Here is a 56987-nt window from a genome sequence, read left to right as displayed (position 1 = left end):
CGGGGCTCCCGCTGTGCAGGGGCGTCTCGATACCTCTAGCAGCGTTCTGCCCTCCGATGGCAGCTATTTTGATGCCTACACCTTCGAGGGGCAACAGGGACAACAGATTGTGATTGAGATGGCGAGCAGTGACATGAATGCCTACGTCATTTTGCTGGAGCCGAATGGCGATAATCTAGGCCAGGATGACGACAGTGGTGGCAATAATAATGCCCGTCTGGTGACAACTCTACCCCGCAGTGGGATCTACACGGTGTTAGCGAACACCCGTCTGGCGGGTGAAGTGGGTAGCTACCAACTGGGAGTGTCAACTCAGGGACGAACGCCTTCTGCCGGAACGACCAGCAGCTCTCTAATCCTGCAGGAGCAGGGTGCGCTGGGGCCTAATTCTCCGGTTTGGCAGGAAGATGGCAGCCTCTATCAGGAATACACCTTCCAGGGCAACCAGGGGCAGCAGGTGACAATCACGATGGAAAGCGGAGAGTTTGACACCTACCTGATGCTCTTTGATGAGCGCTACCAGATCATCGACCAGAACAATGATGTCTCCCCCCAGAACACCAATTCAACCCTGGTGTTGACTCTTCCTTATACAGGAACCTATCGAGTGGTAGCAAACGCGCTGGATCGCTCAGGGCGGGGCCGTTTCCAACTCACAGTTCGTTAGGGAGAGCAGCCTTATACAATAAGAAGTTCGTGGTACATTTCCCACGAACTTCTTATTGTTAAGCATATATACCACTCTTAAAAAAGCCGGGTTCTCATAAATGAGAACCCGGCTTTTGAATGCAGTAGGCAATACCCTAAGAGCGGTTGATGAAGGCCTGGGCTTGCTTGAGGGCCAGTTGCCCAATGTTGTAGAGCGCCCAGCTTCCGGCCAAAATCACGGGTAACAGCACAATGAGAACGCGCCAATCCATGATGAATCCTCCCCTTAAGATTTTTATACTATTCTCATCTTTGTTTTTATTTTGCAATTAACTGGAGCCGTTGACAAGAAGGCAACAGGAAAAGGTGCATTTGAAGGAGTTAGGTACGATCGCACCTCAACTCCTTCAAATGCTAAAATCCGACATCTGTGCCTGTCCCTGCATGAACCCGGGCTAACTTTTCGTAGCGGTGGGCGTGTTCGATCAAATCAGCGGCTTCTTCTTCAGAAACTTCTCGGACAACTTTGGCTGGTGTACCGACAGCAAGCGATCGCGCCGGTACATCCTTGGTGACCACCGAACCCGCCCCAACAATACTCCCGGCTCCAACCCGTACACCGTCTAATACAATCGCCCCAATTCCAATCAAGCTGCCTCGCTCAATGTGCGCGCTGTGAACGACGGCTCGGTGCCCAATGGTCACATAATCTTCCAATATCGTTGGCTTGCCGGGATCGCCATGAAGAACGGCCCCATCCTGAACATTGGTTCCTCGTCCGATATGAATATGTTCCAGGTCTCCCCGAGCTACGGCTCCGTACCAGATGCTAGCCCCTTCTGCGAGGGTGACCTTGCCAATTACGGTGGCATTGGAGGCGACAAAAGCAGCGGCGGATAGATCAGGGGTATTCCAGTAATTCATTCATGTGCTCCTGAGTCAGCTTGAAAAGGTAAAGCTTTGTATCAATTTACAGCCTCTGTTACGTTCGTTCGGACATCAGAAACGAGTGGCAGTACTGCCCTACTCGCTTCTAATGTCCTAACGAAAATGACGTTAGCAAGAGCTGCATCGGCGTGATGTCAAGAAGTTCGGGGCTTTACAGCGGGCCACACCACATCATGGTTTGTCATATTACTGTAAGAGAGAAGAGGAATGGGTAATCGGTCTTTGGCAATGGATAAGAAACCCTTTTTTGGAAAGGTTCCTGGGGTCGATGCAAAAATTACCCGGCTGTGGTGTGATTAGATGAGGAAAATGAAGTAAATACAGCGAATTAGCCTGCCCAACTGGGCGTACGGAGTATAATAAAGCCACTATTTATGGCACATGCAGACCCTCCCGGTAGCGATCGCATGACGAATCCAGCCTTGCAATATCCAATATTTGGGCCAGAGATTCAATGCCCTCACTGCCGACAAACCATTCCGGCTTTGACCCTGACGGATACTTACCTTTGTCAGCGGCACGGTGCATTTGAGGCTAACCCAAAAACAGGCGAACTGGTTCACCTCCAATCTGGTCGCCACTGGCGCCAGTGGAACAACGAATGGTATCGCCAGCACACTCATCCCGATGGCATCCGCTTTGAGATCCACGAGGCCCTCGATCGCCTTTATACCCAGGGCTATCGAGCAACCCGCGTGATCATTGCCCGTCGCTATCGAGATTTAATCAGCACGTATTTAGAGCGCAGTACCCCCTGGCGGGGGCAGGCAGATCCATCCCGGCCCCGGCTGTATGGCCTACCGGTCGAGTTCAGTCCTGACCCAACGGAGGAACCCTGCTGGGATGTGATCAACTTCGATCTGGAGAAGGAGCCAGGGGCACCGGTGCGGTATCCCTACTTCCGGCTATTTGAATAGCGTCTAATTTTGTTGGGAGCGGCACATGCATCATGCTTCCATTCGCACGGCAGATATCTTCCGGGCAATCGCCTTCTACGAATTATTGGGGTTTGAGGTGCACGAGCGGTTCACCGCTGGAGTGACTCTAGCCTGTTGGATGGAAGGGCTGGGCGGACGGATTGAGTTGCTACAAGTACCTCAACCTCGCCCTGCTGCTGATGCCTTTAGCGATGAACATTACACAGGCTATTACCATCTATCCTTTGACCTAAGTCATCAGACCAACGACCTACCTCGATGGTTAGCAGATTTGCAGGCAAAGTTCCAGAGGGCCAGTCGTGACTCGTCCCAAGTAGCGCCACTGACGGTGTTACTGGAGCCACAACAGCAGATGATTGGCGATCGCGTCTATGAAGTCACGTTTATCGCCGACCCCGATGGTCTACCTTTAGAATTCATTCGTCAGATGAAGGGCAGCCCTCGTGCGTCTGGTTAGGATGAATTTGGGTGGTTCGTAAACAAATACGAAGGATGGGTGCGCCGCGCCGATTCCCTGGTGTAATTGGAGAGACAGGTTCTCCTGACACCTAGCACCCCCGTTTATCCATCGGAGTGGTGAGTGCCGTGCTATATCCAATCTTAAAATCTCTACAGCCGTTTTTAGTTCCCGTTTGTTTTATTACGGCCTGGAGCGTCGTGCTGCTCATGTGCTGGAATACGTGGGCTTTTCTCCGCGATAGTGTGGGCCAGGCGAGGCAAATGCATCGGGTTCCCTGTGCGAATTGCCGTTACTTCACCGGGGACTATCATTTAAAGTGTACGGTTCACCCGGGGCGTGCCTTGTCAGAAGAGGCGATTGGTTGCCTGGATTATGAAGCGGGGCAACCCTATGCCGGGGTGATGAGCGCGACCCATGTCGTCAGTAGTCGATGAAAACAGTTCTGATTGGCTTAATCCGTCTTTACCGAGCTTTGATCTCACCGCTGTTTCCACCGGTGTGTCGATTTCAGCCAACTTGCTCACAATACGCCATAGAGGCGATCGCCCGCTTTGGCCCTTTGAAAGGCAGCTGGTTAGCTGTACGGCGCATTGGCCGATGCCATCCCTTGCACCCGGGTGGTTATGATCCGGTGCCTCCTTTAACTCCGCTAAGTAATGATGTGAAATCCTGCCACTGCGATTCTCATAAGGTAGCGGATTGAACACATTCTTTTATAAGAAATAGGATGGGTGCTTAGCACCCATCCTATTTCTTATAAAAGGGATCTAGTTTCCTCCAGTCTCCATGAGGTCGTCCTCGACACGGTGGATGCGGGAGGTATTGCCGTTCCGAAGTTGAGTAATCTCATCCTCATCGTCATCATCATCCTCGTCCTCGATGTCTTCGGGGTCGCCAACCATATTGGGGCTGATGAGGGTGATGTCAAACTCGTCAGGGGGAACCGTGGAGATGGCATCCCGCTTGAGGAGATAGTAAACGGCGTAGACTTGAGGCCCAAAAACAATCTTGTCTTCATCTTGCAGGTCGTGGGCTTGAAGCTTACGACCATTGATTAGCAAACCGTTTGCACTGGGCCGCCCTTTCAGGTTGCCATCAACGATGCGGTAGTAGTAGCTACCATCTTCGTTAGGAAGTTGGACCAGGGTGGCATGACGGCGGGAGACAAATTGCGAAACCAGACGGATGTCGCACTTTGGATCCCGGCCAATGGAATACACAGAACTGTCGAGAGTGTATTCTCGTCGGCCTTTGTTATCTTCAACGATGAGGAGGTGGTTGTGACGCGGAGCTGTCATGCGGCAAAAAGTGACAGAACACTTGAGTAGAGGACGCAAAGCCCAGGTGGATTTTCTTCTGATCGTCTAGTTTAGTCGTTTCGCGGAAGATTACGCTATCCGTATCGACTGGATTCAGTGCTTTTCTGAAACCATCTATGGACAGAGATTCAGGTTCTTCCCTCTTGGAATATGCCCACTTCTGGGCGCATTCTGCGCAGTAGCAAAGAATTTGTTACGACACTAATCGAACTCAGAGCCATCAAGCCTCCTGCCATGGAAGGGCTGAGGAGAATGCCGGTGCTGGGCAACAAAACCCCGGCTGCGATGGGTACAGCTAAAACATTGTAAGCCAAAGCCCAAAACAGATTTTGGCGAATTTTTTGAAAGGTTGCTCGACTGAGGCGGATAGCCGCAATTAAGTCGCTCAGGCGATCGCGCATCAACACCATATCTGCCGTTTCAATAGCGGCATCAGTGCCTGAGTGCAAAGCAATACTAACATCAGCCTGGGCCAACGCTGGCGCATCATTGATACCATCTCCAACCATGCCAACGCGTTTCCCCTGAGCCTGCCATTGCTGAATGGCGGTGGCTTTTTGGGCGGGAGAAACACCTGCTTGAACGGCTTCTTTAGAGAGGTGCAAGGCCTGAGCAATGGCGAGGGCCGTCGTAGGGCGATCGCCTGTCAAAATCTTCACGCTCAGCCCCAACCGCTGCAACTCCTGGACAGTCGCGATGGCATCCGGGCGCAGGGTATCCATAACGGCCAGTAATCCCGCGAGTTGTTTGTCTTGGGCAACGTATACCACGGTTTTTCCAGCGGCAGCCAGAGCTTCAGCCTTTGCTTGAATGTCGGTGGGAATTTCGACGCCATTCTGCTGCATCCATAGCTCTGTTCCTAACCGTACGGTCTGTCCCTCAATGCGTGCCGCAACCCCATATCCTGCTTCCGTATGGAAATCGCTGGCCGCAAGCATCGATAACTCTCGGCGGTCGGCTTCCTGACGGATGGCGATCGCCAGAGGATGCTGGGTTCCCCCTTCTACGGTGGCGGCCCGCTGCAGCAACTCATCGGCAGAAAGATCATCGGTTAATGGCACACAATCTGTAACAGAAGGGTGGCCACTGGTGAGGGTCCCGGTTTTATCAAAGACGAGGGTCTGTAAATGATGGGCTTGTTCTAATACATCGCCGCCGCGAATGAGGAGCCCTCGCTCCGCTCCCAAGCCTGAGCCGACGAGAATCGCGGTAGGGGTTGCCAATCCTAGAGCACAAGGGCAGGCAATAACCAGGGTAGCGATCGCCAATTTCAAGCTCAGTAACAACGGTGAAAATTCGGTGGGATGGGCCATCATGTGACCTTCGTGGTGCCCCCACACTTGCAGCCCTGCCCCCAGCATGTGCAGTTGCTCATGCCAGAGGGAAGTGCCGATAAAGTACCAGAACAAGAAGGTCAGGGTGGATAAGGTCAGCACGCCGTAAGTAAAGTACCCGGCGATCCCATCTGCCAACCGTTGAATAGGAGCCTTGCGCGTCTGGGCAGTTTCGACCAGTTGAATGATTTGAGCCAGGGTTGTGTCCTGGCCCGTGCGGGTGGTTTTAAGGGCGATCGCGCCTGTCAGATTCAGGGTGCCCGCAGCAACGGCATCTCCTGCTTGCTTCAACACCGGGGTTGATTCCCCTGTCAGCATCGACTCATCGGTCGTGGTTTGCCCGTCTACCACCTCGCCATCAACAGGAATCTTTTCTCCGGGCAGAACCCGCAGCCATTCCCCAACCCGAACTCGTTCGGCAGGAATTTCGACACCGCTCTGATCGGCCTTGGGGGTACCAATCAATCGGGCCAGGGTAGGCTGAAGTTCGATTAAGGATTGTAGTGAGGCAGCGGCTTTAGTTCTAGCTCGTTGCTCCAGGGTTCGCCCTAGCAGAATCACCCCAACCAACATAACGGGTTCATCAAAGAAGCACTCCCAGCCTAGATTCGGAAACAGGAGGGCGACCATGCTAGTGACATAGGCAGTCAGGGTGCCCAGTCCAACCAGAGTATTCATGTTGGGCGTACCACGCAGTAGTCCTCGAGCGCCATCCAGCAGCAATCCCCGGCCAGGGAAAGCCAGGGCTACAGTGGCCAACCCAGCATGGAACCAAATGTTACTCAGTAAGGGCAGTACCAGCCCAAAGCTTTGGAGGTGGCCGATGATGGATAGGCTAAGGAGACCGAGGGCGATCGCCAACTGTTGATCGCGATCGCGCGCTTCTCTCCGGTGCCTCTCTAGCCGTTCCTGGCGGGCGGCCGTGTTGTCAGCTTCTTGCCCAGGGCGCCAACGTACCTGGGAAGGAAAGCCAGTTTCAGTCAGGCTGTGGGCAAGAGCATCAGGGTCTACCGTGTCTGTCTGGTACTCGACCAGCGCTGCTTCGGTAACAAGATTCACGGTGGCCGAGACGACTCCCGGCTGTTGGAGGAGCGATCGCTCAACGGCACGTACACAGCCAGCACACTTCATGCCGCTGACATCCAGGGTCATAGTAGCGGACTCTGGAGTGGGAGGTGGGGCGATCGCAAGCTCTGGAGTTTCAGGCATCCGTGGCATATATAAGGGCGTTGAGTAATGGGGCGATTGAAAAAGGGCTTGTAATGCAATCTACGGTAAATTCACACCGTTGGCTTGAACCCGCATAGGTAGAGGCTCAACCTGTGGACTATACCGGAAGATAAATCCCAGCTCTATTCTGCCATTTGAGCTTTATATCTTGCCAAAAGTCCCGTTTCTCTCTATTTTTCAATGAATTTCAGCAGGTCATTCAACTTAGGAGGTTTCTGCATAAGAATTTACCCAGAATGTTGGTGCTTTGCCCGCTTCGCGGGCAAAGCACCAACATTCTGGGGGTAATTTCATTACTGGAAATCTCCTTATTTGCTATGCTCCAGGTCGCTGTTAATTATCTTCTCAAACGTTGCCGTTGCTTTACCGAAGTTATCTGTTCCACGAGTTATCTGTTCCACGGAAAAAGACTTAGCTGGAGCTGTCAATTTCTGGATGCACCTGATTTGTGGAAAACCCTCCCGGTATGCTTGAGAATCCAGAGAAAAGGGGCGCTTTCCGCCCCTTTTCTCTGGATTCTCAAGCATATTTACGATTTCTTGAAACTAAGCACTTATGAGTAACAACGGAGTATTCGATGTCTTGACGGCAAACTTTATTAACTGACGATTTCGTCAGTTAATACAACGTGTTTTACACCAAGCGTTTTCTTGTTTGGATGCTTTAAACAGGAATCAGCGATCGCTGGCAGGTCGGGCATATCGCATGAATTACCAGTTGGCAATCTAACAGATGATACCCCTCCTTCTGAGCAGTTTTCATACCCGTTTTAAGAATGCTGTCATTCTTAAACTCGATGGTGCGGTTGCACTTAACGCAGATGAGGTGGTGATGGTGATGAGGCGAGGGTTGATTAATTTCGTAGTGCTTGTGGCCCTCAGCCAATTCCAGTTCCCGCAAAATGCCCATGCGGGCCATCAACTTGAGAGTTCGGTAGATGGTGGAGAGGCTGATGGGATGCCCCTCCTGCTTCAGCAGGTGGTATAAGTCTTCCGCACTCAGGTGGTTACCTTTAGGCAAATCTTGGAAAATTTGCAGGATGGTTTCACGCTGAGGTGTAAGCCTCCAACCGCGCTCATTTAATTCAGCCTTCAGGGCAGTAGCGGAGTAGGCGGTCATAATTCTTATCAATAAAGCTCAGCTATTGAGAATGATAACGAACTGCTTGTTGATTTGCAAGAGTGTTATCTTATTGAGAATCATTATCATTATGTTAGGACTTACTAATACATTAAGCTATTCACTCGCTTCTGACAGAGCGCGATGCAGCCTGCTGCAAAAAGGAAGGCGATCGCCCCGCCCACCAATCCCTGGCTCGTGTTCAGCTTCTGAAACAAACTGAAGAATAACGATACCCCCAGTGCCCCGCCTCCAAAAAATAGCCCGGTAGCCAGCCCCGCTCGAACAGGTGGAACAAGAGATAAAGCAAAGGGCAGGGTGCCATTAGATACCAGACTAAAGGCGACACCTAGAATGGCAGTGAGTGCGGCAACCCCTGCTGAGCTGAGGTTGATCAGGCAAAGGCTAAGGGCGATCGCCAACGCTCCCAGGCCTATCAACATGGCGCGGCTATTGCCTAATCGTACAGCCAGAGTGCCTGTAGGTAGAGCACTGAGGGCGATCGCCACGAATAACACGAGCAGTATCCAGGAAGGTGCCCCAGAGCCAGCGCTTTCTGCCAATCTTAAAGGCACCATGGTGAGCATCAGCCGAAAGCCGATAGCAATGCCCATACCTGCACCAAAGATCAATCCCAGACGGCTCCAATCTAACGGTTCATGGGTTTCGGCTACAGTGTCGGAGTTGGGAGCGGGGGGAGCTACAGAGCGAAGTAGGGTTGCGGCTCCGAGGAGTACCAGGCTACCAATGGTAAAAGTGAGAGGGGCTCCCAGTTTTAATAGAGCCTGGTTGGCGACAGGGCCAATCGCTCCAGTAACAGCCCCTACCAAAGTCAGAATGCTGGCTGCCAGTGGCATCTGGCTGTTGATGGCGTAGCGTCCTAGCAACGATAATGCGGGGCTACGGAAGATGGTCATGGACAACGCCCAGGCGATGAGCGCGATGATTAGAATCGATCGCATGACAGTGCCAACCTGTGCGCCAAACAGGGCGATCGCCGGAATCGCCATGAATAGAACTGACGCCACAATCACCCCAGTCGCGATGAACGGAAATCGGGTGCCGAGCCAGCGTTGAGTGCGATCGGAAAAACTGCCCATTAAGGGCTCAACCCCTGCGGATAATATGTTTTCGGCAATGATTAGCGCTGTCGCTGCCGCCACGGGAAACCCAAATTGTTCTAAAAATTTGGGTAAGTAGAGGTTATAAGTCACCCACATTAAAGTGATGGCCCCCTGCATAGCGGCCAAGGCCCAGACTGGAGACCAGAGAATGGCAGGGGCAGAAGAGTGCGTCTGGGTCATGGCGGCCTGAAGCGAAACAGACCACCAGTATACTGAGCTGTTTTGGGGCAGTCTTGATTCCTTTACACTTGTTGTGTTTGAATTGCAGCCGCCACTTGTTGCGAAATAAAGGGAAGTAACGTGTCGTTAGCACTATGCTCGCGACCTTCCGTGAAGACCACCAGCAGGTAGGGGTGCCCTTCAGGAAGTTCGATATAAGCGGCATCGTGGCGAACGCGGCTCATCCATCCGGCTTTTGACCAGAGGCGAGCATTCGGGGGTAAGCCACCGCCCAGAAAACCGACCACCTGATTTTCAGGATCGGCAGCTAGAGCGGCTGGGTCCAGGCTGCGGTGAAGGTGTTGCATCATGGCCTGCGATCGCCCCGACGATACCGCGACTCCACCCACGACAGCATGTAACAATCGGGCGGTTGCCTCAGTGGTTAACCAATTGCGATTCTCCATTTCTGGCCCATAAAAGGCTCGCTCTCGCCCATAGGGGCCTTCGCTCCAGGTTTTCTGGTTTACATTAATGGTTTCAAATTCGGGCCAACCGAGGGATTGGTAGTAGCGATTGACGATATTGCGTTGGGTCTGCCAGGTTTCGAAGGGGCCGGGGCTGAGCTCGGGGCCGCTGGTAGTGCCAGTGAGGGTATCGAGAACCAGGCTGGTGGCGTCGTTGCTGGAGTCTACAATCATGTCGCGTACGGCTCGATCCAGCTCAGCAGAAGGGGAAATCATATTATTTTCTAGCCACTCGTGAACGGCGACCAGATAGAACAATTTGACGACGCTAGCCGGATAAATACGCTCCACTCCCCGGTAGCTATAGCCACGCACCGGGTACTTCCAGAACTCTTCAGGAGTGAGGGCTCCGCCAGTATTAACGGGGTAGGGTGGGTCATACACCAGCCAGGTGAGGGCAATCTGATTGCGGGCAAGTTTGGGAAACTGAGCCCAGGTTGTTTCGAGAATGCGATCGCCTACCTGTGTCAATGTGTCATCACGATGAAAAAATGGCATAACGTCTCCCAAACAATTCCCCTATGCTTTCCCTCGCCCAGGTTCAAGCCCAACTCAGTAGCTCAACCCCTGCACAATACCGCTGTCTCGAAAATCTCAATCTTTACGATGGGCCGACTTTAGAGCGGCTGGCAACCCAGGCGGTAGCAGGTCGCCAATTGCGGATCGTAGCGCAACCGGAGGACGGAAATCCTGTTTTGACGGTAGAACTGTGCGAAGACGATTATCCCGGTTGGATCGCGGTAGAGGATCTGGATTTGCTAGAGGCAGCGGAGGCGTCCTATCAGGCGATCGCCCTCCCCTTTGAAGAAATTCAGCGACGATTGCCCCAGGTGATTGCCTTCACCCAGGTGGCCATGACCCAACCCAACCATTATCTGTGGGGTGGCACCGTTGGCCCAAATTATGACTGTTCAGGTTTAATGCAAACAGCCTTTGCCTCAGTGGGCATCTGGTTACCGCGCGATGCCTATCAGCAAGAGGCATTCTTGCAGGCGATCGCCTTTGAAGATCTGCAACCCGGCGATCTGGTCTTCTTCGGTCGCCCGGATCGCTGTACCCACGTCGGGCTCTACCTTGGCGATGGCCGCTATATTCATAGCTCGGGCAAGGATCAGGGGCGCAATGGCATTGGTGTAGATGTGCTATCGGAGTCAGGGGATACCGTTAGTCAAGCCTATTTCCGCCAATACCGTGGAGCCGGGCGTGTTGTCGCCTGTTATGGATGCGCTTGATCTGATGACTTCAGTTGTTGAAGGTGCATGATCTGTAGCGCTATGCGCTGCAAGTCATGCACCTTTTATGCTCGGTCCTTCTTGCGGGGGTAGCGTTACGGACGTTGAGATGAATTAGTCGGTGCGATCGCGACGTTTTCGATACTGCCAGGTCTCGGGGTCGTAATCCGTCAGGGAGGCGTAAGCAATGGGTGGAGTTGTGTCGAGGTTCAGGAGGCGTTGCTGGTATTCCTTCAGGTAATTACTACGGTCTGTATCATCGGCGCGGCTTACCCCGTAAGCGATGAAGGGGGGCAGTACGTCGAACCCAACGAAGTGAAGAATGCCGTGGTTAATGGGGTAAAGAACTTGATGAATATCCCCGTGCAAGCCGGTAGGGCTATAAATGCTCGGCCCACCTCCCGTCGTGACAGAAACCATAGCCCGTTTGCCCTGAAAGTGGCCGTTATCATACCATCGACCTCCTCCGTACACGGCTCCCATAGCAAACACCCGATCCACCCAGCCCTTCAGAATGGCAGGCATGGAGAACCACCAGAGAGGAAATTGAAAGATGAGCACATCGCACCACTCCAACTTCTCTAACTCAGCTGTAATGTCGGCTGCGAAGGTGCCTGTTTCGTGGGCGTACTGCTCTTCGACCTGTTGCTTCAAATAGTCGGGATTTTTCACAGAGGTGAAGTTTCGCCGATCGGATACCGGATCAAATTTCATCGCATACAGGTCGGATACTTGAACTGTATGGCCCGCCTCCGTTAAAACATCCTGAGCAATGCGCGTAAGGGCTGAGTTGAAGCTGCGCGGTTCGTGATGAGCATGGACGATAAACACCTTCATAGATAGCACTCTCGGGTGATTCGGAAACAATGACCTTGATGATACCTTTTAGTCAAAGCATTCGTTTCTTGAACGTAGGCTTCTATAGGCACGTTGATACCTGAAATCCCAGGTTTAATCAGGGAAAGAATGTGTCGAATTCAGGGGCGATCGCCCTCCCCCAAATGATTTCGAATTTGATTTCCTGCGGGAACTCCTTCACCTCCGATTCGTCCTTTTAACTATCATTACACTGGGCCAATCCCTCATCTGTGTCCCTGGAGAAATGTTATGAAATCTCATCGCTTGTTTGGTCTGTGCGTACTTTGTCTTTCATTGGCGGCGCCTGTCGCAGCAGCGGAGGTTTCGCCTAAAGCTCCCACCATCACTTCAGATGGCCCCGCTGCTGTCAGCTCTGACCTCAGCAAGGACGAGTGGGATGATTGGGACGAAGGCTTTGATGACGATTGGGTTGATCGGCGTGACCAGAATAGCAATCGCGATCGTGACCGTGACCGTGACCGCGATCGTTACGACGATGATGACTTCTACAATGGAGTCGATGATCGCCAAGACCGCGATCGCGATGATGTTTATGACGATTACGGCAATGATTTAGATGATCGCTATCGGCGTGATAATGATGATCGATACGATCGCGATCGGGATCGCTACGATGATGACGATCGGGATTCACGAATTCGTGTCTGCCGAAATGGTATTTGTCGTTATGAAGATCGAGACGATTATTACAACAATAATCGGTCGGACGATCGCAACTATGAGTATCGCCTGGGAGACGATAACGACAGCGATAGTGCTTTACCCCTCATTCTCCAAATTCTGCAACAGCTCTAACCGGTCTGCATAATCTGTAAACCCGAATAAACATAGTGCGCAGTACAAAGTACTGCGCACTATGTTTATTCGGGTTTATGAGTGAGAGGAGGGCGATCGCCCTCCTCTCACTCATACGACACGGAAGACTTGCGTCAGTCCTGTTTCATCAGATTAGCTACGAGGAGAATTGTGTTGTTAAAGCTTTGATCTGTTCTCGCAGTTTCGTGATTTCTTCGCTATTTCCTTTTTCGTCGCCCATCTTTTTCAACTGTAATTTTTTTTGCGCTAATTCAGCGGCTAGCTGAAAAAGTTGACGACGTTGTTTTCTCTTGATGCCCAATTTTGCAAGGTGCTTTGAACGGTGCTTGCATAAGCCCTCGTAGCAGATATCTGAGAACGTTCCAGGTACTTCATCTTGCAGGTAAACCGTAAGGCGACGGCGATCGTTATAACCTGCGATAAACCAGAGAATGAGCATGAAGAAAGCCAGCATTCCATAGTTCAATAGCGTGATTAAAAATATAGAGCCATCCGCCTCCACGAACGTTAAAGAGCCATTGTGTACCAGATGGCCAAACATGGCCGCGAGTAATCCACTTGTGATTACAAAGATCTTGTAGAAGGGGTTTCGAGAATAGCGGGCTAAGCCAAAGCCAATCCCTGTTAAGGCTGTCCAAAAACCATGTAATCCTCCAAATACAACAGTTCTGAGAATCAGGAGAGTAAACCACTCTTCCCAGCTTTCTGTGGAGCTTAGATACAAAATATTTTCAATGTAGGCAAAGCCAAATCCTGCCATACCGCCGTAGACAATCCCATCAACCCACCCGTCAAACTCTTTGCGAAACAGAAAGTAGATAATGGCAACGGCCATTCCTTTCAAGATTTCTTCTGTGACGGGGGCAGCGATCGCCCCAGAAATCAACTCGCTTTCTAAGGAATCGGCTCCTAGCAGGGCCTCGACAGGTAGCCCCAGAATAACTTGCAGAATAATCGCGACAATCACAGCAGGGACAGCTCCCCAGAAAAACGCCCCCAGAAGATAGGGCATTGGTTCTTTTTCGAAGCGATCAATACTGCGAATTAGCCGGGTGTAGAAATATGCAGGGATGGCTAGAACAATGGTAGAGGTGATGAATACGTCCATCGGGGAAGTTAAACAAGAGCTTGTTCTTATAGGTATCCCTAAAAGTACGCTCTTAGAAAGGATGGTGAGCAGATCGTTGTACTTTTTAATACGACCTGATGGGGATACTACCAGGGTCTGTTTCAAAGGCCATTTTTGGATGCGAAGTCCCCTTTCTGTTGTTGCTTCACGGCAACAGAAAGGGGACTTCAGGCGTTTCATGTCTCTGATGGCTTATGGCACTTTGACGAAGGAATATACGTCTACTGAGTGTAGCGGCCCCGATGACCGCCACTCTTTGCATGAGTGCTTGTATACCGTTCAAGGAGATGCTTTAGACGATGACCCTGGAATACTTCTCTCAACGTGCCTTAAATTTGCTGTGTATGGGTGTGCTACACCGGGAACGCCTGCTGAAGGTTTATCGCACTCTCAAAGCTTACGAAGCAGGTGCCGTAAGTGCCAGGGAAATGGAAGCAACCCTCGACTGCTATGAACCCATGGGCTGAACGCTAGAAACCGGTGACCAGGCCCAGGATGTATTTTAATCGTTGGAAAGGTTAGTTTTTCGTGCGCTTAGCGCACGAAAAAACTCAACCGCAACGTGCATACAGCGCTTTGCGCTTGAATCAGCCACGGTTGTTTTTGTGGGAGCCGCGCTCCGCGTGGCTCCCACAAAAACAACCGGATTTTAAGCGTTTGAAAAGCGCTGTATAGACTTGAGAAGTTTCGTGATTCGGGTTAATCTTCAGGGTGTCAAGAAGCCTAAATGTGGCCCTGATTTAGCATGCAAGCTTTCCCGAGATCCTTGTAATCTCAACTGGCCCTGCTCCAACAGCACAATCCAATCTGCTCGGCTGATGACCCTCGGACGATGACTAATCAAAATCGTCGTCTTACCCTGCCGATGAGCCAGCAACAATTTCGGTGACTCGCTGGATCGCCGTTTTTGCCCGTTCGGTTGAGCATCAACTAGTGAGATACGAGAGATGGATGTGGGACGTTGTTCCACATCCATCTCTCGTATCTCATCAGAGCGGCAAGGGTTATACGTTAGAACCGCTCTAGGCTAGGAAATGATTTTTGGGCTTCGGCGCGGCCTGCTTCACCACAGGTGCGAGGAGTGGGGAAAATTTTGTCTGGGTTTGCAATGCGTTTGGGGTCAAACACATCGCGTACCCACAACATGGTTTCCATATCCGTTTCGCTAAATAGCTCAGGCATATAGCAGCGTTTGTCTGCACCAATGCCGTGCTCGCCAGAGATGGTACCGCCCATTTTGACGCAAAGCTTGAGGATTTCACCGCCTAACTCTTCTACCTTTTCCAACTCACCGGGAATGGCGTTGTTGTAGAGAATTAACGGGTGCAAGTTACCGTCACCTGCGTGGAATACGTTGGCAACCCGATAACCGTGTTTCTGGCTCAGATTTTCAATCTCCTGCAACATCTCCGGCAGCTTGGTACGGGGTACTACGCCATCTTGCACGTAGTAGTCGGGGCTAATTTTACCAACGGCTGCAAAGGCAGCTTTACGGCCTTTCCAGAGATTAAGCCGCTCGGCGGGGTCCGTGGCAGTTTGAATGCTGCGGGCCCCGTTCCTGCAGCAGATTTCTTCCACTTTTTGTGTATTTGCTTCAACTTCGACCTCCAGGCCATCCAATTCCACCAGCAAGATAGCGGTAGCATCTCGGGGGTAGCAGTTAGTGGCAACCACATCTTCCACAGCATTGATGCTGAAGTTGTCCATGATCTCCATGCCACCGGGAATGATACCTGCGCTGATGATGTCGGAGACAGTTTGCCCTGCGGCTTCAACGCTAGTAAAGTCGGCCAGAAGCACTTTGATTACATCGGGAACTTTGACAATTCGCAGGGTGATTTCGGTAGCAATGCCAAGGGTTCCTTCGGAGCCGACGAAAACCCCTGTCAGGTCATATCCAGGCATTTCAGGGACTCTGCCGCCAACTTCTACAATAGAGCCGTCAGGGGTGACCAGTTTTAGCCCCAAAATGTGGTTCGTCGTGACGCCATATTTCAAACAATGAACCCCACCGGAGTTCTCGGCAACGTTGCCCCCTACGGAACAGATGATTTGGCTGGAAGGATCGGGGGCATAGAAGAACCCGGCTCCGCTGACAGCCTGGGTTACCCAGTTATTAATCACACCAGGTTGTACGACGACCCGTTGATTTTCCAGATCCACCTCCAAAATCTGGCTCATCATAGAGGTGACGATGAGTACCGAGTTTTTTAGAGGCAATGCACCGCCAGAGAGCCCTGTTCCAGAACCGCGAGCGACGAAGGGGATATTATGGCGATCGCACACCTTCACCGCCCACGCTACTTCCTCTGTCGTGCGAGGCAAGACCACAATAGCCGGACGCTGCTTATAACTGGTGAGCCCGTCGCACTCGTAGACCAGTAATTCTTCCTTGCGGCGAATGACGTTTTGGGGAGCAATGACTGCCTCCAATTCTTGAATAATGGGTTGCCAACTCCGCCCAGTCTGTACGGCTACCATGCTTAGGCCCTGCAACAAAATCTGTCTATCGCTTTAAAGTATAGGGATATTCCTTCGAAGATTGCGAGTTTCCAAAAGCCGAGGTGGCGTGGGTTCGTCAGTGCACAAGCGCTGCCGGGTCCGGATGATCGGCCAGGCGACCATCCTCCATGTAGATGATGCGATCGGCAATATCTAGAATGCGGTTGTCATGGGTGACGAGCAGGATGGTGCATTGCTGCTCTTTTGCCAGCTTTTGCATGAGGCTGACCACTTCGCGGCCTGATTTCTTGTCGAGGGCGGCAGTGGGTTCGTCAGCCAGGATGATGCGGGGCTGACTGACCAGGGCACGGGCGATCGCCACCCGTTGCTTCTGTCCCCCCGATAGGCTTTCCGCATAGTAATCAATCCGTTGTTCTAAGCCAACGGCTTTGAGAATATCTGTGGCGATCGCATCGATATCCTGATCGAGATATTTCTCGTGTAATTCCAATGACATCCGCACATTCTGCTTTGCGGTCAAAAAGGTCATTAAATTGTGTGCCTGGAAGATGTAACCGATTTGTTTGCGCAATTGCAAAAGCTGTTGCTTTGTAGCTCCACAAATTTCCTGACCCAGAATCGTCAGACTGCCTTCCTGAGCCGATCGCAACCCTCCCATCAGGGTCAGCAATGTCGTTTTACCCGAACCGGATGGCCCAGTCATGATGATAATTTCCCCAGCATGAATGTCGAGGTTGATGTCGAATAGAGCTTGCTTGCGGAGATCGCCTTGCCCAAAGTAGTGATTGAGATTGCGGGCAGAAATGACGGGGGCGATCGCGTTTTCGAGGGGGTGGGACTGGGTGGTGAGGGTTTGCATAAATGGATGCGTTGGATGCGTTAAAAAATATCTGCCGGATCTGCACTGCGAAGTTTGCGCATGGCGACGGCTCCAGAGGCGACGCACATGATGACGGTGAGGAGGAGGACGGCGATCGCCCGATCTGCTTTCATTCCAATGGGTAGGAGGGTTGCCGCGTAGACAACTTGATAGAGGCCAGTGGCGAGGAGAAGGCTGGGGACAAAGCCGACCAGAGCGAGGATGAGGGATTCTTGCATCAACACCATGAGGAGATAGCGATCGCTATAGCCCATTGCCTTCAACGTGGCAAATTCAGGTAGGTGATCGGAAACGTCAGAGTAAAGGATCTGGTAGACGATGACGATGCCGACAATGAAGCCGATGATCGTACCCAGGCCGAAGATGAAGCCGATGCCAGTGCCGTTGGCCCAGTAGCCTTGCTCAATGTCGGCAAAACCTTCGGGGGTGAGGACCATCACATCCTCGGGGAGGATGGCATCAATTTGTTGGCGTACGGTTTCCACATCGGCTCCGGGGACGAGGCGGATGAGACCGACTTCAATTTGGTCGGGAGTGCGTTCGGGAAAGAGGTTGAGAAAGGTGGAGTCGCTAACGACGACGTTACCATCGGCAGCAAAGGATGAGCCCATGGTGAACACGCCACTGACCTGCACCTGTTTGTTGCTGAGTTGGGCATCGAAAGGCCCGTTTTCGGTGAAAGTTTGGGCGATCGCCCCATACTCCGGTCGCCCCGCTCGATCAAACAACACTTGATTGAGGGGTTTAATTTGATCCAGGTTTTGATTAATTTCTGTGGATTGAAACACCGGGCTGCCTGGATCAAAGCCCCATACCAGAATGGTGCGGCTCTGCAACGTTTCCGGATTGCGCCACTGTGCCGAAGCAATGTAGAGCGGGCTAACGGATTCAACCCCCTCTACACCTGCGGCCTGGTACAACCGCTCCCGAGGGGTGCTGCGAACGGCAAACAGGGTTTGAAACTGAGGATTAGCAATGACCAGATCGGCATCCAGTTCCCGGTAAGGCTTGGTCGCTGCATCAAATAGGGCACCCTGGAAGCCCATTTGAACGAACATGAGGATGTCTGCAAAGGCGATTCCGGCGATCGCCACCGCCAGCCGTGCTTTTTGCTTCGTTAGCAGAAGCCACGCCAGGGGCGTTTTTTTGGTAAGGGTTTGCAACATGGGTTAAAGCTCCTGGGTTAGACCAAGCCATGTCTTAAGGCGACTACAGCGGCCTGTAGGCGATGCTCTACCCCAAGTTTGTTGAGGATGTTGCGAACGTGGGTCTTGATGGTGTTGGGGCTGACATACAAGCGACGAGCAATCTCTGTGTTCGTTGCTCCTTCCATAATCAACTTCAAAACTTCTTGCTCACGGCTTGAGAGGGGAATTAGGGGGGATTGGGCTGCAGCACGGGTGGGTTGCATAGGTTTTGGGAGAGGGCTTCAGATAGGTTCTATATCGAACATTCGTTATCATTTAGGGCGCACAAAAATTAGGGTTGGATGGCGACCTGTACTTGCAGATTGGTGAGTTGGGATACGTGACGACTGGCTTCGGGGGTGAGGGTGATGCGCACTTCTACGACACGGCGATCGAGATTTTCTCCGGGTTGGTTGCTGAAGGTGTTCTGGCGGCTGACCTGTAAACCTACCTGGGAAACGGTGCCCTGCAACTCTCCATCAAACCCCTGGCCTGTGATGGTAGCCATCTGTCCGGTTTGAATGTTACCAATGTCGGATTGATAAACTTCGGCAACAACTGTCATCTGGTCGGTTTGGCCTAAATCGGCAATGCCGTTCTCGCTCAGTTTCTCTCCAGGCCGGGTGTGAATTTTGAGAATTTGGCCCACAAAGGGGGCACGAATATAGGCTTGTTCTAAGTCAGTTTGCGCCTGGGAGAGGGCAGCGATCGCTCCATCCACTTCCGTTTGAACCACCTGCACATCGACCGGACGCACTTCCGCAATTCGATCCAGTGTGGCAGTGGCTTCTTGGAGTTGGGCCTGTAGCGTTTCGAGGGTGCGGTTCTGGTTTTGCTGAGCTTCCTGTAATTGAGCCTGGGCAGTAGTGGCAGTCAGTCGACGGCTGTCTAATGCTGACTGGGAAACGGCCCCTTCCTGATACAACTGCTGGTATCGGTTATATTCCACCTGGGCGTTTTGATATTCCGCCTCCAACCGAGCCAGGGTCGCAGCCTGTATCCCTCGTGCTCCATCCAGTTCAGCCTGAAGGCGAACAATGGCGGCTTGCTGCGCCTGTACTTCCCCTGACTTGGCTCCGGCCTGTACTTGAGCCAGACGCGCCTGAGCCGATCGTACCCGCTCTTGAGCCTGACGGACGGCATCCTGAAGGCGATCGCGTGACCCCAACACAGCAATAATCTGACCAGCTTCGACACGATCGCCTTCCTTCACCCGCAGTTCTAGAAGGCGATCGCCATCCAGGATCATAGGTGCTGCAAGTTGAACCACTTCGGTCGCCGGCTCTAAACGCCCTAATGCTGTAATTGTGCGGTTTTCGGGTGTAGTTTCAACGGGTTGAGCTACGCTTTCTTTGGCATCGTTGACAGACGTGATGCCGTACAGAGTTAAACCTCCGGTAATGGCTGCTGCCGTCAACAACAGGCCAATTAAATGATTTTTAGGAGGCCGCATTGTATGTTGCATTGGTTTCCTCCTAACGTGTTTGACCCTGTTCGGGATGTTGATCGAAATAAAGTTTCAGCATATTCATCAGTAGTTGTATTTGCTGTTCCAAGGAAAATTCTTCTGGATCAAACATGCGATGCAGTAACATGCCGTCGATAAAACATCCCAGGAGTTTCAGGAGATTCTTATCTTTAATAGCAACCAGATCGCTGATCTCCTGTTCGTACTCTTTCCAAACCTGGCAGAACAGAGAGAGGCGATCGCCTCCACTTCGTTTTTGCTGTTGGTAAAACTCAAACCAAATCAGGTTTTGCTTAATGAAATAGTCTTCGTGTTTAGCGATGAAGTAAAAAATGGCTTCAATACGCTCAAGGGTTGTTTCCTTTGCTTGAATTTCGACGATTGCATTCTGGATGTCTTGCAGGGCCATTTCCCGCACCATCTGCTCAAACAACACCTCCTTACTGGGGAAGTAGTGATAGAGCGTGCCAGTGGAAACCTTCAATCCCTGAGCAATTTGCCGCATGGTGATGGCGGCATAACCTTTCTCGGCAAACAGGTCAAAGCATTGGCTCAACAACTCCTTGCGATACTGGTCATGGTCAATGATTTTGGGCATGGGACGAAAGCAAGCAACGATCTCAGGGAACCATAAGCCGCTTGAAGGAGCAAGTTGCGACAGGCCAACTGAGAAACCATACGACGACTCAAAGGGTAGAGCGTACAGGGAATAAATCTCAATCCAGCAGATCTTCCCAGGCCGGACTGTTTTATATCGAACGTTTGTTATATATTAAGCGGGGTAACGCTTGCTTGTAAAGTCTATGAGCAAAGTTTTTTAGCCTCTGAGATTCTGATCTTCAGTTCGAAGTACCCAATTTTTGCATGCGCGTTCCCATGCAAAAATTGGGTACTTCGACTTATCCGGGATTCAAGTTACTTATGGGGCCTCAGAAGCCACAGTTCTCCCGGTACTACTCGCATTAGCGATAAATTGGTTTCAATGGGCTTCTTCTGCCCATTGCAAACATTCCCCAGCCCGATTGCTATGCCCCTAAATTTTCGGTTTGCGATTATCAGCGATCCCCACATCGCTCTCCCGGAGACGATTTGGAATAATGCCCACCGATTTCATTTAGTGGAAGTGAGTATTCCTGCCTTTGAATCGATTCTTGAAGAATTAGCGTCGTTGGAGCTGGATTTTCTGCTGCTGCCGGGAGATCTGACCCAGCATGGGGAATTTCAAAATCATCGCTGGTTGGTGGAGCGACTGTCGCAACTTCCCTATCCTGCTTATGTGGTGCCAGGAAATCACGATGTAATTACGGCCCAGGGGAGCGATCGCCAGGTCACTATGGCTCAATTTATTGAGCTCTACCGTAAATTTGGCTATGGAGATTCCGAGCACCCCTACTATTGTCAGGAGATTGTGCCCGGTGTTTGGTTAATTGGGCTCAATTCCATTGCCTTTGACGACGAGGGCAACCAACTACACAGTGGATTTTTGGATACTGAGCAATTGGATTGGCTCTCGGAAACGCTGACGCAGTTGGGAGACGTGCCCATTCTCCTGATGTTGCACCACAATGTGTTGGAGCATTTACCGGGGCAGTCGCGCCACGGAATGGGACAACGGTATATGCTCTCCAATGCGAAGGAGTTATTGAACCGATTACATCCGGCCGATGTGCCACTCATTTTTACAGGGCATTTACATGTGCAGGATATTGCCCAGGCTCCCGGAATGTATGAGATTACGACGGGATCGCTGGTGAGTTATCCCCATCCCTATCGAGTTTTGCAATTTCATCAGGACAAACAGGAGCGATACGTGCAGGTGGAGTCGGGTCGGGTGCGATCGCTCCCCGGTTGGGAAAATCTACCCCACCAGTCACGGGAATGGATGGGCGATCGCTCCCATCACTTCATGACTCGTTTTCTCACAGAACCACCCTTGAGTTTGTCTCCCGCCGAAGCTGAGGAGTGGGTTGGAGAATTGCGCTATTTCTGGGCTGACATTTCGGAGGGAGATGCCCAGTTTGATTTCGACCATCTACCAGAAACAATTCGCAAGCATCTACGGCGTTTCTCGGCAGTGGATGCAGAGGGCAATACTCTACTCATCGATAATCATGCCCGCCTGGAATGGTAAGGATCACAAATAAAACTAATACCTTCACCATTCTTTTTATGGGAGTGGCGGCTAAGCCACCACTCCCATAAAAAGAATGGCAGGTTATTCAATGCGCGATTCTCAGTGCGTTTTTCCTATTTACCCTGAGTTCGGGTTAAGGGCGTTTTCGAGTGCCGCGCGTTGCGCGGCACTCGAAAACGCTCATTTTGGCGTGCACTATGTGCACGCCAAAATGAGCACTTCAGCTTATCCCGAACTGAGGTTAGGAGATTTCCAGATAAGAACTTCCCCATTATTTGGAAAAAAGGCGCGGCTTCGCCGCGCCTTTTTTCCAAATAATGGGGATATTGTTTCTCAGAAATCTCCTTATTTAGGTTGAACTGACTCAGTTCGGTCCAAACGAGGGGCATTTTCTATAAAGGGACCGCTGAGCAGCAATGCTGTGATGGAATCGACCTCGCCGGTCTGACGCACCGCAAAGTCGGATTGGAATTGCTTGAGTGCTGCGGTCACATCTCCTGACCCAGGGGTCAGATAACCTGAGCGCTGTAGATAATCTTGCACCTGTTGAGGACTGAGGTTGATGGCTTCGGGGCGGAAGAAGGGAACGTATTCCTTGCGCCAAATATGAGCGAGTTCATCGGGGGCCAGGAAGTAGACTCGACCCCAGGCGGGATCTGCAATCACAGCATTGGTATCACTAATTTCCAGAAGGCCGATCGCATGAGGGGATTTGCGTCGCCCATTGTTGCTAATCAACCAACTTGCCAGCACTCCTGGGCGATTGATGCGCTGCATTTGCTTCCAGGTGGTGTTGTTCACTTCTACCCCATCCAGCCCCAATTCACGAGCAGCCACAATGAGCTGTGGCATGGTCGTGCCCATCCGGCTGGTTTCCGCCAATTTGGCAACCCGTGACTCAGGGGCATCAATGCCCCAACGTCGCATGACAGTCGCCATTGCGGCGGCGGCACAACTGCTGGTAGAGGTTTGCTGATACACTCCGTTGGGCAATAAGTTGTCCTGCAAGGTGCTGTAGATCGGTTCAAGTAGATAGTTTTCAGCGGTGGTAAAGCTAGCCAGCCCCAACACCCCAATGAGGGCGATCGCCAACACCTGCTTGCGAAGGGTGTACCAGGTCACGATAAAGCCAACCCCACAGACACCCAGCAGAATCACCCGCATGGCAGTCCAGGTCACACGCATGCCATACACGCGCCATTCCAGCGGCAACCAATTCCATTGGGGGGCGTACAGCACCAGCAACATCATGCCAATGTACAACCCCAAAAAAACGACGGAGAGCCAATTCCGCCCCTGAAATAAGTCGCGGGCCGTTGCCCCACGCCGCAGTAGCCAATGCCCCGTCCGAGTGCCCCACCAGAATGCAAGGCCTCCTAATAAGATTGTGCTGACCAGGCTAAGTACCATGAAGCTTGGAAGTAGATTTTCAGGGTTAGGGATTATGTTCTATATTAGGTTTCCCGTTCTGTTATGGGGGGCGATCGCCCGGTTCATGGGTTGATGGAGCCTGTTATAGCAGTTATTTTTTGTACGCGATCGCGTACAAAAAATAACTGCTATAACTTTCCGGCTGGGTGGAATAGGCATAGGTAGCTCATTTCATCCAGCCCCATACCCATGTTGAACCAGAACCCAGCGGGTCTAGATGTTTGGCAACTGCTATATAGCGCTGTGCACGTTGATTAAGTACGGTGGTGTGGGGCACTTCGCGCCCACACCACCGTTGCTGTACTTAACGCACTTGCACATTGCTATACACTTGAAGGAAAAATGACCGCTTGTCGGTCTGATGTCTTTCTAGTTGCCCTATGAACCTGGATTTTCTGTTTAATGCTGCCAATCTGTTTGTTCTACCGTTTTGGGCGTTGATGATTTTCCTGCCCAATTGGGGGGTAACTCGCCAGGTAATGGCGTCTTTTCTGCCGTTTGTGGCACTAGCCGGGTTGTACCTCTACCTGTTCATTACGGCACTGGATCCTGAAACAGCTCAGGCGTTTACCAGTACTCAACTGGCTGATATTGCGCGTTTGTTTTCCAATGAGCATATTGCTGCAACAGGGTGGGTGCATTTTCTCGTCATGGATTTGTTTGTGGGCCGCTGGATTTATCTGGAAGGCCAGCGTACTGGCGTATGGACACTGCACTCGCTGGTGCTGTGTTTATTTGCTGGGCCAATGGGATTGCTATCCCACATCGTGACAAGTTGGATCAGCCAGCGATTGACGGCAGGCAAAGATGCCACGCCAGGAGCGGCCTGACCCAGTACTACAAGAATTTGAATGACGGTATGCGGAGGCTTCTGCAAGCGATGTGTCACATATAACACATCGCTTGCAGAAGCCTCTTCTTTAACTGGTCTTTATAGAAAAAGAGCGATCGCCCAAAAAACGCCAATTCGGAGTTTTTTTTGCCGCGCTTTTCTAAAAAAATACAACCTAATTATCGTTCTATCCTGACCATTAAGGTTTTCGATGTAACAACAGATAGCTTGTGTTTTCCCATCTTTGGACGGTAAGGCTATGCGCGCTTCGACAGTGGCTCTTTGTACCCTGGCTCTGCTGTCCGCAGAGGAGTTATCCTCTACGGCGATCGCCAGTCCCGCTGAAACACCAAATTCGGCGCCTGTTGACGTCAGCATAACTACTGAGGATGCTGACGATCTGGTCGCAATTTCGGCACTTCCCTCTGTCGCAATAACAGAGCCTGAATCTTTGGTTGTAGGGGAGTCCTCCAAGAAATTATCATTACTGGCAGCAACGAGCTCTCCGGAAGCACCTTCGGTCGCCTCCACCGTTTCCCCACAGGATGGTGAACAGGAAGCCTCTGATACTGAGATTGAGCCCCTTCAAACATCACTGGCACAACCTGCCCCCCCCGATCTCCAAACGGTGCCGGAAGCCGTAGCCTCTCCTGTGAGCGTGAGTTCAACGGCTACGGCGATCGCTCCCCCTGAGACGGTGCCTCAAACGTTGGTAGAGGTAATGGCCCAAAACACGCAACAGGATGCCGATACCTTACTAGATGATGGAACTCCTATTACGGTCACGGCTGATAATAAGCAGGAGGTTCCATCCCAGGAGGACATTGAAGACCTGCAAGATCGCCTCCGGAATATTAACGAACCGCCCCCCGAATTTGGTGATGTCTATGAAGGCTCTCCGGCGATCACCATTGCGGTGCCTTCGGGTTATGGGGCGGATGATGGAATCGGCTTTTTCGGATTTGGCTTCCAAACCAGCGTGCGCGACAATGACGAAGCAGATGCCTCTGCAAATATTGGGATTGGCCTCGGAGATGCCGATGAGGCAGTTGGCGTTCAACTGTCCTATACCCTGGCCAGTTTTGGGGCCAATCGAGATTTTGGTGCGGGGGGCTTCAACGCGAAGATTCACCGCCGGTTAGGGGATAACTGGAGTATTGCCGCTGGTTGGGAAGGTTTTTTGATCACGGGGGATGACCCGGTGGATTTTGAGGACAGCCTCTATGGTGCGGTGACCTATGTGGCTCGAACCACACCTGACATTAATGATCCGTTCAGTCGGGTTGCTCTAACGGCAGGGGTAGGTAGTGGACGCTTCCGTACCGTTGAGGATATTGAGGATGACAACGATACCATCGGTGTATTTGGGAGTGCCGCTGTCCGGATAGCGCAGCCGGTGAGTGCAATTGTGGAATGGACGGGGCAAGATTTGGCGCTGGGGCTGTCCATTACGCCGTTCCGTGACTTTCCTCTGGTGATTACTCCTGCATTGCGGGATGTAGCCGGGGCGGGTGACAATCCTCGTCTGGTGCTGGGTGCAGGCGTTTCGTTCCGCTTCTAACTGCATTTCTCGGGAAGAACCATGAAACCAACCCATATCTCTATGTCTCACTCTCATTATCTGCAACCGATGATGGGGGCGATCGCCATCCTGATCCTGGGGGCAATGGGTGCTCCTGGAGCGATTGCCCAGGTGACAAACCAATCCGATGTCACCGGGGCTAGCCCTGATGTCATCTATCCATTTCCGGTCGATTACTCCGGGATACCCACTGGGGCCGATACAATTCAGGCTGCAGGCGGACTGGCTGATGAAATTGGCGATACCTACGAAGCCTGCCTGGCTCTATACCAGACCGACGAGCCCGAAGCCCATCTGGCAGGATATAACCCTTGTGACCATCTAGAAGAACTGATAGATCAAGCCGATGGGGTTTTGGATTCTGCTAATCAGCAATGGGAAGAGAACTTTGAACAGGCCCGCGTCCGACGAGTCTGGTAAGGCTTGAAGGATTCAGTGGAATGTGCTGGGTAGGCTGAGCAATCAATCCAATCTGCTTGATTAACTTGCATGGAAAAAGCCTGCCCGGTAGCGGTGCCCCTGCAATCGATATAGGGACGACAACTTGCCCCTAACATTCGCGGGCAATGAGGCTGCCTGTTCTCTGCCTACATCCAATGCTTCGGCATTTCAGATTGATGGTTTGTCCCACCGTAATACTGGTATTTGTCTATGCGATCGCAACGCCATCCAGCCTCATCCGCTTCTAATGAGCTGATCATTACGGCGGGACGGACTGAGTATCAGTATTGGCAAGATTTGTGGCGTTACCGGGAACTGTTCTACTTTCTGGCCTGGCGCGATATTCTGGTGCGTTACAAGCAGACAGCGATCGGCATGGCCTGGGCCTTGATCCGGCCTTTCTTGACAATGATTGTGTTTACCGTTGTGTTTGGGAAATTGGCGAAGCTGCCGTCCGGAGGAGCCCCTTATCCAATTTTGGTATTTGCTGCGATGTTGCCCTGGCAATTTTTTTCCAGTGCGTTGTCGGAATGCAGCAATAGCTTAATTGGTAATGCGAACCTTCTTTCAAAAGTTTATTTTCCTCGCTTGATTATCCCGACTAGTGCGGTCATCGTTAGTTTTGTTGATTTTTTAGTGTCAGGCATGATCCTGCTCGGGTTGATGGCCTGGTACAACTTTGTCCCAAGTTGGCGAATTGTAACGTTACCTTTGTTTGTGGCGATCGCCTTTGCTGCCGCGATGGGAACTGGTTTGTGGCTTGCTGCATTAAATGTAAAATACCGAGACTTTCGCTACATCGTTCCGTTCATCGTGCAATTCGGCTTGTATATTTCTCCAGTAGGTTTTAGCAGCAGTATTGTCCCTGCTCAGTGGCGTCTAATTTATTCGCTCAACCCGATGGTAGGCGTGATTGATGGGTTTCGTTGGGCTATTCTCGGTGGCGAAGCATCGCTTTACTTACCAGGGTTTTGTCTGTCACTACTGCTGGTTGTCACTTTACTCATTACCGGTATTGTTTATTTCCGCCAAGTTGAACGTACGTTTGTTGATGTTATTTGAATTGATATAAAAACAGCAATTCTCATTTTGAAATCAGGCCCGAGAACCGCGCGCCAAAGGCAATATAGTGTTCTGCTCGCTAGAATCTCAGGAAAGCTGTTCTAGAACATGATTATGCTTCCTCAGAAATCCTCTCAACGGGTTCTCCTGGCGATTCTGGCCCTGAATATTGCTTCAACATGGTTTCACTACACCGATAATGCCTTGTTTCTGGAGCAGTACCCAGGCCCAGATTGGATTACACCATCGGGGATTTTTGCCACGGTTGCAGCGATGACTCCTGCAGGCTTGTTGGGCTATTGGCTCTATACCAGAAGTAACTTTGGAGTGGCTTACCTAATTCTCAGCGTGTACTCCATCACCAGCCTTTCAAGTCCCGTGCATTACCTGTACCCAATGGTCGTGCCTATGTCCGTCAAGATGCATGGTTCCATTTTGCTTGATGCCGTTGCTGGCTTGACTCTTGTTGCATTTCTGCTGTGGTCTGGATTAATTGCTCAGGAATGGCGGATTGGTGGACAGTTGCAGCGGGAAAACAGGTAAGGGCGATCGCTCACGTTTAACCAGGCTTTTTCAACCCAAAAACATATTGGGCAGAAACGGTCCATAGAAGCTTGACCGAAACCTTTACAAAGCTGGAGCTTCTACTCCAAGTTGAATAGAAAGCCGTTATACGCATTTAGAAATGTGATCACAAACTTACATGCGTCTGTGATCACATTCTTAAATGCGCTTCACGTTAATCTCGTCTAGCACTGAACTAAATTTGATCTAAATTTCGGGTGTAAAGCCGTCTATTTTGGGATATTTTACACCCATTAAAAGAGCCAGATGAATGGCTGAAACCCTCATCTGGCTTTACTTTTCTTGATGGCTCAGGCGGGATTTGAACCTGCGACCTTGGGCTTATGAGTCCCCTGCTCTAACCACTGAGCTACTGAGCCGTTTTTTCGGAGCAGTCAAGCGACTCTTTATTGAGGCGCCCTTGCCACCGCTTTATTAAATTACCATACGGAGTGCGTCGTTGTGTACGCTTTTTCAAAAAAAATCTGCGATTTTGTTATGGATTGATTTTTCGTGCCGAGAGGCACGAAAAATCAACTGTAGTACGGGCTGGGAACTAGAAGCGATCGCCAAAGGTAAAAATCACATCGACATCGCCGCTATCGGCAATGCCGAGTTCAAAGCGGTTGTAGAAATTACCCACAGTGGTATGGAGGCCCACACCAAAGCCGAAGCCATCGCCAGGTTTATCACGGGCCTCCGCGGGCTGGCCGATGACTTGATCAGCCGTGCCAAAGTCAGTGGCATAGTCGGCAAATAGAAGACCACGCATCCGAACGGAATCTTCACGGAAGCGGAATTGGGCTACAGGGAAGCGATACTCGGCTGTGGCCTGGAAGAAGCTGGCCGCGGTGCTAATTTCCCCGCCGGAGTAGCCCCGGACCGAGGTACGACCGCCCAGATTAAAGCCTTCATAAGAGGGGACATCCCCTAAGCCTATTCCCCCTTGCACATTCAGGATGAGAACCTGTGGACCTTCATCAAACCCAAAGAAATTCACGGGAATGTACTGGGTGTAATACCCCATCACTTGGGTGTAAGCGTTGTCTTCCTCGCCAAGGTTGAAGCCCTGGTTGATCCCAAAGCGTGCAAGGCTACCGCTGGTCGTTAGGTCAGAGTTGTTGCGGGTATCGTAGGTTGCTGCAAAGTTGAGGGTAAGCAGGTCATCGATCCCATCGGAGTCAACGGTCAGAGCATTGCCTTCGTCGTCTTCTGCAAAGATATTGTCCGAGAAGAAATCATCTCGCACAGAGACGCGCTGGTAGGAAACGCCAATGGCGGTTTCAAGGTTGTCAGCAAAGGGACGGTAATATTCCACTCCACCGCCTAAGCGATGGATCCAGGCAGTATCTCCGTTGGGCAAATCAATCTCGTTGTCGCCGTTGACGTAGGTGCCCAGGTGGGAACGTTGCCCAAAGATATTTGCGCCAAACCCAGAGCGAGGTTGCTCGGTAGCGCTGATAAACCCCAGGTCAAAAGCGAGGATACTGGTCCCGGCTTCTACCACAAGACCTGCGTGAGTGTTGGCACCAAGGGGTGTGACAAAACTCCCTACGAGGGCCAACCCTGTTGTCTTGATGGAGGTCGATACGACACGACGCCTTTCTGGCCCTCGGAGGGCGCTCGTTGGGGCGAGCCAATTGAACAGCGAGAAGGTCGGTGAATCAATATCCTCACGCGCTTCACGAAAAACGCCAGGAAGCCCAGGTTGACCAAAGGTGTCGGAGGTCTGAGCAACGCGAGTTGGTTGGGAGTCCTCGGTACTGCCACTTTGGGCCAGTTCATCTGACGACGGTGTTACCGGTGCCAAATCACCTGCCGCATCAGAAGGTTGTGTTTCTAGATAAGCCTCCAGATGAGGTAATTCTGCTTCAGAGGTGGTGGAACTGATGAACGTGGCAGAGGGGAGTAAGTTCTCGTCGGTGGGAGATGTTGCTTTCGGGAACGTGGGTTTATTCAGGGACAGAGTTAGCGGTAATGGGATGGGGTCTGCTGGTTGTGGGGGAGGGTCAGCCTGGGCACCGGCAGGCACGATCATCCCTGCAAGACCCACCATACTTAAGGATGTCAGCCAAAAAAAGCTAGAGCGGGATGCACAAAATTTCTGATTCATGAACGTCTAATTAGCTCTCACGCACTTGAAATTGAGGGTTCCCTGATCTGCTGACGCGGAAACCCAGGTGAATAAAATCTCTCCAAATCTATGCGAAGAATTGGCCTATGTCACTGAATATGCAGAAGTTATTCATCTAAGGCGCTGTTAATGGCAGCAGATAGTGTGTGGCCAGGCACTACACACTATCTGCTGTCTAAATATCGCTTCAAATTTGGACTAAGGGCGTTTTTGAGGAGGGCGCACAGCGCTATATAGTGCTGTGCGCATTGATTAAGTACGGTGGTATGGGGCACTCCGTGCCCCATACCACCGTACTTAATGCACTTACACATTGCTCATTAGTTCGGACAGTTTTTCTGAAACCCTTGATTTTGCGTGCGCGAAGCGCACGCAAAATCAAGGGTTTCAGAAAAACTGTCCAGAGTATTGATTGCTATAAGTACAGTATTTGAAACACATCACACCCAAAAAACTGAGTACATGCTGCGCAAGGTGCCGCACCACTGCATATTACGCTTCAACCGGGTTTGATATGACTACTGCATTAACGATCAACGACCAGGGCTCCAGCCTGACAGTCTCGTAACCAGAGACGAATGGCCTGGGCTACGACACCATTGCTACTGTCTCGAGGGGGCTCGGGGGGAAGATAGCTGCTGGGATAATTTTCAATGCTGGTTTGCATGAGGGCCAACTGCCAGCCTTGCTGGGTAGGCACCATAAACAGCCAGTGATGGGCCTGGATGCGCCGAAAGCCGCTGATACCGTACTGCCGCTCAAGAGTGGTAAAGAAGACTTGCTGCACATCACCGTCAAGGGAATCAGCCGAGTCAGGGCCTTCTCCTTCTAAGGGCAACGGATCAAAGTCGGGGGCACTGGTTAAGAGAATGTAGCCAGAAATATCATCCTGGCGCTCCGATAGCCGCGATCGCTGGATCACCCGATTAGCATAGCTGGGTAGGGCATCCAACAGAGCGGGCATGAGGGTTGCTAAGTCATTGGAGCACTGGGATGAGCCGGCGATCGCAACCCCAGCCATCCCGTTTAGTAGCCCCACAGCCATTCCCATCCTCAACCCATGGATGAAGAGGTCAAATTTTGTCTTTGGCATCCAGAACCATGGGAAAAGGGGCATGGGTATGGGTAGGAATTTAAGCTTCCAATTCATTACAGATGCGGGCGAAGGCAGCGGCGGGGTCAGGGGCTGCTGTTATGGGACGACCGATGACCAGATAGCTGGCTCCAGCCTGGAAAGCGGCAGAGGGCGTGAGCGATCGCCGCTGATCTCCCGCTTCAGCCCATGCAGGTCGTACTCCCGGACATACCCGTAGAAAATCTCCGCCGCATACATCGCGGATCTGGCTGGCCTCTTTGGGTGAGCAGACGATGCCGCTGAGACCACTGGTTTGCGCTAACAGAGCCATTTGTAGGGCGTAGTCGGGTAATTCGAGGGGCACCTTTAACTCGAAGGCAAGAGCCTGAGAATCGATACTGGTAAGAACCGTGACGGCAATCACGGCCGGAGGGTTGCATCCGGCTTCGGCGGCTCCTTCAGCAGCGGCCGCTACCGCAGCAGTGAGGGCGGCTTTTCCGGCAGTGGCATGGACGGTGAGTAAATTTACACCATAGCGTCCAGCGGCACGACAGGCTCCGGCCATGGTGTTGGGAATGTCGTGGAATTTGAGGTCAAGGAAAATGCGCTTGCCCCGGTTCTGAAGTTCCGTGAGAAGGGTGGGGCCAGTGCTGACGAAGAGTTCCAGGCCTACTTTCCAGAAACTGACATCAGGAAGGCGATCGAGCAGGGCGATCGCCTCTGCTTCGCTGGGGACATCGAGGGGAACGATGATGCGATCGCGTAAGGCAAGGGTATGGGTCATCTTTGAGAAAACGGTGGATACGAGTCAGGGAGTTGTTAAGCCTTCCATTTGGTCAGACTCTATTATGCGGGTATTGGGGGCGATCGCCAGTTTATCAATACTCTGAATATGTTTTGAGAGGCTAGATTCAAGATCCAGTCTCTCTAACGATCATATTGACGTTATGTACGGTGCATTCAATCACCCTACATAAGGTTGTTAACGATCAATCTTTAACTCGTACACGTTCCATAGAGAACCGCCCAGAGCTGAGAACTTAACGCCTTCGATGTCATTGCGCACAGCCGATAGTGAGAGAGGGTTAACCAGATGGATAAAAGGCAAATATTCCTGAGCTAAACGTTGGGTTTCGGCGTAAATTTCCCGGCGCTTTGCTTCATCCAACTGCTGGCTACCCTGCACGTACAGATCGTTGATTTGTTGTTCCCAATCATCAACCACGCGGTTTTCGAGCGGGTCTCCGCCCGTGGCATCCTGGTTAAAGGCATGGAGGGTACCATTGACGGCCCAAACGTTACGCCCGCCATCGGGTTCGACACCGCTTCCGCCGACAAAGCCAAGAATGTGGGCTTCCCAATCCAGTGAATCTGACAGTTTGGCGACCAGAGTATTAAACGCGATCGGTTGAAAGTCCACTGTAATACCGATCTTGGCTAGATCCTGCTTAATCTGGGCTCCCATTGCTTCGCGGATCTTGTTACCCGCGTTAGTAATCAGGGTGAAGCGCACTGGGTTACCCTCTGCATCCTGTAATTGCCCTTTCGGGGTGTACTTAAACCCGGCTTCCTGTAAAAGAGCTTTCGCCTTCTCGGGATCATAGTCGTACACTGGCAACCCCTGTTCGGGGGATAAGTAATAGGGGCTTTGCTTGTAAATGGGCGAGTCTTGAGGTTCGCCAAGCCCCTGGTAGATGCTGTTGATCATGCTGGGACGATCAATGGCGTGGGCGATCGCCCGCCGAAACTCCAGCGTATTAAACCAGCGCGATTTAATTGGATTCACCAGAGGTTTACCGTTGCGGCTGCCCCGATTGAGGTTAAAGGTTAGAAATGTCGTCGTGAGGGCAGGCCCACCGTTATAGACGGTAAAGTTACCCCGTTTTTCCTCTCGCTTCACCAGAGCAAAGTAATTGGCGGGAACTGATAGGACATCCAAACCCCCAGATCGAAACTGAACCAGGCTGGTATCAAGGGATTCGACAATTTGCAACACAAACCGTTCAATATAGGGTTGGGAGTTACCTGAACCATCTTTTCGCCAGTAATAGGGGTTGCGTTCCAGGATGGTACGTTCCCCCGGTTGATAGCGGGCCAAACGAAAAACCCCATTGGAAACGATTTGCTCAGGAGGAGTTTCGGTGCCCCAGATAGAGAGGAATTTGGGATTACCTTTCTCATCCGTGGTTTTGACGTACTGTTCCAGAGCGTGCTTGGGCAGGATTGGGATGCCTCCGCCGTAGCGGAGTAGAGGGGCAAAAGGTTCAGGGGCGTAAAACTCGACCTGGCGATCGCCCACCTTTGTCACCCGGGGAAACACACCCTTGGCACCAATCCGTAGAATATCGCGCTCCCCACTGGGAATTTTTTCGTTGAAATAGAGATCGTTAAAACTGAAGACGACATCGTCTACGGTCAAGGGCTCTCCATCCGACCAGCGCACATCCGGGCGCAGCGTGAAGACAATGCGCTGCTGATCCTCAGAAACTTCCCAGGATTCTGCAATCCCCGGCTCCAGCTCTCCGGTAATGCCATTCTGGAAGACCAGCCCCTCATACATCAGACCCAGAGCTGCGTTGGCTTCTTGGCTCATAACGCTGTTGAAGGTTTTGGGATCGCTCAGGTCGCTGCTAACCAGACGCGGAATGTGGGCAGATTCCTTCTGAAGTAGGGCAGAGCTGCACCCTTGTAAGGCAACCACCAGCACCACCAAAAGCAGGGCTAGAAGGGAAGATAGGCGGCCTCGCCATCTCCACAACCAGCCCTGCTCCATCTCGTTCATCTCGTTACCCATAACGGCCTTGACCATCCCAAATCGAATCTGCCTTCACTGTAATCCACCTGGCGGTCTTCTAACCGGGTTTTAAAGCTGGCTGAAAGGGATGTTTTTCGTGTACTTCCTGCACGAAAAACATCCCTTTCAAGCAGATCCTAGCTGTGTTGTTGGGTTATGGTGCACGGAACCGTCCATGACTCCTCTCCCCTCTCCAACGAAAGTCCAGAAGGATAATTTTCTGTCATGTTGCACAGAAAATTATCCTTCTGGGCATCAAGCCAGCAATTCTCAGTATGGGCATCAAAGCCAAGAGTTCACGCCCTACGGGCGTGAACTCTTGGCTTTGATGCCCGAGAACCGCGCGCCAAAGGCGCGCGGTTCTCGGGCCTGATTTCAAAATGAGAATTGCTGGCATCAAGCCTAGAAACGACTTGCATGGAACAATTGGTTTTCGAGCTTTAGAGGCGAGAGAGTGCCCGATGGGCACGAACTCTCGCCTCTAAAGCTCGAAATGGGAAGTGCTGAAAAACACCGAACTAGAAGACAAAATTTATAACAATGCTTTGAAAAGATATCCCCGTTTTTGCCGTTCAGACCTATATTTGTAGGCATCAAAGCAGACTTACCTTCAACATCTCAGAATGAAACCATCTTCGGGTTCCAACTCCCTGCCTACCAATCCTATTGGTGGCCCTAATCAGAATGCCTCGGGTGCTGCAACGGTTCCTCTCAAGGTCTATCGAGAGTTGGCGGCGGAGTTACAAGCCACCAAAGCGATGCTGGATTCCCTCCATGGTCAAAACCAGCAGCTAACACAGCAAAATCAACAGATGCGGCAAGACATGGAGCGGCTGGTACAGACAGCGCTGACGTTGCAGCAATACATGCCAGGCGGAACGGTTCCAGCGGGTAATGTTCTGCAAAGCTTTCCCTCTGATGCAGCCCGGACTCAGGCTGAAGCTCTGGCAGCCCAAATTCGACCCCATCGAGCAGCAACATCACCCGCATCCTCCTCGTCCTATCTGCCTGATTCGGACGACAGCACCAATCCTTTGCTGACAAGTCAGCCTATTCCCGCATTCACTCCCAGCCAGGGTTCCAGTTCCCGTGACATCAACGGGCTCTGGCTCTGGCTCATTGTTATTGGCATTATTGCGACAGCTTTCGGCGCAGGGTTCTTGCTAGTAAAACCTCTACTCCCTAGCAGCCGTTAAGAAGTTGCAGAATTGGTTTGTTCTGGGATTTTTTGAAAAGGTTGCTTTCCGTATCCAGCGGCCAGAAAATTACAACCTTTTCATGCTTTAGTGTCTGTTTTAAAGTCATTTTTTCGTGCGCTTCGCGCACGAAAAAATGACCCTTTCAGCAATTAGGACAGGAGCGAGTGAGAGCACTAGATCCCAAGCGCTCCTGTCCTAACGAACGCGACGAAGGATAAGGATATGGTGAAACCGCTGTTGGTCATTGGCAACAAGAATTACTCGTCCTGGTCGCTACGAGCCTGGTTGGTCGCCCGAAAAGCAGGTTTGGATTTTGAGGAGAAGCGCATTCCTCTGGACACTCCCGAGTTTGAAGCTAATATCGAAACCTACTCGCCCAGCCGTCGAGTCCCGGTTTTGCGAGATGGAGATCTATTGATTTGGGATTCTCTAGCGATCGCCGAGTACCTCAATGAAACCCACGCCAACCATACCCTCTGGCCCGAAAACCCACAGACCCGAGCGATCGCCCGCTCTATCACCGCTGAGATGCATTCCGGCTTCGCGACCCTGCGGCAATCGCTACCGATGAATATTCGGGCACGCGATCGCCATGTTTCCAGCACTCCCGCTCTGGAACAGGATATTACCCGCGTCACCACCCTCTGGCGCGAATGTCGGGAGCAATACGGCAGCACAGGCCCCTGGCTCTTTGGCGCTTTTTCCATTGCCGATGCCTTTTATGCTCCCGTCGTCTTTCGCTTCGTCACCTATGGCGTTTCCCTGGGTACGGTCGAGCAGACCTATGCAGAGACTGTACAGGGCGATCGCGACATCGAAGCCTGGGTGCAGGCTGCTAACGCTGAAGTCGAAACGATTCCTGGTGAAGAGGTGGGTTAATCCCAAACCGCCTGCCCAATCGTTGCAGGATGTCGCATCCATAGGATAATGGCTGACTAGTGATTGAGCGATGGTTTTGAGCCATGGCAGATTTCACATTGTTAGTCAGCAGGCGATCGCCACTATCCATGAATCCTATGTCCTCTCCTGAATACGATGCCATTGTGGTGGGTGCCGGGGCGACCGGAGGGGTAGCCGCCAAGGAATTGAGCGAACGCGGTTTAACGGTTCTCGTATTAGACGCGGGGCCACAGCGCACTCCTGATGTGGCGGTGCCCAATATTGTCCGAGATAGCGTACTGCGGGCTCAAAACCTGGCAACTCGGCAGCAGTCTTACCAGGCATTGCATCCAGGCTACTGGAAAGCAAATCCAACCCTGTTTGTTAACGAAAAAGAGAACCCTTATACAACACCGGGCGATCGCCCCTTCTCCTGGATTCGGGGGCGACAGGTGGGAGGTCGCAGCCTGACCTGGGGCGGCATCACGCTTCGTCTGTCGGATTATGAATTCAAATCTGCCAGCCAGGATGGATTTGGCGAGGACTGGCCGCTGTCCCATGATGAACTGGCTCCTTACTACGAGCGTCTGGAGCGTTTTTTTGAAGTGAAAGGGGCACGGGATAGTCTGCCGCAGTTGCCGGATGGCCCTTATGCGGCTCCTGCTTCACTGACGCCAGCAGAACTTTATTTTAAGGATGTCGTGGAGCAGGGGGGCGATCGCGCCCTCATCGTGTCTCGCGGTTTTGGCCTCCATCGCCCCACCCCAGAAAATATTTGGCCCCGCTCCTCTAGCCTGGGCTCGTCTTTGAAAGCCGCGTTGCAAACAGGAAAGGTAACGATACAACCCGATGCCGTGGTCAGCCACGTTGTGTTTGATCCGAATACGCGGCAAGCGCGAGGAGTGGGATACATCCATCGCACCCTTCACACGGCCCATGAGGTGCAGGCTCGTCTTGTTGTGCTGTGTGCTTCCACGTTGGAATCGGTGCGGATTCTATTGCACTCGACCGAGCAGTATCAAACAGGGGGTTTAGCCAACGAATCCGGCCTGCTGGGGCGCTATGTGACCGACCACATTTCCACCATGCGCTTCTTCACCCTGCCCGAGTTTCAGCAACCTGCCCATGCGTTCGATTTATCAGGTTGTGACAGCTTCTTTGTACCGCGCTTCAGCAATCTCGGCTCTCAGCAGGAATCGTTTTTGCGAGGCTATGGATTGTGGGGCGGGATTCAGCGAGTGGCCATTCCTGGCCTTGTGAGTCGAGTGGGGAATCAGGCGATCGGCTTCCTGGTGGGACATGGGGAGGTGTTGCCGCAGTACGACAACCGGGTGCGCCTGGATGGTCGCATGGTGGATGCCTGGGGGATTCCGGTGCCTCACATCGATGTGTCGTGGACCGATAACGAACACCGGATGCGGGTTCACATGCTGGAACAGATTGAGACGCTGGTGGACAAGGCGGGCGGGCAGTGCTTAGAATTGCCGGAGTTGTTCCGGGCCCCCCTGATGGGTGCGCCCTTACGCTGGATTGAGGATAAGTCGATGACGGGTACCCCTCCCGGCTTTTATGTGCATGAGTTGGGTGGGGCGCGAATGGGAACGTCTCCTCAAAACTCGGTGCTAAATCCCTATAACCAGTGCTGGGAGTCCTCCAATTTGTTGGTAGTAGATGGGGCCTGCTGGCCTTCAGCAGGTTGGCAGAATCCAACGCTGACAGAGATGGCGATTACGGCGCGTGCCTGTGAGTATGCCGTGCGCAATAGCAAGGCGTAATTGGAGGGAAAGGGTTTTGTAGATGACAGACACCGGGTGTTTTGAGTTCAGCATTGATGTTGTGTGGTGTGCGACGCACACCACACAACATCAATGCGTTTTTCCAAGCGCTTAAAATCTGGTTTTTTGTGAGAGCCGTGCGGTGCGCGGCTCTCACAAAAAACCAGATTTTAAGCGTAAAGCGCTGTAACTGCGTAAGTCTTGTTTTTTAGGAAGGTGAAAGGGTTTGTATTGGCGATGCTTGCCAGGTAGGCAGGGCTACCCGTAACTGGTCGAGAAATGCAAACGTTCCTTGGGATAGCAGGGCACCTTCGGCCGTGACGATCGCGATCGCCCGCGACAACGGCTCTGGCAAACTCCTCACTTGAATATCAGATGGTATAGGTTCAGCCGCCAGGCGAGCCATAACCGAAGCGCCTAAACCTTGATGCACCATGCTGATCACTGTAGAGTCTTGCTGCACTTCGTAGGCAATCGTCGGTTTCTGCCCGAAGCGAGAAATGTGCTCTAGAATCGTGCGCGCATGGCGGTGGGGAGGAGCCACCGGGGTCATAATCAGAGACATTTGGCCCAAGCGTTGCCAGGTCAGTTCTTCGTCGCCTCTAAGGGTGCCCGGAGGGAGGAGCACGACGAATTCATCCTGAAAAACCGTTTGAGTTTCCAGACCATCCTCAATGGGCAATAGCGTAAAGCCGATGTCGGCCTGGCCCTCTCGTACTGCCTCGGTGACGGTGGTGTAGTAGGGATACTCGGTAATGGAAATGCTGACCTCAGGGAAGCGATCGCGAAACTGCGCGATAACCTTCGGCAGCAAATGAGTCGCCACACTGCGAGGGGTCGCGATGCGCACTTCACCTCCCTGTAAGCCACGATTGCGGTTGGCCTTATGATGAATCGTCTCCACCAACCTCATCATCTGCTGAGCTTCCGGCAAAATCTCCTGACCGCAGGGAGTCAGCGCTGCACCGTGACGCCCCCGGTTCAACAGAACGACCCCCAGTTCTTCTTCGAGGGCGGCGATCGCATAACTCACGGTCGATTGCGACAAGCCCAGATCCAGAGCGGCTTCACTAAAGTTACCGTGTTGGGCCACGGTGATGAAGGCACGGAGTTGGGAGATTTTGATGCGAGTTTCGGCACTCATAGGCAGGAGACAGAGAAAAGGGGCAGATGAGTGGATGGGCAGGAGTGGATGAGGTTCCTATACCCTACACCTCGTCCCCCAGTTTGTGGCTATCGAGGAATTCGATGGGACGTATCTATCGATTATTTTGATTCAACGGAGCAGGCAGTCTAGGCTGACATTTATATCCTGAATCCCTGGAAGGCTGCGATGGATCTGCTGCTTGCCCTGATTCTCTCCTTTCTTTTGCTGCTGTTTAGTTCCCTTAAGGGAGTTTTTATTGCCTATCCGTTGGGGGTGGCTCTGGCAATTTTTGTCGGGCTTTGTTGGCATCGGGGTTTTGCCCTAAAGACACTGTTTCGATTTGGCGTGGAGGGGATTCAGCGGGCCTTTCCGGTGCTGAGTGTGTTGTTGTTGATTGGTCTGGTGATCGCCAGTTGGATGGCAGCAGGAACGGTGCCAGCGTTGGTTTACTACGGCTTGCAATGGATTCATCCCCACACCTTTCTGCTGATGGCTTTTTGGCTCACCAGTGGGGTGTCCTTGTTGATCGGCACCTCCTTCGGGACAGTCGGCACCATCGGCCTGGCATTGATGACGATGGCCCAGGGCAGTGATTTAAACCCGCATCTGTTGGCAGGGGCAGTAATTGCGGGAGCCTATGTAGGCGATCGCTGCTCTCCCATGTCCTCCAGTGCCCTGCTCATCGCCACCATTACCCGCACGAATCTTTACGGCAACCTGAAGCGCATGTGGCGCACCTCTGGAGTATCTCTGCTGGTATCGTCACTGATCTACCTGGCACTATCCCTACAACACCCCATTCATCTAACCACCCCGTCCCTCCCCCAGGATCTAGACCGAGTATTTCATATTCAGCCGTTGTTGCTATTGCCTGCGCTGCTGATTTTGGGCTTGTCAGTGGCCCAGGTGGAGGTGAAGCGATCGATGTTGCTGAGTACGGGAGTGGCGATCGCGATCGCCCTTTTCTACCAACATCACTCCCCTCTACAACTATTACAGTTCCTCTGCCTGGGCTTTCATCTGGAAACAGGCACCTCGCTGGATGCTTTACTGCTGGGAGGCGGGATGCTATCCATGGCAAAAGTTTCCCTGGTGGTGATGATTTCCACCGCTTTTGTGGGCTTGTTTGCCGGAACCCGAATGCTGGAGTCGATTCAGGAACCTTTGATGCGGCGTACGGGAACTCGTAACCGCTTCCTGACGACTGGCTTGGTGGGCGTTGGGACAGCAGCATTTGGCTGCACCCAGACCATTGCGATCCTGCTTACTGAACAACTCATGCGCTCGAAATATAAAGAAAGCCCAACAGGGAATGCAGCTCTAGCCCTTGACCTGGAAAATACAGTAGTTGTAATCTCGCCGTTAATTCCCTGGAATATTGCGGGGCTGGTGCCCGCCACTGTGTTGAGTACAGATGCTGGCTTCATTCCCTACGCGTGCTACCTCTATTTACTTCCGCTGGCCAACTGGCTCTATAGTCAGTTAGCGACTCCGTCGAAACCACAACTATGCAACTGACTCCCCAGGAAAAAGACAAACTTCTAATTTTTACTGCTGCGCTCCTAGCTGAACGCCGCAAAGAAAAAGGACTGAAACTCAACTACCCTGAATCCGTCGCTTACATTTCCGCTGCCATTTTGGAAGGGGCACGAGAGGGACGCACTGTATCTGAACTGATGACCCATGGCACGACTCTCTTGACCCGAGACGACGTCATGGAAGGCATTCCCGAGATGATCCACGAAGTCCAGGTCGAGGCCACCTTCCCCGATGGAACGAAACTGGTCACTGTACACGACCCCATCCGTTAATGAATTTTCCCGCCACATTAATGATGTGATGTAAGGAGTAAGGCGATGATTCCAGGCGAATTGTTTGTGGAGCCCGGCGAGATTGAACTGAACGCAGGGCGAGAAACCGTCACGTTGACCGTTGCAAACACGGGCGATCGCCCCATCCAGGTCGGTTCCCACTTCCACTTCTTCGAAGTCAACAAAGCCCTCTCCTTCGATCGCGACCAGGCTCGCGGCATGCGCCTCGACATCCCCGCCGGAACCGCCGTCCGCTTCGAACCCGGCGACGAAAAAGAAGTCACCCTCGTCACCCTCGTCGGCACCCGCGAAGTTTACGGCCTCAACGGCCTGATAAACGGCTTCCTCGACGGCAAACCCAAAGCTGAAGAGAAAACTGAAAAAAGCGACAAAAAGAAAGATAAGAAGAAGAAAAAGTAGCCTGTCTTAGGGGATTTCCAGCAATAAAATTACCTCCGTGATATTGGTGCTTTGCCCGCGAAGCAGGCAAAGCACCAATATCACGGGTAAATTCTTATGCAGAAATCTCCTTAGATCCTGCACCAAATCCTGAAGCCCTATTTTTCCAATGTCCATATGAAGGGGTTGCTGGGTTAAGAACGGCTAACCCACACCCCCTAACCCCCTCTCCTGGGAGAGGGGGGATCGGAGAAAAACAGCTCAATGGTTGTTAAAAAGGTTTTCCGGCTTGATCTCCCCTCTTCTGGGAGAGGGACCGGGGGTATGGGCTCAGGGCGATCGCTTCAAACAAGCGCATAAACCTAATTTAAAACCCACCGATGCGAAGCGCCACATTCACCTCCCACCAATAACTCCTTGTGCCAGGGGGTCTGGGGGACGGCACCCCGTCCTCCAGTCGGGGAGTTTGAGGGGCGACGCGCCCTCAAGCAGGGTTTCCAACATGCAACCAAAACGTTATAAAGTTCTGAATGGGTTCGCCATTTAGAATTCTTTAATCTCCTTATGACGCAAATGTTGGGCTTTTCGCTTCGCCAATGGCGCCGGTTCTTCCAATTTGTCGGCTTGTGCGGATTGTGTATTGCACTCATCGTCGGCTGCGGCTCCTCCCAAGACACCGCCTCACAGGGTAACAGCCCAGCCGCTCAAACCACCGGAGGGCGAATCACAATGGGCACAACCCAAAAAGTAGAAACCCTCGACCCCGCCGATGCTTACACCATCTTCACCGGCATCCTCATGTACAACATGGGCGATCGCCTCTACACCTACAAACCCGGCACCACCGAGCTAACCCCCCAACTCGCCACCGAAATGCCCACCGTCAGCGATGACGGCCTCACCTACAAAATTCCCCTGCGGCAAGGCGTCACCCTTCACGACGGCACCCCCTTCAACGCCGAAGTGATGAAATTCTCCATCGATCGCTTCATGACCAACGGCGGCGGCCCCTCCTTCCTGCTGAGCGATCTGGTTGACTCTGTAACCGCCAGCGGCGAATACGAACTGACCCTCAAACTCAAATACCCCTTTTCGGCGTTCCCCTCAGTCCTCTCCTTCTGGGGCGTCACCCCCGTTTCTCCCAAGTCCTACAAAATTGCTGAAGGTAGTTTCCAACCCGAAACCTTCGTCGGTAGCGGCCCCTACAAACTAGCGTCTCTGGGTTCCGACTTCATCAAGCTGGATGTGAACGAAAACTACTGGGGTGATAAACCCGCCAATCAGGGCATCGACATCCAAATCTTTGCCAGCCCCGCGAACCTCTACAACACCTTCAAAACCAAGGGCGTTGATGTCGCCTATCAAACCCTCGACCCCGACCAGGTTGCCAGCTTGCAGCGAGAATCTCAACAGGGCGGCTGGCAGGTAATTGAAGCGGGTAGCAATGTGGTCAACTACATGACCCTGAATCAGAAGATCGAGCCGACCAATGATCTGACGATACGGAAGGCGATCGCCGCCATGATCGATCGCAACCTGATCAACAATCGCGTCTTCCAAAATCAGGCCGCACCGCTCTATAGCCTGATTCCCACCAGCTTCGACATCTACAAACCCGGCTTTAAAGAAGCCTATGGTGATGGCAACTTCGACCTGGCAAAACAACTGCTGGCCGAAGCGGGCTACTCCGAATCCAAACCCTTCACATTTGAAATCTGGTATCCCTCAGCCTCCACAACCCGCTCCATCGTTGCCAACACCTTGAAGGAATCCATCGAAGCGGCCCTCCCTGGATTGGTCACTGTTAGCGTTCAAAGTGCGGAACGGGCAACCCTCTCCAAAGGAGTGGATAGCGGCCTCTATCAAACCGTGTTGCTCAACTGGTATCCCGACTTTTACGACGCCGATAACTTCATGCAGCCCTTCGTCACCTGCGATGAAGGCTCCCCCGAAAAACTCTGTACAAAAGGGGCCAGCCAGGGGAACGGCTCCTTCTACTACAGTGAACAAGCCAACCAACTGGTGAAAGATCAGCGTGCCGAGCGCGACCCGCAAGCCCGGAATAAGATGTTTGAGGAACTTCAAGACCTGGTGGTGGCGGATGTTCCCTACATTCCCCTGTGGCAGGACAAGGATTTCGTCTTTGCTCAGTCCGGTGTGAATAACGTAGCCATCGAACCCACTCAACTGTTCTTGCTCTGGCAGATTCAGAAGTAATGTCCTCTCGTTCCAGCGCTCTGCGCTATTACATTCTGTCGCGGTTGCTTCTGGCCCCGCTGATGCTGTGGATTATCGCCACGGTCGTCTTCATGCTGCTGCGGGCAACACCGGGGGATCCCGTCGATTCACTACTGGGTGCGCGCGCCCCCGATGCCGCGAAAGAAGCCCTGCGAGAGCGGCTGGGCCTGAACGCTCCCCTGTGGACGCAATACCTGACCTATTTGTGGAAACTGCTCCACTTAGATCTGGGTACGTCCCTGACTACTCAGGGGCAATCTGTAGTGAATATCATTCGCAATTATTTCCCCGCCACCTTGGAGTTAACGCTCATTAGCATGGTGGTTTCAGTCACTGTCGGCGTACTGATTGGCTCGCTTGCGGCTTCGCGGCCTAATACACCCCTGGATGCGGGGGGACGGTTGTTTGGCATCATTACCTACGCCGTGCCGATGTACTGGTTTGGGATGCTGCTGCAACTTCTGTTTGCGGTGCAGTTGCGTTGGTTTCCCATTGGCACCCGGTTTCCCATCAGCATGACTCCGCCTCAAGGGCCAACAGGACTGTATCTGTTAGATAGCGTACTGCAAGGCCGCCCTGATGCCTTTTTCACATCGCTCTATCACCTGGTTCTACCCAGCCTCACGCTGGGCATTCTGCTCAGCGGTATCTTTGAGCGAATCGTGCGGGTTAACCTGAAGCAAACCTTACGCTCGGATTATGTAGAAGCAGCCCGTGCGCGAGGTATTCCCGAACGACGAATTGTCTTTGCCCATGCCCTTAAAAATGCTCTAATTCCGCTGATTACAGTGTTGGGTTTGACGATCGCCTCGCTTCTGGGCGGTGCAATTCTCACGGAAGTTACGTTTAACTGGCCAGGATTAGCCAATCGGCTTTACCAGGCTATCGATACGCGAGACTATCCAGTCGTGCAGGGAATTATGGTGTTCTTTGGGGTGATTGTGGCGGTCGCCTCCATTCTGATTGACATCCTCAACGCCTGGGTTGATCCTCGCATTCGCTATTAATCCAGATGAATCGTGTGTAAGCACACCATTACCTGACTCACCACTAGACCTCCTGCATGAATCAATTTTTCAGGACGTGCGTTGTGCGGTTTCGCCACACAATGATTCACGCAGGAAGTCTACTATTGCCCTAAAGCCAAATCCAAACGGCGTTGGGAATCCTCTAAAGCTTCTTCTGGAGTAGCCTTACCCAGAACGACTGCTTCGATCGCCCGTCCCAAACTATCCGAGATGCGATTGTATCCGGGGAAAATGGGGCGCGATCGCCCGTACTCCGCTTGTTCCAAGAACACGTCGACAGCCGCTTGTTTCGCCATGAAATCTTTATAGGCTTGGCTTTCGCGCGATCGCACATTCACAGGTAAATATCCTGTTTCGATCGCCCATTGAGTTTGAAAGTCCTCACTCAGCACATAAGCCATGAAAGTTTGAGCGGCCTTCTCCCGTTCTGGAGTGGATTTGAGCAGGAATAAGTTTTCGCCACCCGTGCTGGTAGCGCGACGGGCACCTTCGGGGATAGGCATGACGGCAAAATCGACCCCAGTAGCCTGTAGCTGACCCAACGTCCAGGGGCCCGTGAGTTGCATGGCGACCTTTCCAGCCAGAAAACCATCCACCTCGTAGCCACGCTCCGGACCAGAGAGGACGACGGAGCCATCCGAAATCAAGTCTTGCCAGAGGTGAAGAGCGGCGATCGCCCCCACATTATTCAATGTCACTTTAGGTTCTGCACCCGGTTCCGATGGGTTGGCCTCCGTCAGCTCACCACCTCCGCTCCACATGAAGGGAAGCCAGGTGAAAACCGACCATTCTCCTTTCCCCAACGGTAGTAGCATCCCATGCTGGTCTTTGCTTGGGTCTGTGAGTTGTTTTGCAACGGCCCGCAGTTCTTCCCAGGTATGTGGCACCTCACGAATACCCGCTGCCTCAAACAGAGTGGGTCGATAGAATATGCCCACATTGTTCGTACCGAAGGGAATGGACCAGATATGCCCCTCCCAGGTCATAGACTCAAATAAAGCGGGTCCAATCTGCTCCTTCAGCCCACTCTCGGTGAGCCAATCCTCTAAAGGGCGGATAGCCTCTAACTCGACCAATTGCCCTGTAAACATAGGGGCAAACCAGAGTAGGTCAGGAGTGGCATTACCAACGATCGCCGCCAGCACCTTTGGCGTCTGTTGATCTGACTGCCCCACGTAAAGAGATTCCACCTGAATATCAGGATGCTCCTGGTTAAAGCGATCGACTAACCGCTGCAACACATCCCGGTTGGGAGGCGGGTTGACCCCTTGCCACAAGGTCAGGTGGATCACATCCGATTCTTTAGCCCGAGGGTTTTGGCATCCTGTGAGGCCCAGTAATGTCACCAGGCAAATAATCAACAAACGACGAGTGAGTGCGAACATAATCGTTGAGCCGTAGCGTACTCCTATTATTCATGGTGTACAAGCTCAGCGCACCATAAATCACACAGCGCGTTTCAAGCGCTGAAAATCTGGTTGTTTTTGTGAGAGCCGTACGGAGCGTGGCTCTCACAAAAACAACCGTGGCTGCTTCAAGCGCAAAGCACTGTAGGATGCAAAACTTGGCAGTTTTCTGAAACCAGTTTGGCCTAAAAGAAACGATCGCACTCCTGGCTCTGGTTCAACAATAAAGGTCTACTGCTTTCGTGCCGCGAGGTAGGTTTTATGAAAGCTTTGCTCCAGTTTTTGCAATGGATGTTAGTTGGTTTAACAGGATTAATTTTGTTGGCGTTGACGTTCAGGACATCGATCAATGTTGTGAACGGGTTGATGTTATTGGGGGCGATCGCTATTGTTATCCCCAATCTAGAACGCAAGTTATTCCAGGGCAATCTCATGCTTCTGCACTCTAGCATCATTCGCTTAGGAGCCTGGTATGTGCTGTTATTAATGGCTGTTTTTCTGGCACAGTTTCCCTAATGCCGTGGAAAATGCAGAGCTGATGCATTCTTGTCGTGTGCGAAGCACGCTGCAACAAGCACTAAACCTAGTGAACTTGCATTGATATTCAAGCTTGAAGCGAGAAATCTGCTCGATTAATGGCGAGACCATCCGTTAAATTCGCAAACTGACCGCCCGTTCCAAACCCAGAGGCCGTGCCATTGGCGTTATAGAATAAGCTTCCCGAGCCTGTGACATAGGTGATAATAGCCGCGCTCGTTTGGGCTTGGGCGGCCGAGCTAACCGATGCAAAGCTCAGCGTACTTACAGCCGTAAACGTGGTTTTGTCTAACACAATTTTGTCGAGCCCTGAGACAAAGTCTGTAACCGTATCCACTCCCATCCTCGCCACATCAAACGCAACATTGATGTCGAAAATGAAGCGATCGCGCCCCACTCCCCCTGTCAGAGTGTCGCCTCCACTTCCCCCGGTGAGGGCATCATTGCCCTGGCTACCGATGAGCGCATCATTGCCGCTATTTCCCCGCAGACTATTGTTCGCACGGTTACCCTGCAACCGATTACCCAGGCTATTACCCAATCCGTTAATCGCTCGGCTTCCAGTTAAAGTTAAGCGTTCGAGATTGGCCCCCAGAATATAGGTCCGGTTCGACAAGACCGTATCCGTACCCCCGTTCGGTGCTTCAGTAATCACATCGCCAAGGTTGTGAACATAAGTGTCATTGCCAGAACCACCCCGCAACAGATCTCGACCATTGCCACCATTCAGGTAATCACCTTCATTACCTCCAAGCAATGTGTCATTGCCATTGTTGCCCAGTAAGCGATCGTTACCGCCACGGGCGTCCAGGGTTTCAGGACTGGCGTTTCCCGTCAGGGCATCCCGGTTGTTGGTACCGATGATGCTTTTGTTCACATCCAGCCGAAAGATTTCGCCATCCAGGTCAACGATGTAAAGATTGCCGGCAGCATCCTCTCCAAAAGAAGCAATGTTGTCAATGGAGCCAGCATCAGGGGTAAGTTGGCTCGTGCGATCGCGAAACTGCGTCACCCGTCCATTGCGATAGCGGAATGACCAGATACGGCTGGACACAAAATCGCCAAAGAAATAAGTGCCACTCAGATCCACAACCGGACCCCGGTACACATATCCTCCAGTGATGGACTCCCCGACAGAGTGACTGTACTCATAAATAGGGGCAACCAGGTTGGAAGGGGCTGTTCCCGGTTCATAGGGCTCAGTTCCTTCGAAAAGATCCCAGCCATAGTTCCGTCCCCCGACGTTGGCAGGCTGAACGTTGATTTCTTCACGCTGGCCCTGGCCCACATCGGCGATGTACAGCGCCCCTGTGAGGCGATCGAAGCTGGGTCGCCAGGGGTTGCGCAAACCGTAGGCCCAGATTTCATCATCCCCCGCCCTTCCAACAAAAGGATTATCAGCCGGGATGGCGTAGTTGCGGTTTGGATCTGTGGCAAAGGCATCCCGGTTAACATTCAACCGCAAGATCTTGCCCAGTAGGTTATTGGTAGTATCTTGCGCATTGTCGTCGGGGTCGCCACCACTGCCGCCATCTCCAGTGGCGATGTAAAGGTATCCATCCGGACCAAAACCCAGCCAGCCACCGTTATGGTTCGCGTAAGGCTGGTCAATGGTGAGAATGGTGCGGGCGGAGTTTGGGTCAGCGAGGTTGGCATTGCCGTCCTGTACGGTGTATTCCACAATCTTGGTTTGCCCGGCTGCCCCGCCGCCTGGCGATGTATAGTTCACATAGAATTTGCCGTTCTGAGCAAAGTTGGGATGGAAGGATAACCCTAACAATCCCTGTTCTCCACCGTCTTCCAGTAACTCACTGTTAGAAATGGTTAGAAATGGCGTCGGGAGAACCGTTCCAGTCTGAAGGTTCAGGATTTTGATGCTGCCCGTTCGCTCCACAATGAAGAGCCGCTGCGAATCACCTGGAGGTGAAGTGACGTAGAGAGGCTGCTCCAGACCACTGGCAATGCGATCGCTCGAAATGTCTACGACAACAGTTCCAGTAGACTGAGCACTGGCACGGTCTGTAATTGCAGAACTCATCGGTTGACCTCCAGAGGATTTTCAGGATCGCTACATTGTCGTACCAGACTAAAGTTTTATAGCAGTTTCCATTCAATAACCACATCACTTTCTAGACAGGTTATTTTGCCGCATCAAATCAGAAGAGGCGCAGAGCAAAGCTCCGCACCTCTTTTAGTTACACGATTGAAGCGGATAGGGTGTCAGGCCTTGAGAATTTCATCATCCGTGGAAAAGTCAATTTCCTTTTGACTCCGACCACTGGCCAGGTAATCGTTCTCAAAGGAATCTTTGAGCCCCGCAACCAGATCAAAGCGAGGTGCCCAGTTAAGCTGAGATTTCGCTTTGTGCGTGTCGGTAAAAAAGTGCTGAACTCGCATCGGAAAAGCTTTGCGTTTGCCAAAGTCAAAGGCTTTAGGATCGTAATAAACAATCTTTAATGTGCTGGGATCTTTCCCGGCCGCTTCAGCGCAGACTTTTGCAAGCCCTGTGAAAGTGATCAGGCGATCGCCTGACACGTTGTAAATCTGCCCAATCGCCATCTTGTTCCCCAACACTGCTGCCATCGCCGCTGCCAGATCAGCGCAGTGGCCCAGCTGCGTCATAGCCATCCCATTGCCAGGAATGGGGATGGGGCGATCGCGCACAATGCGGTCGAAGAACCAGGCTTCCAGGTCGTTATAGTTTTGTGGGCCGTAGATGTAGACCGGACGCACTGACGTGAACGGCACTCCTTGGCTCATCAGGTAGTTTTCCGTCTCAAACTTGCCCTTATGACGGCTTTTCGGATCAACTGGATCACCCTCAATGTGGGGCATCTGGTCGGATTTAAGGTACACCCCCGCAGAGCTGACATAGACGAAGTGTTGAATTTTGCCGTTAAAAATTTCGACGAGGGGTTGGGTATCGCTCAGTTCGCGGCCATTGTTATCGAAAATAGCATCGAAAGACTCACCCGATAGTTTTTCTTTTAGTTGAGCGGGATCGGTGCGATCGCCCACAATCTGCTGCACTCCTTCAGGGGCCGGATGGTTGCCCCGGTTAAACAGCACCACCTCATGGCCCTGTTTGACCAGCAATTGCGTGAGATAGACCCCGATGAAGCGGGTGCCGCCAATAATGAGTACGCGCATAGGGTTTCCTGGAGTAATGTGACATCCGGTCAAATAACCATGATATGGGGTAGTGCGCCGTACGGCCCCATATCATGGTTATTTGAGGCTGTTTAAAAAGTTGATTTTTCGTGCGCGTGAGGCACGAAAAATCAACTTTTTAAACAGCCCTTAGGCTGAGCTACCGATTTGATTAGTATGGAATCGTTAATACTGAGAACCGCTCAGCAAATTCATCAAGGAGTTCCACACGGCAATATAAAAGTTGCCATCGATCTCACTGCGCAACAGTTCGAAGGGCATTCCTTGATTACCAATGAAGGGACGGAGTCGCCAGCCGAGTTGCATTCCGACGACAGCGTAAATCAGAATCCAGATGCGCAGCAGTAAGTTATTCAGGGGTTGTTCCATTCGAAAGGCGATGTAGGAACAGCCACGATACAGGTAACGAACGCCATACACTCCACACAGGCCAAAAATGATGACATGCAGTAACAGCAGAAATTGATAGTTATCAGGCGTGGTGACGGTGAAAAAGAAAGCGATGGGAGCCAAGCTCACCAGCAAAATCGTCGTTGTGCCCAGGGTCATCACCATCAGAGCAACAGTCTGTAGAAACTTGAAACTCTGCCCTAAGAGAACATTAAAGGTGTAGAGCGAAGGAATGCAGATGAGGGCTGTCAGTAAAAAGAGAATAGGAAGTTTGACCGCAGAAGAAAGCGCCTGCAATGGCCCGTTATACATCCCCATCACCAGGCCGTAGAACCCAGAGAGCAAGGCACAGAGAATGGACATCGCCGCAATGATGCGAGGCAATTGCTGCTGACTATGAATTTGCTCGAATAGAGCCGTCTGCGCTCGCAGGATATAGTCCAAAAAGTAAAAAGCCAGCCGTACCAGGCCACTCTTTTGAAGTGCTTCCCGTAGGGAACGAATTTCGGCCTGGGAGTAGTGAAACCGGGCGTGGGTATCTGCGGGCTGCGATCGCCCTCTATCCCGCTTAGATGGATGGTGAGAGTCAGCCGTATAAGGGCGATCAGCCGTGTAAGGGCGATCGGTCTTATCCCATTCATCACGGCTATGCGGACTATAGTCGTCGTCAAAATTGTGGAGGTCGTCTCCTGAGCCTATTGGTAGTTTTAGATCAGGATCGTCATCAGGTTTTCCCATAGTGATCTCTTACAAAGAGGAATGCAGACGTGGTTGATCTATCAAAGCCTTGGTCTTCTTAAACCGCTGTTCTGTTCACAAAAATTCGACAAAAGCTCAAATTCAGTTCAAGATTGAATGAATTTCCGTAAACACCCCTAACCGAAATGGAATCTAATAGTTTCCTCCAGTAGAGACTGATTCCGGTAGTATTTCGGACTGAATATTGTTCTGGGAGTGTATTTTTTGTTGTGGAAGGGGTATAGCATCCCTTTCACAACAAAAAATACACGTTTGAAACACACTCCTCAACCTGATGCAGGGTGGGATACAAAGGGCACTCTGAGCCCCTGTATCCCACCCTGCATCAGCATTGAACTATAATCCAACCTTTGGCTTCATCAATGATCATCCCAGACTACACGACCCCAGTATGTTGCGAATAACTTGCAAGAAGCCGAGCAATGCATGTATGCTCCTAATGGAAAACGTTTGAAACGTTGTTTTTTCGTGGTGTTAATCCATGCATAACCAACATTTCAAACTCCTTTTTTGCTGGCTATTTGTGTTGGGGTTAGTGGTGTGAGTCGCTCAGTATTGTGGAGTCGCCGTCAGTTTCTTCGGTTGGGTGTAGCGGCGGCAGGGGTATCTGGAGTGGCGATCGCCTGTCAAGCCTCCCAATTCGGTTCCTCTGTCGCCATTCCACCGTTGCCAGATATTACGGATGATCTGCAGTTTGGGTTTAACCCGATGCAGGTGTTGCGAGATTTTGATTATGGAACAGTCAAACACGAAGGTGGACGCACTGTTCGAGAATTTGAAGTAACGGCTAACAGCACTACCCTGCAACTCAACCGAGCCATTTCATTTGTTAGTTGGAATTTGAACGGGCGCGTGCCTGGGCCAACTCTACGAGCACGGGAGGGCGATCGCGTTCGCGTCATTTTCCACAACGAAGATGGGCATTCCCATAGTTTGCATTTCCACGGAACCCACCCGGCCGACATGGATGGCACGCAACCCATCCGTCATGGCAACACCATGGTTTATGAATTTGATGCCGCACCCTACGGCGTACACCTCTACCATTGCCACATTGCCCCCGTTACACGCCACATCAGCAAAGGGCTATATGGCATGTTTATTATCGATCCGCCCGAAGGCCGTCCCCCGGCTGACGAAATGGTTTTGGTCATGGGAGGCTATGACACAAACAACGATGACCGCAATGAACTTTATGCGTTCAATGGTATTCCAAACTATTACCGAGATCATCCCATTCCCATTTATCAGAATCAGCGCGTTCGTGTCTATTTATTGAACATGATCGAGTTTGATCCAGCCGTTACATTTCATATCCACGCTAATTTCTTTCAAATCTTTCGAACAGGACGAAGCCTAAAATCGACGGAAGAAACTGACGTTATCACAATGGGTACAGCCGAACGTCATATTTTAGAATTTTCCTATTCTCTACCAGGCCAATACATGTTTCACCCTCATCAAGATGGCATTGCCGATCTTGGTTGTATGGGGGTGTTTGACGTGCTTCCCACTTGAAAATAGTGTTTCCTTGAGGCGATGAAGCCTTGTCAATCATTGCCCTAAACATTAGATCTCCTACATGGATCATTGCGCGGCTCCGCGCACAACGATTCGTGCCCTCAAAAACTAATTTATGCAGAGAGCCTGCAAATCAACAACCTACAAATCAACAATCTACAACTCTTTTGGAAGGGTGACAGCGATGCTGTTACTCCTATAAAGAACTTTAGGTTACTAAACCAGGACTTACGCAAGCCCGCTACCTACAGTGCATTGTTGTTGTGGGTGGGGTGCTCCGCACCCCACCCACAACAACAATGCGTAAGTCCTGTAAACGTAAGGTTCTGAGAGCAATGTACTTTCAGGAGGCTGGCACCGGCAAAAATATCTTGCCGACTTTATTGACATTATTTCTCACTAATCTTAGTCTGAGGACTGTATAGTTGTTCAGCAAGGGATTCCATAACAGTGAAACGGTCGAAATCGGTTGAGCTTTTTCTAGCCTTGGGGCTGGCCGCAACAATGGGAGCCTGTGGCACCCCTTCGGCCAATACCAGTACCGACCAACATGAAAGTGGAGCTGCAGATACGGCTACCACAACTCATTCAGCAGCCGACCAAGGCGGCGAGGGTGGCGAAGGCGGAGAAGGTGGTGAAGGCGGTGAAGGCGGTGAAGGCGGTGCAGCAGCCACCGGTAATCCTGATGTTAACTACATGACAACTCTGGGGTTGATGAAAGGACACCTCATGGTGGCTCAGGAGTTGATGGAGCAGGGAAAATATGAAGAAGCCGAACCTCACATTGGGCACCCCGTTGAAGAATTGTACGGCGGCATCGAAGGAGATCTAACGGCCCGTAACGTACCGGAATTTAAGTCAACTCTGACTGAGCTCCACGATCTTGCACAATCCAGCCCTGATAGCCCAGAGACCAAAGCAGCTTTTGATGAATCCATGCAGGCTGTTGATGCGGCGATCGCAGCCCTCCCCGAAAGCCAGCGCCAATCTCCTGAGTTTGTCATGGACGTGATCAACCAGATGTTGAAGACCGCTGGAGAAGAATACGAAGCGGCGATCGCAGATGGCAAATTTGTCGAACTAGTCGAGTACCAGGATTCCCGAGGCTTCGTGCTGTATGCCGAGGAGCTGTACAAAGGAATTGAGGGCACAATGAGCCAGCAGAAAGCGGATCAACATAAGACGATTACTGATAGCTTTACCCAACTGAAAACCGCTTGGCCTGCGGTAAACCCACCTGCAACTCCGGTAAAAACTCCCTCCGAAGTGCTGGGGCTGATCTCCCAGGTTGAGCTCAATAGCTAAACCAAGAAACTCACATTTCTTGTATATGAGGGAGTGGAGGGCAGTTGCCTTCCACTCCCTCAACGGTTCCATGGTTCACCCCGTAAGACATGCCTAATGCTCTACGTTCTACTTAAGCAGAACGTAGAGCATTAGACATGTCTTCCATTCAGCAATTCTCATTTTGAAATCAGTCCCGAAAACCGCGCGCCTTTGGCGTGCGGTTTTCGGGCCTCAAAGCCAAGAGTTCACGCCCTACGGGCGTGAACTCTTGGCTTTGAGGCCCATACTGAGAATTGCTGTCTTCCATTAAATTGGTGTAAGACCTGGAGACGAGGTATGGGGTCCACCTCCATAGATTTGAAACATAATCCTACAGTTCTTGTCGGTTGGGGTTAGAAGAGGTTAGATTCTAAGTCCTGGTAGCCTTATCGGGCGATCGCTCTCCCCATTCAATGCAATGGAAAACTCTATCTATAGAAGCATTGCTTCATTGCGAGCAATTCAACAATCAGAATCTGAATTGCCATTGAGAAATGAAGCGTGTCGGTCTAAATTTTTTCTTCACTCGCGCATTACCAAAAAAGTTTTTCTTTTTTTTCATGGGTTTACAGCAGGCCCTTACCAATTTGAACCGTTAGGCAACGCGTTTCATAAAGCGGGTTACAACGTACTCGTGCCTCTGCAACCAGGGCATGGAATAGCTGGAGAGTGGAGTCGCCACAACACTCCACCATTACCGACGGATGTGAGAGTTTACCAACAATTTGTGCTGGAGTGGATTGGGCGAGCTCAAGAGCTGGGAGATGAGATCATCGTGGGAGGCCTGTCGAGCGGGGCCAACCTGGCGGCCTGGGCAGCACTGGAGCACCCAGAACAGGTGGGGCGATCGCTCCTCTTCGCCCCTTTTCTCAAAGGCCGCAACCCCTTATTCGATTGGTTAATCAACGTCTTACCCTTCTACTACGAGTGGTTCAACAAAGATGCTCCCGGCAACTTTGGCTACAAAGGGTTTCGTATTCCAGCTCTCCGTCTATTTTTAGAGCTAGGAAAAACAGTTCTAAACCAGGCACAAGTCCGCCGCTCGGCCCCCATGCTAGTGGTCAGCAGTGATGCGGATATGGCCACAGATCCAGGTACCCATCGGCAATTGTTTCAGGCAGTTCAGGTGCGGCAACCGCAATCCTGGTACTACTGCTTCGACAAATCCCTCGGCATCGGTCATCGCATGACGACTCGGATAGAAGACAACCCCTACGAAGACCAGTTGATTACGCTAACGCAATCCTACGTAGAAAGCAGTCTCACTTGGCCCCAGTTACAACTTCTCACCCGGCATATTCAGAAGGGAAAACCTGCCGATACAATCGCCTGTGCAGCCAACTTGTACACCTTGATCCCGTCCTATCTCAAGAATTTTTTGGAATGGGATCTGAGCGATCGCACCACCGGGTTCCTCAGCTCCCTCTAAGATCTGCTTTAAAGGTTATTTTTCGTGGGCGAAGCCCACAAAAAATAACCTTTAAAGCACGCCCTCATATCTTTTCAACATGAAGATAGTGAATGGGATGTGGTGAAAGGGGCACTTGGTGCTCCTTTCATCACATCCCATTCACACGTCTAAAACGCCCCAAGATAGCTATGAGGCTAACAGTGAGACATGGGCACTGACCACACGCCATCCTTCCGGGGTACGCATCCAGGTTTGGCTCTGGCGACCGCTTTTACCGGAGCGTACGAATTCAGTATTGGCTGTGGCAAAGTCGTGCCCGTAGGTTGTGATGACTGTGTTTTGGAGAGTACGAGTTAAATTGAGGGGCGATCGCCCCTGCCGAAAGTTGGCGATCGCCTCATAGCCATACAGGTTCTCCGTTGCCCCATAGCGAATGGTATGGGGACTATTCCAAAACAATTCATCCAATACGGCTACATCATTGCTCACCAGGGCTGCTTCATAACGCTCAAAAGCTGCTGTGACTTCAGCCAGCACCTCCGGTAAATTAATGTTCATACCTGCTGTCATCCGTTCCAATCACTTTTGTAAGAGTATTTCATTAACATTCTCACAAAAATTCTCGCCCGATGGACTAAACCTCCTACCCTCATGCAAGAGCGGACGTTGAATGCCATTCCTTTGAGGTCGCATGAGATAGCTGCATCAAAACAAAATAAGTCTTTTCAGCAGCAATTCTCAGTATGGGTTTCAAAGCTGAGAGTTCGTGCCCGAAGGGCACGAACTCTCAGCTTTGAAACCCGAAAATAGCCCGTCGAAGGCGGGCTATTTTCGGGTTGGATTTCAAAATGAGAATTACTGTCTTTTCAGAGACCTTTTAAGCGATGTTTCGGAGTATGTTATACGCATTGAAACTCTTCAGATTGCACCTACCGTATGAGCCCGGCAACTTATACCGATCCGGTCGCTAAACTCCTTTCCTTGGGCAACGAGTCTCCAAATTTGGAAGATGATTGGCTTGATTATCCATCCCAGTTTGGCTTTACCTCGGGCCACGCAGCGGAGTTAATTCGCTTAACAACCGATACTCAATTCGATGAACTACAAGCCGACAGAAGTGAACTCTGGGCCCCTATTCATGCCATTCGCGCCTTAGGCCAGCTTCAGATTGAGGAAGCGATCGCCCCTCTCATGGGGCTACTCATTCAAGACGATGATTACATTCAGATCAATGTCCCACGGGCTTTAGGGATGATTGGCGTCGGGGCGATCGCTCCCCTCACCGAATTTATCAACGATGACCAGCAAGAGGAGTCAGCACGGGGCTTTGCGATTGCTGCCTTAGGAGCCATTGGGCAGGAACAACCTGCGGCCCGGCCAGCAGCGATTGAGGCTCTCATGGCACTGCTGGCTGATCCAACCCGCTATCCTGGGCCGTTGTCAACTTATATAGCTGGAGAACTTATCGACCTTAAAGCTACCGAAGCTGCACCTCTAATTCAGCAGGCATTCGCCTCAGGTGCTATCGATGAGTGGATCATTGGTAACTGGCCTCAAGTACAAATTGATTTGGGGCTGAAGAAAGAATCTGACTTCACTCCACAAGAACTTCGTCTGGAGCCGCCCCCCTATCTCAAAGAAATTGGTTCTATGCTCAAGCTGCTAGAACGTCAGGAGTCACCTCCTCAAGGATTTGGAACTCCCAAAATTGGTGGCTCCAAGAAAAAGAAGAAAAAGAAAAAATAGTGCCCTGTTTCTATAGCCTTACGTAGGCTGCTTCTAAATGAAATGTGTCTGAAACGGAAGTTTCAGACACATTTCATAACCTGAGTTCGGGTTAAGGGTGTTTTCGAGTGCCGCGCGTTGCGCGGCACTCGAAAACACTCATTTTGGCGTGCGCAAAGCGCACGCCAAAATGAGCACTTCAGCTTATCCAGAACTGAGGTTTTCATACTTTTACTGATACTTATACCGTTTTAATATGAAGCTGCGCCAAATAGGGCTTCGAGAATGAAATCGTAGGACGTCAATGACGCAACCCTTTCAGGGGAAATCTTGTCGAGTTCCGAGGTCAGGAGTTT

The 56987-nt window shown here is 51.7% G+C and carries 51 protein-coding genes, 1 tRNA gene and 3 pseudogenes (1 of these 55 running past the window's edge); 27 read left to right on the top strand and 28 right to left on the bottom strand.

Annotation, left to right across the window (positions count from 1 at the left end; translation table 11 throughout):
• A protein-coding gene (locus NDI52_RS11770) for a trypsin-like peptidase domain-containing protein (RefSeq protein WP_190771542.1) crosses the window boundary here: on the top strand, window positions 1–667 show its end. Its footprint begins 776 nt before the window's first position; 667 of the gene's 1443 nt are visible here — the last part of the coding sequence; its start codon lies beyond the left edge, outside the window; it ends in the stop codon at window positions 665–667.
• A 136-nt stretch (window positions 668–803) separates the two neighbouring features.
• On the opposite strand, the gene NDI52_RS11765 is transcribed toward NDI52_RS11770, so the two are convergent.
• Together NDI52_RS11765 and NDI52_RS11760 are read right to left on the bottom strand one after the other, a co-directional pair.
• The gene (locus NDI52_RS11765; protein ID WP_190771541.1) at window positions 804–920 is read right to left on the bottom strand and encodes a photosystem II protein Y; all 117 of its coding nucleotides are present in this window, start codon (window positions 918–920) and stop codon (window positions 804–806) included.
• Window positions 921–1062: 142 nt separating this feature from the next.
• On the bottom strand, window positions 1063–1572 hold the full coding sequence (locus NDI52_RS11760; RefSeq protein WP_190771540.1) for a gamma carbonic anhydrase family protein: 510 nt from the start codon (window positions 1570–1572) through the stop codon (window positions 1063–1065).
• Window positions 1573–2003: 431 nt separating this feature from the next.
• Here NDI52_RS11760 and NDI52_RS11755 point away from each other — a divergent pair, with 431 nt between their 5' ends.
• The 4 genes from NDI52_RS11755 (at window position 2004) to yidD (ending at window position 3697) form a co-directional block, all read left to right on the top strand.
• Window positions 2004–2513: a TIGR02652 family protein gene (locus tag NDI52_RS11755; RefSeq protein WP_190771574.1), complete on the top strand. Its 510-nt coding sequence runs from the start codon at window positions 2004–2006 to the stop codon at window positions 2511–2513.
• 25 nt (window positions 2514–2538) lie between these two features.
• Window positions 2539–2991, top strand: coding sequence for a VOC family protein (locus NDI52_RS11750; RefSeq protein WP_190771539.1), 453 nt, complete (start codon window positions 2539–2541; stop codon window positions 2989–2991).
• Between the two features lie 128 nt (window positions 2992–3119).
• Window positions 3120–3428: a hypothetical protein gene (locus NDI52_RS11745; protein WP_199307928.1), complete on the top strand. Its 309-nt coding sequence runs from the start codon at window positions 3120–3122 to the stop codon at window positions 3426–3428.
• A complete protein-coding gene (gene yidD, locus NDI52_RS11740; protein WP_190771537.1) occupies window positions 3425–3697 on the top strand; it encodes a membrane protein insertion efficiency factor YidD in 273 nt (90 codons plus the stop codon). Before NDI52_RS11745 ends, yidD begins: the two co-directional genes overlap by 4 nt.
• A gap of 178 nt (window positions 3698–3875) precedes the next feature.
• Here the strand turns inward: yidD and NDI52_RS11735 are convergent.
• The 5 genes and pseudogenes from NDI52_RS11735 to NDI52_RS11715 all read right to left on the bottom strand — a co-directional run.
• Window positions 3876–4292, bottom strand: a pseudogene (locus NDI52_RS11735) (FHA domain-containing protein); the annotation flags it as partial.
• A 149-nt stretch (window positions 4293–4441) separates the two neighbouring features.
• The gene (locus tag NDI52_RS11730; protein ID WP_190771573.1) at window positions 4442–6856 is read right to left on the bottom strand and encodes a heavy metal translocating P-type ATPase; all 2415 of its coding nucleotides are present in this window, start codon (window positions 6854–6856) and stop codon (window positions 4442–4444) included.
• Window positions 6857–7540: 684 nt separating this feature from the next.
• Entirely contained in the window at window positions 7541–7996 is a 456-nt protein-coding gene (locus NDI52_RS11725) for a transcriptional repressor (protein ID WP_190771535.1), read from the bottom strand.
• A 104-nt stretch (window positions 7997–8100) separates the two neighbouring features.
• Entirely contained in the window at window positions 8101–9300 is a 1200-nt protein-coding gene (locus NDI52_RS11720) for an MFS transporter (RefSeq protein WP_242035876.1), read from the bottom strand.
• Window positions 9301–9362: 62 nt separating this feature from the next.
• The gene (locus tag NDI52_RS11715; RefSeq protein WP_190771534.1) at window positions 9363–10304 is read right to left on the bottom strand and encodes a serine hydrolase; all 942 of its coding nucleotides are present in this window, start codon (window positions 10302–10304) and stop codon (window positions 9363–9365) included.
• 23 nt (window positions 10305–10327) lie between these two features.
• Here NDI52_RS11715 and NDI52_RS11710 point away from each other — a divergent pair, with 23 nt between their 5' ends.
• Window positions 10328–11038, top strand: a complete 711-nt coding sequence (locus tag NDI52_RS11710; protein WP_190771533.1) for a C40 family peptidase — start codon at window positions 10328–10330, stop codon at window positions 11036–11038.
• A gap of 114 nt (window positions 11039–11152) precedes the next feature.
• On the opposite strand, the gene NDI52_RS11705 is transcribed toward NDI52_RS11710, so the two are convergent.
• Complete coding sequence (locus tag NDI52_RS11705) at window positions 11153–11875, bottom strand: NAD(P)H-dependent oxidoreductase (RefSeq protein WP_190771532.1); 723 nt, start codon at window positions 11873–11875, stop codon at window positions 11153–11155.
• A 270-nt stretch (window positions 11876–12145) separates the two neighbouring features.
• Here NDI52_RS11705 and NDI52_RS11700 point away from each other — a divergent pair, with 270 nt between their 5' ends.
• Window positions 12146–12712, top strand: coding sequence for a hypothetical protein (locus NDI52_RS11700; RefSeq protein ID WP_190771531.1), 567 nt, complete (start codon window positions 12146–12148; stop codon window positions 12710–12712).
• Between the two features lie 157 nt (window positions 12713–12869).
• Here NDI52_RS11700 and NDI52_RS11695 read toward each other — a convergent pair whose 3' ends face one another.
• On the bottom strand, window positions 12870–13841 hold the full coding sequence (locus tag NDI52_RS11695; RefSeq protein WP_190771530.1) for a PrsW family intramembrane metalloprotease: 972 nt from the start codon (window positions 13839–13841) through the stop codon (window positions 12870–12872).
• A gap of 320 nt (window positions 13842–14161) precedes the next feature.
• Between NDI52_RS11695 and NDI52_RS11690 the strand changes: the two genes are divergently transcribed.
• On the top strand, window positions 14162–14329 hold the full coding sequence (locus NDI52_RS11690; RefSeq protein ID WP_190771529.1) for a hypothetical protein: 168 nt from the start codon (window positions 14162–14164) through the stop codon (window positions 14327–14329).
• A 239-nt stretch (window positions 14330–14568) separates the two neighbouring features.
• Here NDI52_RS11690 and NDI52_RS11685 read toward each other — a convergent pair.
• The 7 genes and pseudogenes from NDI52_RS11685 to NDI52_RS11655 all read right to left on the bottom strand — a co-directional run.
• Window positions 14569–14757, bottom strand: a pseudogene (locus tag NDI52_RS11685) (hypothetical protein); the annotation flags it as partial.
• Window positions 14758–14873: 116 nt separating this feature from the next.
• The gene (glcD, locus tag NDI52_RS11680; RefSeq protein WP_190771528.1) at window positions 14874–16343 is read right to left on the bottom strand and encodes a glycolate oxidase subunit GlcD; all 1470 of its coding nucleotides are present in this window, start codon (window positions 16341–16343) and stop codon (window positions 14874–14876) included.
• Between the two features lie 97 nt (window positions 16344–16440).
• Window positions 16441–17184 (bottom strand): DevA family ABC transporter ATP-binding protein, encoded by a 744-nt coding sequence (locus tag NDI52_RS11675; protein WP_190771527.1) that lies wholly within the window; start codon window positions 17182–17184, stop codon window positions 16441–16443.
• A 20-nt stretch (window positions 17185–17204) separates the two neighbouring features.
• Window positions 17205–18371 (bottom strand): ABC transporter permease DevC, encoded by a 1167-nt coding sequence (devC, locus tag NDI52_RS11670; RefSeq protein ID WP_190771526.1) that lies wholly within the window; start codon window positions 18369–18371, stop codon window positions 17205–17207.
• Window positions 18372–18388: 17 nt separating this feature from the next.
• Window positions 18389–18574: pseudogene (locus NDI52_RS11665) on the bottom strand (response regulator transcription factor); the annotation flags it as partial.
• 110 nt (window positions 18575–18684) lie between these two features.
• Window positions 18685–19857 (bottom strand): ABC exporter membrane fusion protein, encoded by a 1173-nt coding sequence (locus tag NDI52_RS11660; RefSeq protein ID WP_190771524.1) that lies wholly within the window; start codon window positions 19855–19857, stop codon window positions 18685–18687.
• A gap of 10 nt (window positions 19858–19867) precedes the next feature.
• The gene (locus NDI52_RS11655; RefSeq protein WP_190771523.1) at window positions 19868–20458 is read right to left on the bottom strand and encodes a TetR/AcrR family transcriptional regulator; all 591 of its coding nucleotides are present in this window, start codon (window positions 20456–20458) and stop codon (window positions 19868–19870) included.
• Window positions 20459–20887: 429 nt separating this feature from the next.
• Between NDI52_RS11655 and NDI52_RS11650 the strand changes: the two genes are divergently transcribed.
• A complete protein-coding gene (locus NDI52_RS11650) occupies window positions 20888–21991 on the top strand; it encodes a metallophosphoesterase (protein ID WP_190771522.1) in 1104 nt (367 codons plus the stop codon).
• Between the two features lie 348 nt (window positions 21992–22339).
• Here the strand turns inward: NDI52_RS11650 and NDI52_RS11645 are convergent, their stop codons facing one another.
• Window positions 22340–23404, bottom strand: coding sequence for a cysteine peptidase family C39 domain-containing protein (locus NDI52_RS11645; protein ID WP_190771521.1), 1065 nt, complete (start codon window positions 23402–23404; stop codon window positions 22340–22342).
• A gap of 401 nt (window positions 23405–23805) precedes the next feature.
• Here NDI52_RS11645 and NDI52_RS11640 point away from each other — a divergent pair, with 401 nt between their 5' ends.
• The 5 genes from NDI52_RS11640 (at window position 23806) to NDI52_RS11620 (ending at window position 27885) form a co-directional block, all read left to right on the top strand.
• Complete coding sequence (locus tag NDI52_RS11640) at window positions 23806–24255, top strand: ABA4-like family protein (protein ID WP_190771520.1); 450 nt, start codon at window positions 23806–23808, stop codon at window positions 24253–24255.
• A 261-nt stretch (window positions 24256–24516) separates the two neighbouring features.
• Window positions 24517–25818, top strand: a complete 1302-nt coding sequence (locus NDI52_RS11635; RefSeq protein ID WP_190771519.1) for a hypothetical protein — start codon at window positions 24517–24519, stop codon at window positions 25816–25818.
• A gap of 42 nt (window positions 25819–25860) precedes the next feature.
• Window positions 25861–26259 carry a hypothetical protein gene (locus NDI52_RS11630; protein WP_348256399.1) on the top strand — a complete coding sequence of 133 codons (399 nt, stop codon included), beginning with the start codon at window positions 25861–25863 and terminating at the stop codon, window positions 26257–26259.
• Between the two features lie 231 nt (window positions 26260–26490).
• Window positions 26491–27342: an ABC transporter permease gene (locus NDI52_RS11625; RefSeq protein ID WP_190771517.1), complete on the top strand. Its 852-nt coding sequence runs from the start codon at window positions 26491–26493 to the stop codon at window positions 27340–27342.
• 108 nt (window positions 27343–27450) lie between these two features.
• On the top strand, window positions 27451–27885 hold the full coding sequence (locus NDI52_RS11620; RefSeq protein ID WP_190771516.1) for a hypothetical protein: 435 nt from the start codon (window positions 27451–27453) through the stop codon (window positions 27883–27885).
• A 328-nt stretch (window positions 27886–28213) separates the two neighbouring features.
• Here NDI52_RS11620 and NDI52_RS11615 read toward each other — a convergent pair.
• The 5 genes from NDI52_RS11615 to NDI52_RS11595 all read right to left on the bottom strand — a co-directional run bounded on the left by NDI52_RS11615 (window position 28214) and on the right by NDI52_RS11595 (window position 33924).
• Window positions 28214–28286: transfer RNA gene (locus NDI52_RS11615), tRNA-Met, on the bottom strand.
• A gap of 176 nt (window positions 28287–28462) precedes the next feature.
• Window positions 28463–30019, bottom strand: coding sequence for a BamA/TamA family outer membrane protein (locus NDI52_RS11610; RefSeq protein ID WP_190771515.1), 1557 nt, complete (start codon window positions 30017–30019; stop codon window positions 28463–28465).
• Between the two features lie 547 nt (window positions 30020–30566).
• Window positions 30567–31133, bottom strand: coding sequence for a hypothetical protein (locus NDI52_RS11605; RefSeq protein ID WP_190771514.1), 567 nt, complete (start codon window positions 31131–31133; stop codon window positions 30567–30569).
• Between the two features lie 40 nt (window positions 31134–31173).
• On the bottom strand, window positions 31174–31899 hold the full coding sequence (gene pyrF / locus NDI52_RS11600; protein WP_190771513.1) for an orotidine-5'-phosphate decarboxylase: 726 nt from the start codon (window positions 31897–31899) through the stop codon (window positions 31174–31176).
• Window positions 31900–32097: 198 nt separating this feature from the next.
• On the bottom strand, window positions 32098–33924 hold the full coding sequence (locus tag NDI52_RS11595) for an ABC transporter substrate-binding protein (RefSeq protein WP_242035877.1): 1827 nt from the start codon (window positions 33922–33924) through the stop codon (window positions 32098–32100).
• Between the two features lie 608 nt (window positions 33925–34532).
• On the opposite strand from NDI52_RS11595, the gene NDI52_RS11590 reads away from it, so the two are divergent.
• The 3 genes from NDI52_RS11590 to NDI52_RS11580 all read left to right on the top strand — a co-directional run bounded on the left by NDI52_RS11590 (window position 34533) and on the right by NDI52_RS11580 (window position 37762).
• Window positions 34533–35105 carry a hypothetical protein gene (locus NDI52_RS11590; RefSeq protein ID WP_190772615.1) on the top strand — a complete coding sequence of 191 codons (573 nt, stop codon included), beginning with the start codon at window positions 34533–34535 and terminating at the stop codon, window positions 35103–35105.
• Window positions 35106–35330: 225 nt separating this feature from the next.
• Window positions 35331–35987: a glutathione S-transferase family protein gene (locus NDI52_RS11585; RefSeq protein ID WP_190772614.1), complete on the top strand. Its 657-nt coding sequence runs from the start codon at window positions 35331–35333 to the stop codon at window positions 35985–35987.
• Window positions 35988–36070: 83 nt separating this feature from the next.
• Window positions 36071–37762 carry a GMC family oxidoreductase gene (locus tag NDI52_RS11580; protein ID WP_242035878.1) on the top strand — a complete coding sequence of 564 codons (1692 nt, stop codon included), beginning with the start codon at window positions 36071–36073 and terminating at the stop codon, window positions 37760–37762.
• Between the two features lie 208 nt (window positions 37763–37970).
• On the opposite strand, the gene NDI52_RS11575 is transcribed toward NDI52_RS11580, so the two are convergent.
• Window positions 37971–38906, bottom strand: a complete 936-nt coding sequence (locus NDI52_RS11575; RefSeq protein WP_190772613.1) for a LysR family transcriptional regulator — start codon at window positions 38904–38906, stop codon at window positions 37971–37973.
• Between the two features lie 189 nt (window positions 38907–39095).
• Between NDI52_RS11575 and NDI52_RS11570 the strand changes: the two genes are divergently transcribed.
• The 5 genes from NDI52_RS11570 to NDI52_RS11550 all read left to right on the top strand — a co-directional run bounded on the left by NDI52_RS11570 (window position 39096) and on the right by NDI52_RS11550 (window position 44364).
• Window positions 39096–40427: a Na+/H+ antiporter NhaC family protein gene (locus NDI52_RS11570; protein WP_190772612.1), complete on the top strand. Its 1332-nt coding sequence runs from the start codon at window positions 39096–39098 to the stop codon at window positions 40425–40427.
• The gene (gene ureA, locus NDI52_RS11565; protein WP_190772611.1) at window positions 40418–40720 is read left to right on the top strand and encodes an urease subunit gamma; all 303 of its coding nucleotides are present in this window, start codon (window positions 40418–40420) and stop codon (window positions 40718–40720) included. Before NDI52_RS11570 ends, ureA begins: the two co-directional genes overlap by 10 nt.
• Before the next feature lie 45 nt (window positions 40721–40765).
• Entirely contained in the window at window positions 40766–41140 is a 375-nt protein-coding gene (locus NDI52_RS11560; RefSeq protein ID WP_190772610.1) for an urease subunit beta, read from the top strand.
• 543 nt (window positions 41141–41683) lie between these two features.
• Window positions 41684–43336, top strand: coding sequence for an ABC transporter substrate-binding protein (locus tag NDI52_RS11555; protein WP_199307929.1), 1653 nt, complete (start codon window positions 41684–41686; stop codon window positions 43334–43336).
• A complete protein-coding gene (locus NDI52_RS11550) occupies window positions 43336–44364 on the top strand; it encodes an ABC transporter permease (RefSeq protein WP_190772609.1) in 1029 nt (342 codons plus the stop codon). The genes NDI52_RS11555 and NDI52_RS11550 overlap by 1 nt, the downstream gene beginning before the upstream one ends.
• A 122-nt stretch (window positions 44365–44486) precedes the next feature.
• On the opposite strand, the gene NDI52_RS11545 is transcribed toward NDI52_RS11550, so the two are convergent.
• Complete coding sequence (locus NDI52_RS11545) at window positions 44487–45770, bottom strand: ABC transporter substrate-binding protein (protein ID WP_190772608.1); 1284 nt, start codon at window positions 45768–45770, stop codon at window positions 44487–44489.
• A gap of 282 nt (window positions 45771–46052) precedes the next feature.
• Between NDI52_RS11545 and NDI52_RS11540 the strand changes: the two genes are divergently transcribed.
• Entirely contained in the window at window positions 46053–46307 is a 255-nt protein-coding gene (locus NDI52_RS11540; protein ID WP_190772607.1) for a hypothetical protein, read from the top strand.
• A gap of 88 nt (window positions 46308–46395) precedes the next feature.
• Here NDI52_RS11540 and NDI52_RS11535 read toward each other — a convergent pair whose 3' ends face one another.
• From NDI52_RS11535 to NDI52_RS11525, 3 genes are all read right to left on the bottom strand, one after another.
• Complete coding sequence (locus tag NDI52_RS11535) at window positions 46396–48366, bottom strand: PQQ-dependent sugar dehydrogenase (protein WP_348256398.1); 1971 nt, start codon at window positions 48364–48366, stop codon at window positions 46396–46398.
• A 182-nt stretch (window positions 48367–48548) separates the two neighbouring features.
• On the bottom strand, window positions 48549–49478 hold the full coding sequence (locus tag NDI52_RS11530) for an NAD-dependent epimerase/dehydratase family protein (RefSeq protein ID WP_190772605.1): 930 nt from the start codon (window positions 49476–49478) through the stop codon (window positions 48549–48551).
• 186 nt (window positions 49479–49664) lie between these two features.
• Complete coding sequence (locus tag NDI52_RS11525) at window positions 49665–50627, bottom strand: actin-binding WH2 domain-containing protein (RefSeq protein ID WP_190772604.1); 963 nt, start codon at window positions 50625–50627, stop codon at window positions 49665–49667.
• Between the two features lie 561 nt (window positions 50628–51188).
• Between NDI52_RS11525 and NDI52_RS11520 the strand changes: the two genes are divergently transcribed.
• The 3 genes from NDI52_RS11520 to NDI52_RS11510 all read left to right on the top strand — a co-directional run bounded on the left by NDI52_RS11520 (window position 51189) and on the right by NDI52_RS11510 (window position 54924).
• Window positions 51189–52166, top strand: a complete 978-nt coding sequence (locus tag NDI52_RS11520; RefSeq protein WP_190772603.1) for a multicopper oxidase domain-containing protein — start codon at window positions 51189–51191, stop codon at window positions 52164–52166.
• Between the two features lie 453 nt (window positions 52167–52619).
• On the top strand, window positions 52620–53474 hold the full coding sequence (locus tag NDI52_RS11515) for a hypothetical protein (RefSeq protein ID WP_190772602.1): 855 nt from the start codon (window positions 52620–52622) through the stop codon (window positions 53472–53474).
• 439 nt (window positions 53475–53913) lie between these two features.
• Window positions 53914–54924, top strand: a complete 1011-nt coding sequence (locus NDI52_RS11510; RefSeq protein WP_190772601.1) for an alpha/beta fold hydrolase — start codon at window positions 53914–53916, stop codon at window positions 54922–54924.
• A gap of 168 nt (window positions 54925–55092) precedes the next feature.
• Here the strand turns inward: NDI52_RS11510 and hpxZ are convergent, their stop codons facing one another.
• Window positions 55093–55464 carry an oxalurate catabolism protein HpxZ gene (gene hpxZ, locus NDI52_RS11505; RefSeq protein WP_190772600.1) on the bottom strand — a complete coding sequence of 124 codons (372 nt, stop codon included), beginning with the start codon at window positions 55462–55464 and terminating at the stop codon, window positions 55093–55095.
• Window positions 55465–55842: 378 nt separating this feature from the next.
• Here hpxZ and NDI52_RS11500 point away from each other — a divergent pair, with 378 nt between their 5' ends.
• Complete coding sequence (locus NDI52_RS11500; protein WP_190772599.1) at window positions 55843–56652, top strand: HEAT repeat domain-containing protein; 810 nt, start codon at window positions 55843–55845, stop codon at window positions 56650–56652.
• Window positions 56653–56987 lie beyond the last annotated feature (335 nt).

Source organism: Leptolyngbya sp. PL-A3 (genome assembly GCF_039962325.1).
In the GTDB taxonomy this organism is placed as follows: Bacteria; Cyanobacteriota; Cyanobacteriia; order Elainellales; family Elainellaceae; genus Vacuolonema.
This window is presented reverse-complemented; position numbering and strand designations above follow the sequence as displayed.

Excerpts from the sequence above, each read along its gene's own strand:
- NDI52_RS11570 (WP_190772612.1), top strand. The coding sequence starts at position 39,096 with ATGGATCTGCTGCTTGCCCTGATTCTCTCCTTTCTTTTGCTGCTGTTT.
- yidD (WP_190771537.1), top strand. The coding sequence starts at position 3,425 with ATGAAAACAGTTCTGATTGGCTTAATCCGTCTTTACCGAGCTTTGATC.
- devC (WP_190771526.1), bottom strand. The coding sequence starts at position 18,371 with ATGTTGCAAACCCTTACCAAAAAAACGCCCCTGGCGTGGCTTCTGCTA.
- NDI52_RS11760 (WP_190771540.1), bottom strand. The coding sequence starts at position 1,572 with ATGAATTACTGGAATACCCCTGATCTATCCGCCGCTGCTTTTGTCGCC.
- NDI52_RS11710 (WP_190771533.1), top strand. The coding sequence starts at position 10,328 with ATGCTTTCCCTCGCCCAGGTTCAAGCCCAACTCAGTAGCTCAACCCCT.
- NDI52_RS11765 (WP_190771541.1), bottom strand. The coding sequence starts at position 920 with ATGGATTGGCGCGTTCTCATTGTGCTGTTACCCGTGATTTTGGCCGGA.
- NDI52_RS11720 (WP_242035876.1), bottom strand. The coding sequence starts at position 9,300 with ATGACCCAGACGCACTCTTCTGCCCCTGCCATTCTCTGGTCTCCAGTC.
- NDI52_RS11700 (WP_190771531.1), top strand. The coding sequence starts at position 12,146 with ATGAAATCTCATCGCTTGTTTGGTCTGTGCGTACTTTGTCTTTCATTG.
- glcD (WP_190771528.1), bottom strand. The coding sequence starts at position 16,343 with ATGGTAGCCGTACAGACTGGGCGGAGTTGGCAACCCATTATTCAAGAA.
- NDI52_RS11715 (WP_190771534.1), bottom strand. The coding sequence starts at position 10,304 with ATGCCATTTTTTCATCGTGATGACACATTGACACAGGTAGGCGATCGC.
- NDI52_RS11595 (WP_242035877.1), bottom strand. The coding sequence starts at position 33,924 with ATGGTCAAGGCCGTTATGGGTAACGAGATGAACGAGATGGAGCAGGGC.
- NDI52_RS11730 (WP_190771573.1), bottom strand. The coding sequence starts at position 6,856 with ATGCCTGAAACTCCAGAGCTTGCGATCGCCCCACCTCCCACTCCAGAG.
- NDI52_RS11550 (WP_190772609.1), top strand. The coding sequence starts at position 43,336 with ATGTCCTCTCGTTCCAGCGCTCTGCGCTATTACATTCTGTCGCGGTTG.
- NDI52_RS11525 (WP_190772604.1), bottom strand. The coding sequence starts at position 50,627 with ATGGGAAAACCTGATGACGATCCTGATCTAAAACTACCAATAGGCTCA.
- ureA (WP_190772611.1), top strand. The coding sequence starts at position 40,418 with ATGCAACTGACTCCCCAGGAAAAAGACAAACTTCTAATTTTTACTGCT.
- NDI52_RS11630 (WP_348256399.1), top strand. The coding sequence starts at position 25,861 with ATGTCTCACTCTCATTATCTGCAACCGATGATGGGGGCGATCGCCATC.
- NDI52_RS11540 (WP_190772607.1), top strand. The coding sequence starts at position 46,053 with ATGAAAGCTTTGCTCCAGTTTTTGCAATGGATGTTAGTTGGTTTAACA.
- NDI52_RS11560 (WP_190772610.1), top strand. The coding sequence starts at position 40,766 with ATGATTCCAGGCGAATTGTTTGTGGAGCCCGGCGAGATTGAACTGAAC.
- NDI52_RS11725 (WP_190771535.1), bottom strand. The coding sequence starts at position 7,996 with ATGACCGCCTACTCCGCTACTGCCCTGAAGGCTGAATTAAATGAGCGC.
- NDI52_RS11655 (WP_190771523.1), bottom strand. The coding sequence starts at position 20,458 with ATGCCCAAAATCATTGACCATGACCAGTATCGCAAGGAGTTGTTGAGC.
- NDI52_RS11535 (WP_348256398.1), bottom strand. The coding sequence starts at position 48,366 with ATGAGTTCTGCAATTACAGACCGTGCCAGTGCTCAGTCTACTGGAACT.
- NDI52_RS11705 (WP_190771532.1), bottom strand. The coding sequence starts at position 11,875 with ATGAAGGTGTTTATCGTCCATGCTCATCACGAACCGCGCAGCTTCAAC.
- NDI52_RS11660 (WP_190771524.1), bottom strand. The coding sequence starts at position 19,857 with ATGCAACATACAATGCGGCCTCCTAAAAATCATTTAATTGGCCTGTTG.
- NDI52_RS11500 (WP_190772599.1), top strand. The coding sequence starts at position 55,843 with ATGAGCCCGGCAACTTATACCGATCCGGTCGCTAAACTCCTTTCCTTG.
- NDI52_RS11605 (WP_190771514.1), bottom strand. The coding sequence starts at position 31,133 with ATGCCAAAGACAAAATTTGACCTCTTCATCCATGGGTTGAGGATGGGA.
- NDI52_RS11530 (WP_190772605.1), bottom strand. The coding sequence starts at position 49,478 with ATGCGCGTACTCATTATTGGCGGCACCCGCTTCATCGGGGTCTATCTC.
- NDI52_RS11580 (WP_242035878.1), top strand. The coding sequence starts at position 36,071 with ATGGCAGATTTCACATTGTTAGTCAGCAGGCGATCGCCACTATCCATG.
- pyrF (WP_190771513.1), bottom strand. The coding sequence starts at position 31,899 with ATGACCCATACCCTTGCCTTACGCGATCGCATCATCGTTCCCCTCGAT.
- NDI52_RS11690 (WP_190771529.1), top strand. The coding sequence starts at position 14,162 with ATGACCCTGGAATACTTCTCTCAACGTGCCTTAAATTTGCTGTGTATG.
- NDI52_RS11755 (WP_190771574.1), top strand. The coding sequence starts at position 2,004 with ATGACGAATCCAGCCTTGCAATATCCAATATTTGGGCCAGAGATTCAA.
- NDI52_RS11650 (WP_190771522.1), top strand. The coding sequence starts at position 20,888 with ATGCCCCTAAATTTTCGGTTTGCGATTATCAGCGATCCCCACATCGCT.
- NDI52_RS11620 (WP_190771516.1), top strand. The coding sequence starts at position 27,451 with ATGATTATGCTTCCTCAGAAATCCTCTCAACGGGTTCTCCTGGCGATT.
- NDI52_RS11590 (WP_190772615.1), top strand. The coding sequence starts at position 34,533 with ATGAAACCATCTTCGGGTTCCAACTCCCTGCCTACCAATCCTATTGGT.
- NDI52_RS11635 (WP_190771519.1), top strand. The coding sequence starts at position 24,517 with ATGCGCGCTTCGACAGTGGCTCTTTGTACCCTGGCTCTGCTGTCCGCA.
- NDI52_RS11555 (WP_199307929.1), top strand. The coding sequence starts at position 41,684 with ATGACGCAAATGTTGGGCTTTTCGCTTCGCCAATGGCGCCGGTTCTTC.
- NDI52_RS11625 (WP_190771517.1), top strand. The coding sequence starts at position 26,491 with ATGCGATCGCAACGCCATCCAGCCTCATCCGCTTCTAATGAGCTGATC.
- NDI52_RS11545 (WP_190772608.1), bottom strand. The coding sequence starts at position 45,770 with ATGTTCGCACTCACTCGTCGTTTGTTGATTATTTGCCTGGTGACATTA.
- NDI52_RS11645 (WP_190771521.1), bottom strand. The coding sequence starts at position 23,404 with ATGGTACTTAGCCTGGTCAGCACAATCTTATTAGGAGGCCTTGCATTC.
- NDI52_RS11750 (WP_190771539.1), top strand. The coding sequence starts at position 2,539 with ATGCATCATGCTTCCATTCGCACGGCAGATATCTTCCGGGCAATCGCC.
- NDI52_RS11510 (WP_190772601.1), top strand. The coding sequence starts at position 53,914 with ATGGAAAACTCTATCTATAGAAGCATTGCTTCATTGCGAGCAATTCAA.
- NDI52_RS11675 (WP_190771527.1), bottom strand. The coding sequence starts at position 17,184 with ATGCAAACCCTCACCACCCAGTCCCACCCCCTCGAAAACGCGATCGCC.
- NDI52_RS11695 (WP_190771530.1), bottom strand. The coding sequence starts at position 13,841 with ATGGACGTATTCATCACCTCTACCATTGTTCTAGCCATCCCTGCATAT.
- NDI52_RS11640 (WP_190771520.1), top strand. The coding sequence starts at position 23,806 with ATGAACCTGGATTTTCTGTTTAATGCTGCCAATCTGTTTGTTCTACCG.
- NDI52_RS11575 (WP_190772613.1), bottom strand. The coding sequence starts at position 38,906 with ATGAGTGCCGAAACTCGCATCAAAATCTCCCAACTCCGTGCCTTCATC.
- hpxZ (WP_190772600.1), bottom strand. The coding sequence starts at position 55,464 with ATGAACATTAATTTACCGGAGGTGCTGGCTGAAGTCACAGCAGCTTTT.
- NDI52_RS11585 (WP_190772614.1), top strand. The coding sequence starts at position 35,331 with ATGGTGAAACCGCTGTTGGTCATTGGCAACAAGAATTACTCGTCCTGG.
- NDI52_RS11610 (WP_190771515.1), bottom strand. The coding sequence starts at position 30,019 with ATGAATCAGAAATTTTGTGCATCCCGCTCTAGCTTTTTTTGGCTGACA.